We start from the raw sequence: 57,671 nt of genomic DNA on the forward strand, positions 1-57,671 counted from the left end.
CATCGAATGTAATGCTTCCATACGGTCGCGCCAGCCCCATAAGAAATACCCTCTCAAGGGAAGGTCTGTCTCCGGCGAAGTGGAGGCCATCGCCGCAAAGGCCAACAAGCGGCTTTTCGAGAGATACTTGCATATGGTCGATGACTTGGGCAAAAACTCCAATACAGCAAAAGTGGCCATAGCCTCCGAAATGATCAAGTGGATCTGGGTCATCGGACGTCAGGTAGACCAAGAACTGGGTCTTCCCTAGTTCTTGGACCAGCATACCCCATCCCTGGTTCAGTGCCGTTGACGCGTTTTGGCAACCCGCGTTCAGAGCATGTACAACAAAGTACTCTCCTTTGCTACGTACGACTTTTGAATTTGTCGCTTTCTGCGGCTCTGCGGCTCTGCCTCTACCGAAGAGATCAACATGTGGGCAGTCTTGTACTGTATCCACGAATATGTGACTGGATCGCTTGAGCGACCGGGAGAAACTATCGATAGATAGCCACTGAACGGATGCGCTTGATCGCACTGAATCCAATGGATTGGAGCCTAACCCCTGTCTGCGCAAATCAGGGGTTAGGCTCATATTGCTACTTGACATCCCGATGGACATATGTGCTCTGACATGTACGACATCTATCTGAACGCAGCAAAGAAGTGGTGTAGGTTTGCTTGTATAGGAGTTGACCGGTTCCATGTCGCAAAGATCGGTGTTTCCTGCATAGACGATGCGAGGTGTCGTCTGCAAAAGGGTGCAAGCAACAGGGCTGATATCAAAAGACGCCACCGAAAGCTTGCAGCCAACCGGGGCAAGAGAAGACGTGAGTTCAAAGACGCGCCGTGGATAGAGGTAGAAAAGAAGACAATATGTAACATACTTGCCATCTGTGACTCTAAGCACTCTCACTTGCGGCAAGCTTATCTGACACTTCAGCTCTACTACATATGGCAAGACCGACCTTGAACCGATAGGCAGGAATGCGAGAAGGTGCTTGATAGCTGGATTAGCAAGGCAAGCGGACTTGAGATACCTGAGATGAGACGCTTTGCCAAAACTGTTGCTAAGTACAAACGCTACCTGATAACGGCAACGATAAGCCATATCAACACAGCACGGGCAGAATCGACTAATGACAAGATCAAAGAACTCAAGCGCAAAAGCCGTGGGTTTGATCCCTTTAAAGAGACCAGAAGACGGCTGCTTTTGGCCTTTGGAGCACCGGATGCTATTGAGGGTACCACTGCCTACGTAAGAAGAAAGAAAGCCCAAGCTGCCGCCTTTGCCGCCAAGACTTCCAAGCACAAGAAAAAGCGCTAGGGGCAGGACATGACACACCTGCCTGTACCCAGGGACCCGCCTAGGTGCGAGGTCGCATGATGTCGTTTTCTTAGTTGTAAAGCTCATATCTCATAGCTTGTTTTAAAGCCCTTGAATCTAGGGGCATCTGATAGTGCGGCCAAAAACCTATCGCTTTTCTTCTAAAACTGGTGTTGCCGTCTTAATTCTCATCTAAAACACCTGATCAAGTTAATGTTTTTGAGTTATCGGCAACACGATTTTCGGAAAGGCCCAAGATATTCAATTTTGTGACTTTTGGTCATATTTTTTGAAGCTACTTTAAGAAGGGCTTAATTTTTTGTATCCTTATTTTGCCTTCGAACGTTGACTTGGAATTGGGTAAGTCTTAAAACGTATGGGATTTATCAAGGTTTTCACTGTCTCTTGTCTACCCATGCGTTTTCTGCCTGTTTTTGTATGATGTAGCGTTTTGTACCTTTCCCAGAGTCGCTAAGCCCTACAGTTGAGCGTATAAGACGGGCTTTATTATCAATAGAGTAGAGGGACAGATATCCTTGCCCTCCCATGTTTTCAATAGGGATCTTAAGAGAGAGTAGAGCTCTCTTAAGATCCCTATGACAGTCCGCACCCTCAGAAAGCAGAACAGCCGTGGCAGAAAGCCTTAACAGGCAGATCAAAGACATCATACGTACATGTCGGGGATTTATGAGTTTTGCAAGTCTTAGACATCGCTGTATGCTGGTACTTGGACATGAGAGAAAACCCAACAAACCTGTTCCGCTGTTTACAAGAAGCGACAAGAGAAAAGAGGATGAGAGTCACTAAGTAAGGATGTCGAGATGGGCTCTCGAGTTCCTCCATATAAGTATCAACATATTCAGTTCTAGCTGTACTAGTCATTTTTTAAAAGCTGTTCTTAAAGAGGGCTTATGTTTTTATACCCCTATTTTGTCCTTAATCGTAGAATCGAGGTTAGGTTTTCTTTGTTTTACCAGTTCAGACATCAAATTTGGTGAATTGTCCCACACGTTTTAAGACTTACCCGTCCTTTATTGAATTCCTTTCAAGATATTCATAGAAAACTATTCTCTAGTACATCTACAGCTATCTTTACATTATTTAATAACCCATTCCTAGAATCATTATGTACGAATAAAATGACGAAAAGCCCCCGAATTCTAAATGATATTTTTTTTAGCAATTTATATCTATTTAGCAATTCTGGATAAAACTTCTTAATAAATACAAGTTCATTTTCCTGCATTTTTCTGAACTTATGGTAACTCATATTTTGCAGTTCGCTAACACCACCAATATGAATTACTTTTTTATCAGGAAATATAACTGTATGTTTCCCAAGCAAAGTACTCATTTTTATACAAAGATCCATATCTTCTGTATACATATAATAATCTTTGCTAAATCCATCTATAGCTTTTATATCCATCGTTCGCGAATATAAAGCAGCACCCATAAGCCAATCTACTATACAAGGCGTATCGTATATATAATAGAATGGAGTATATTTTCTTTTTAACCTTTTTGGTAAAAACCTTCCTATTCCCAAGTTTCGAATAAACGTATTAAAAGGACGCTCGAAAGTGCTGACTGATGGTTGCATGGTTCCATCTGGATTCAAAAGAGCAGGTCCCACAATACCAACACTCTTATTTTTACAAAAGTATGAGACAATATCCCCGCTGATACTTTCAATTAAAACTGTATCTGGATTTAAAAAGCAAACATATTCAGTGTGTACATATTCCAATCCTCTGTTATTACCCTCCGCAAAACCAACATTGCTGTCTTGTTCAATCAGAGTAATGTTTCCATCAAACTTGTCTTTTAGTAATTCAATGGTTGAGTCTGTGGAACAATTATCCACAACAACAATTGATGAACCAGATTCGTATTCCAAAATGGAATCAACGCAGTTGACTATCGTATTCTCATTATTCCAAGTTACAATAATGTAGGTTAAATTATCGATATGAATCTCTTTTCGCTTTTGCAGCCAACAAAAGAAACAGTAAAATGTTTTCGGGCATCACTATTTTTATTTATTATAAATGCAAACAGTGTTACATATAAAGTTAACTGATACAAAGGATACGTCAGCACATTATCAGTCATAAATATTGCTACCGTCACAATCATTAATGTAGACGCAAATATATAGCATCGATTCCCAAAATATCTTTTTATCGAATAGGGAAATATAATCAAAATAAAAATAAACCAAGCCCAAAAACCCCAGAAACCTGTTTCTATATATATTTGAAGGATACTATTGTGAAGATAATCAAAATCATTGACCAGTTCACTACCAAGTCCAGCATTCATATATTGATGAATATATTGGAATCCTTTGCCGAAATACACCGGTGTAATATCATACTGATCGGTGAACCATTCATAAACTTCGATTCTGCCCATACTATTTATTGCAAAATAATTCGCTATGTTTCCTAATATCCCACTATGAATAATACATACATATGCATAAGAACCTATAAGTACACAAATTGCCGAGATAAAAACAACCGAGATGCGATTTCTTTCATCCCTCGTAATCCTGTAAATTAAAAAGCAAAATATCCCCACGCAAAGACCCATTAACGCACTCCGCTTGCCGCAAATAAAAAGAATTAACATAAGCGCCAATAGTACAGCTATACAAATCCGCTTATTAGAGTTTCCCATTTCTTTAAATTTAAATATCAAAAAAATAACCAGAGGCACAACCGATACCCCTACATCATGCTTTTCGAACCAAACTGAACTAATTAAATTAGAGCCCGACAAATACAATATGAACCCATTTAGCCCAACAGACAAAAATCCTACAAACAAAGATAGCGCATATGACAAACATATGGCCGCAATCATTATCAATATAGATTTCGTCTTAAAGACAGACACAAGACAGTATGCTGCCAGCATATCCACTATTAAATAGATGGTAGTAGTAATCGCCTGAATAGTAATGTTTAATTCATCACCAACTAAAAAATACATAGAAACAGTACCTATTGCTGCAATCACAAAAGGAGCGTAAGCAAGATTCGCAATAAGGAACATTCGATTTAGAACTAAGTTGTATCTATCTCGCATAATAAATACGAAAATACCTACTATCGCAAGCAGTATCCATAATGCTTTCTGTAAAATCGCCTGATTAGGAATAGATAGCTCGCATACAATTGCAACAGCAATAACAAGCGATAACACACATATTTTTCTCGATAATGGCATTGAAAAATTCTAGAAATTTCTTTGATGGACTTTGTCTGATCTTTTATTAATCAAATATTATGTTTAGGATTGATATTGTCGTTTTACACACACGCAATGTGTTTCCATATCATATTTCTTCTTATCGAGTACTGTTGCTTTAGCTATATTGCCATTAATTAGATCAACTAAAACTCGCGCCAAAGAAACTGGATTCCCGCTCTCAAATATTAGATCTTTTGGAACCAAATCCTTTGCCCCAACCGTATCAGAGCACACCACTGGAACTCCAGACAATAAAGCTTCAAGAGTAATGAAACTAAACGTTTCTGGCCATACGGATGGCACTATAACAACATCCAAATCCCGAAATACTGACATCTCGTCCGAAAAGCAGTAAGAACCTTTATCGATTATTCTCTCATCATCAATAAAGTCACCATAGTCATCTCCATAAAGAAATAGCTTCCATTTGATTCTATAATGATCTAAATAATAGAGAGCATCTAATAATATATTTAATCCTTTGCATGGATTCGTACCGCCCATATAACCTAATACCACTTCATTGTTCCTCGCATTAGATCTATCTAGACAGCAATTCGGAAGAAAGTCATGTGTTATAGGCAGATAAACGGATTCAATTGATGGAAAGTATTTGAAATAAATAGATTTAGTCAATTCGCTGTTACAAAGCAACTTATCCATAAGAAGCATAGTTCTCGTATAGTAATTTAATAGTTTTTGATACTCTTCAACAATCTCCAAAGAAACAACATCTTTGTTGCATCTATCTATCATTAGGTTTTTCGCTCTATTATTAATTCTTTTCATAAACGATGTTTGCTTAAGCGATTTATACATTTGCGACTGCATAATAAAACTACTTGTTTTCGTTATTCCGCTTTTAAAATTACAATTGGCACACTTTTCCCCAGAAGGTCCATCACATAAAATTCCATCAACATTCACAAAACAACATCGAAGACATATCGGATAGTAATCATGCGTTGTAAAGACAATGCGAATGCCCATTTTATGTGCTAATTCAAAAAACTCCTTATGAATTCCCATAATACTATGTACATGGATAACATCAGGACTCCATAACTCTAAAAGAGTTTTATAAGATGGACTATCAGCTGTTTCCATGAAAGAGCATGGATTCCCTATCCCGAAAGTTAAAGCGACAGGCAAAGGATTAACCACTTCAAAAACCTTGATTCCGCCAAAATAATTTTGCTTTATTGTTGTATTTTTACCTATTTTATGTGAGCCCGGAAATAATAGCGCAACTTCATCACCAGCTTTTTGCTGGGCATTGATTAAATCCATGCAGTATCTAACAAGACCGCCTTTCCTTAATGGAGGTAAACCTATAGACACATGAAGAATTTTCAAAACGAACCTTGAATCATAAGGTGAAACAAAGAACTATACTCATCATCAATATGGTGCCAAGAGTATTTCGCTTCAACTCTTGACATCGGATTGTTTAATGATATTTTCTCGGTATCTTTAAAATGCAAATCAATACCATCTATCAAACTATTTAGAGAAGCAATTTCTTTCTCCCAATATAATGCAGTGTTCTCTGCTACTTCTCTATTGAATCCGACATCTAAAAGAAGATTTAACTTAGTAGATGCAAGCGCCTCTAACAAACTCGGGTTTGTGCCTCCAACTTCATGACCGTGTATATATGCAAAAGCCTTCTCTCGTATCTTCTTTAGGAGGTCTTGGTCATAAACCGTTCCTACAAATTTGATTCTTGGGTCATTAGAGAAATGTAGTTTGTTTTCTAATTCACTTAAAAATGAGCCTTCAGCTTTTGTGATTATTACTAAATCGCGTTTAGTGTTTGAAGCCATGAATTCACGAATTATAGTTTCGTAATTATTTTCAGGAACAAAACGTCCTACTACTAAATAGTAGTTATCAGGAGTAAGTTCGTTTTTGTTTAGCCACTCTACAAATACAGGTGAGTCATCTTTTAAAGGGGATGGCGTTGTATCTGCACCATATGCAATATAGGTAGTTTTTGGGTTGTATTTAGAGTATTCACGCTGAATATATGCTTCTATGGTTTTACTGTCGCAGATAACCAGATCAGCATGTTTAATCATTCCTTTTTCTGAAATCTTCCAATATCGCTTTACCGGAGCACTCCATTTTGCACGCATCCATTCATGTCCATCAGGATTGACAAAAACTTTGCCTCCTAATTCATGAATCCGTTTTACATAATGACCAATGAATGGTCCTATTCGACATGCAAGAATATAGATTATTGGATGCTTGATATTTTCTTTTTCAATATAATTAAGAGACCACTTAAGAGCATCAAGGTCATAGGTAATTGCTCTAGCAGCACCAATAGGGCGCCACTCTATACAAAAGCAATGTGCGCCATTGTATTCATATTCTCTTTCTTTGGGCATTTTATCTACAGCACAAGCCACATGATACTGAATGTCTTTAGATACCTGATATTCAGTAAGCTTCTCAACAAAGGTTTCAAAACCGCCATATTTAGCGGGAATACCCTTTGACCCTATTATGAAAACATGCTGGGTGTCTAAAGACTCTTTCAACTGATTAGTAAGCTCCGTCACCTTTAACCATGATTAGAGCAGTTTTGCCGATAATTTTTAGATCGGTTATAGGGGACGCATCGTTTATGTAGTCGATATCTAGATTTACCATGTCGTTGAATGTAAGGTCACTTCTGCCACTTATTTGCCAATAGCCTGAAAGTCCCGGTTTTACTGTTAGGCGAAGACGGTCACGCTCTGTATACTCAGCTACTTCACTTGGAAGAGGAGGACGAGGTCCTACACAAGAAAGCTGTCCTAGAAATACATTTAGAAACTGAGGCAGTTCATCTATTGAATGTTTTCTAATGAAGTGCCCTACACGAGTAACACGTGGGTCATCTTTAATCTTAAACAGAGGTCCTGTTGCTTCGTTTTTATCTTTTAGATTAGGTAGTAGTTCATCTGCACTAGGTATCATGCTTCTAAACTTATACATCTTAAAAGGCTTCTCGCCTCTACCTAGTCTAGTTTGAGAATAAATTGGACTTGCCCCCGGAGAATCTATAACTATTGCAATAGATAATATTAGCGCTGGTACAAACCCAACTACTATAACTGCACTGCTAAACACAATATCGAATGTGCGCTTTATGAAGCGGTATGGTAGGGGTTGGGTGCGAACGTTGGTGTTGGCATCGGCACCTACACACGTTGGGTTCGCAAGCAATTCTGCTGCCGCTGCGTTATCTATTTGATTATCAAAAGTTTCTTGCAATCTTTTCTTTATTGTTTCCCGCCATTACTCCGGGAGAATACCCAGACCAACGGTGGTTTTTATCCTTATGGAACCCACATGGAACTCCAACAACGCTAGGCTGTCGGAGCGTTTCACTTTCGTAATGCGCCCTTCGTAACCCTTAAGCGGACCCTGTGTCACTTCCAGCGTATCGCCCACTTTGCGACCAAAGCTCATAGGGACCACGCGGTCGCCGCGGCTAGTGTGGGCTTCCAGCCATGTGCGCTCGTAAGCGTTCAAAGGAACATACGTCTGACCACTCTTAACCACTCGGCAAAAATCATTCACACGGCGCAAGCGCTGCGCCAGCTGAACAGGATCATTAACAGCAGCTATAAGATAGCCCGGCATCAGGGCTCGCTCCACATTTCGCCACTCGCCATACATTTTCTTTTGTGTGCGGTAGCGGGGCGCGAAGCATTCATCTAGTACAAGTGGCTCCTGCAAGTCGGCAGATTCTTCGTCATCCTCTGCACACGCAGTTTCGATAAACTGTATCATCTTGCGCTCTTGTCCAGACATAACCTGCACCGCATACCAGTCGAAATGGGGCATAGCTTCGCTATTCCTTCCTTCAAAGGTTTCAGGGGTCTTCAACGAACATAGCTTCGCTATGGTCGCCTAGACCTGTTTGGTCAAACGTATTGTTCCCGCACCTGCAAGCCCTCTGTGGAAGGAGCTGCTCGCAAGGCTTCCCGGGAGTATGTAGTTTTGAGGTTGCTGCCGAAAAAGCAGCTTCCTACGGCGGAGGCACGCCTGCGCTCCCGCCGTAGGAAGCTGGCATACGCCAGCTTCGCCTCAGGTGGTTGCCGCTACAGCAATCTGCGGCGCTAAAGTTTGCGCATTAGCCCGCGACCCTGCCTTCGCCATTGCGGCACCTTCGCGCTGGCGTGTAACGCGCAGACCCATACGAGCTTCCACCTCATGTCCTGCTACGCTCATGTGCACATAGGCGCGCTTGCCGCGATGGCTTATGCGACGGATTAAATCTTCGTGTCCGCAAAGCGGTCCGTTTATCACCGTAACTTCGCCGCCTTTCCCGACAAATCCTTCTGAAAAGCCGACAACACGGCATCCCGGACGCGTCAGCGCATCGATAAGCGCGACCTCAGCATCTGCCATCTGTGCGGCACCGGGTCGGGAAGTAAGCACCTCGTCAACACCGCGAGCGTGCCGTAAAGCGGCTCGCACCTCGTGTCTGCCGGGTGCCACAGCCACAACAACACCGGGGATCAGAGGCTCTGCGCTCTCGACCATTTTTCCGCCGCGTACCGTGCGTGTTACTGCGCTCGGTACGAACAGCTCTTGAAGACTGTCAGCTGCGGCGGTGCCCCGCAAGAGTGATAGCGCCTCTTGCTCGCAGCCCTGTTTCACATTTATCGCGAACCACATGCCAGTTGCCCTAACTCTTGAAGGGAACTTCTATGGGCATGAACTCGGTGAACCCGCGTCCGCCATCGCCCACTCGCACCACACAGCAGCGCTTGTGGCGGTCAATCTTGCTAACGCGCGCTTCCTGACCTACCAGAGGACCGCTCTGCACACGCAACTGCCCATTCGCTATTACTGCAGTACTGTTGCGCAGGATTCGCTTGTCGTCTAAGGCAGACTCGAACCACGCTTGGGCTTCTATCGATAGCGGTGTCGGGCGCATACTGCGCGCGCCGGCAACTTCGACAGGAAAACTTAGGCGGGAAATGGAGCGTGCCAGCGCACGTCCGTCGCGCGACACGGCAAAGAAATAGCCACTATATATCGGCGCGGATTCTAAACGCCAAACACCACCGCGCTTAAACCAGCGTTCCTTACATATTACGAAGGCGTCGTCGAGCAACTCGGGCGCGACGACGCCGCGCACCTTTTCGCACGTAGATGCCTCGAGTCCTTCAGGTACGTGTACGAGGTACCAGCGTGCACATCCGCGCAGACTATCGCCTGCATGAACGCCACTCAGAAGCCTCTCGGCAGCGACGGCCTTAACTGCTGCCAAATCGGCTCACCTCCCTCTAACCAAGGCAACATCCAGAAACGTGGAGGCTTCTCCACGCACGAGTGTCACCAAAAAGTACACTTTTTGCGAGGTCGTCGCGAAAGGACCTTTTGATTTAATAAAAAGTCAGTTTTCCGGGTGTTGTATGGGAGGGAGGAGATTTATAATACGATAATTATTGTTGCGTAAAAAAGTGTGCTTTTTGCGAGTCTCAAAATATCCTTCTCACCTGCGTAAACAAAGTTATTTGAAACTTTCTTTCCCGTCGGACTTCAACCATCTATCAAATGTCGTCGCGCATATTTTGAGGCGGTTGGCAGCCTCTCGCCGGGTGATATGCCCGCTCAAATAAGACTGCTTAGTGTCCTCGTAGCATGCGGGTCGCTTCTTTTTCGGTCTGCCGAACTTGACCCCACGAGCGTGCGCCGCCGCTATTCCCTCAGCCTGACGCTGGCGTATATTCTCGCGCTCGACCTGCGCAACGTAGCTTAAAAGCTGAAGGACAATGTCGGCAATAAACACGCCCGTTATGCTTTCCTGCGTCGCGCGGGTATCAAGCAGGGGCATGTCTAAAACCACGACACCCACACCCTTTTCCTTGGTGATGGTGCGCCACTCGCTTAGTATTTCCTCGTAGTTGCGCCCAAGTCGGTCGATGCTCTTTACAACGAGAACATCACCTTCACACAGAGTTGTCATAAGGCTGCGGTATTCGGGGCGCTCGAAGTTTTTGCCGCTAGCCTTATCTGCAAACACTCTCTCTGGCATCACCCCAAATGCTGCAAGCGCGTCGAATTGCCGGTCCAAGTTCTGGTCCTTCGACGATACGCGGGCGTACCCGTACACAACTCTTTCTTCCATAGAAACCTCCCATCCGACCTGACCTCCATTCCAGGCCTCTTCTCTAGTGAAACGGCGCGATGCCGCCACGCAAGTATTGTTTTGGCGAGAAAAGCCTCGCGAACAACTGCGCAGCAAGCACTGCAATCTTTTCACTATCCTCCAGACTTGCCATTTCATGTCCTCGTCACCGCAGACGGGGAGCAGGCTGCTGAGAAACGGTTCTAAATTTGAAAGAGGTATTTGTATAAGAGGGTAAAGTTTATTAACCGATATTGCTCTCGGCGCGCAGATGTGCTCGATACTATTTTTTCGTAGCTTCATGCGTTCCGTCCCTTCGCGGCTTTCGCAACGGGAGGTGCAATCCATTCATCGGTTCTGCTAAAACTGAAGACTCTGGTAACGCTTAGATAGCTTTTTATAATAGTATATTATAAAATATAATATACTATATTTGTTTTGCTTGAGAAGGGCATGTTATGTCTCAGGTTTCGCTATATTTGAACGATGCTGCTATGGCTCAGCTGCGCTCTGTCTGTAAAAAAGAACAGCGGTCTCTTTCTAGTTATGTGTCGGAACTTATCATGGATAACCGCAATTCCACTTCATGGCCGAAGGGCTATTGGGATTCAGTATACGGCTGCCTTAACGACGATAGTTTTATTGTTCCGCCCGACCTTGATGCTGTAACTGATGGTCCACTTCCTGCTTTCGATTAGAGGCGTGTATGTATCTGCTTGATTCTGACATTTGCATCAATCTGATGCGAGGAAATCTGCCGTACACTTATGAATTGATGCGTGCAAGCGAGCCTTCATTATTTGGTGTATCTGCAATTTCAGAAGCTGAACTTCGTACCGGTGCCAAAAAGAGCAATCATCCAAAGAAGAACAAATTGCTGCTTGAACGTTTCTTAGCGCCATATAGAATTGTTCCATTTGACAGCGGTTGTGCCATTGAATATGCAAAGATACGAGCCGATCTTGAAAAGCGTGGGCAGAAGATTGGTCCGAACGACATGCTTATAGCAGCAACAGCAATTGCAAATAATGCAACATTAATTACTGGCAACACGCGAGAATTTTCGCGCGTGCAAGGTATTGAGTTAGAAAATTGGGCTGAGGTTAACCTTTGATAAGGAAAAGTCTAATCTAGTAGAATTTGTAATCGTACAACATGTACGAAAAACCAATCTAAGGAAAGCGCCACACTTGACTATACGTAGCGAACGAAGCCGCGAAGCCATAAAGAATTCCTTGCTTTCGCTGCTGGGTGAAAAACAACTAGACGACATTACTATGTCGGAATTGGCGGCAGGTGCGTCGGTTAGCCGGTCTACTCTTTACAGTCACTATGCAAACACGCGAGAAATCTTCGACGATGCTGTAGCGGATTTTTGCAAAGGACTGCGATCGCTAGGAACGCAACTGCGCTGTGGCGAATGCCAACCCAATGCCGATGGATACCGTCCATTTTGTGTGGCAATACGCGACGCGGGCAAATATGATGCATTGGTGCGCGACCCATCTTTTCTGCCAACAATTCTTGACATTATGTATTCGTATAATTGCCCCGAAGAGGCTAACAATTCCGATAACGCCAAATTCACCGCGAAGGCGAAGCGCGCTTTGTTCCGATTCCAAATGAGCGGGTGCTACACCGTCGCTATGGACAAAACGCTAGATAGCGACTGGCAGCAAATTCAAAAATTGCTGGATACTTACATACGAGGAGGCGTGAACGCGACGCGCAACTTCTGAAACTGTACACATTTGCCTTATTTGTACGAAATCGCTACGCACATCTCTGTAGTCTTTTGTCAGAAGATTACAGGAGGTGAAAACTATGCATGTTGAAACAAAGAAACTACTGGATTTCTTAGCAGCCGACGGAGCAAAGTTTTCTATACCGCTATTCCAAAGACCATACTCTTGGGAGCAATGGCAGTGCGAAATATTCTGGAACGACATTGAGCGAAGCGCTCATGAAAATAAATCACATTTTTTCGGAGCTGTGTTCTATAGAAAAGATTGCATCGATGAAGAAACTACTTTATCTCTTATCGACGGGCAACAGCGAACCCTAACTTCACTTTTATTGTTGGCTGCGTTGACTGAACGCGTGGATGCCGCCAACTTTGCGGACACTGATTTGAACAGCGCTTACATTACACAAACATATCTGCGCTCAAACGGCGGCATAAAGGTTCAGCCGTCTAAGTGTGATGAAGCGGAATTTCTGCGTGCATTAAACGCCGACAAAAGCCAGCAACCAATAGATAGCGAAGATTCCGCAGAACAGCACCACAATGCTATAGCCAACAAAGCTTTCTTTGTAGCCAAGATGGCGGCTGCAGATTTCGACCCACTATCTTTTTGGAAAGGGCTTAACAGCTTTGAAGTGGTTGTTGTAGAACTTGAAGACGAAGATAACGCGCAGTCTATATTTGAATCGTTTAACTCAAAAGGCGTGCCTTTAGTTGCCGCCGACATGGCAAGAAATTACTTGTTACTGGCGGAAAGCGAAGAAGAACAAAAAAGGCTGTATGTTAATTACTGGGAGCCAATTCAGGGGCTTTTTGGAGATGACCCCGGCTCTTTGCGCCTGAACAATGCGCTGCGAGCATGGACTGTAATACGCTGCAAAACACCGAAAGCTAAGAACGATTCTGAATCTTTTAACGATTTCAAACAGTATTTTGTTAATGAATACGACGGTACCAGCGAAGACCTTATGGAAGAATTGCTAAGTTTTTGCATAGTGTGGGCTGAAAACTACAGATATCACGCCGTTAAAAAATACCGCAGTTCTAATTGGGCAAAAATTGGAAGAAAAACCTTGGTTTCTGACAGACCGCTTGCGCCATCTAGTCAGCAAAGTCGCGATTTCTATTCGCAGCATTACGGTATCGAAGTCAAGGGAGAGTAATTTATGAAAGCTCAAGAGATGCAATTTCTTGATATAGTTGGTCGCCCAAATGTGCAATTCAGCGTGCCCGCATTTCAGCGTGTATATTCTTGGACAGCCCGAGAGTGCGAAGATTTGATAGCTGATGTAATGCATGCAGGCGCTACAAACAATGCGCATTTCGTTGGCACTTTTCTATATTCAACTCCTGACAATTCGCCTGACAAAATAAGCAAACTGCAAGTAATTGATGGTCAGCAGCGCATTACAACATTAACGCTAATGTTAATGGCGTTTGTCGAGTATCTGAAAACCCAAGGCGATGCCCAAGCGCAACGCGCTCAGCAGCTAACAAAGCGCTTTTTGCTGTGCGACAACGGCGCTCAACCGAAATTACTTTTAACGTCAATAGATGAGGATATGCTTGCATATTTGCTTGGAGTGCAAAGCGAGCCAGAAGACATAGCCACTCGTTTAGTTGAAAACTTGGACCTATTTCGCAATAAAATGCTGCAACCAGACTTTGACGAAAACACATTCTGGCGCGGCTGCAACTTGCTGCAAATTATAGCTATTGAACTTACCAGCGAAGATTCCCCGCAAGAAGTGTTCGAGAGCCTGAACTCTAAAGGGAAGCGGCTAGCTATTGAAGACTTAGTTCGCAATACTATTTTGCTTGGAACTTCCAACAAAACTGGCGACGAGGCGCTGGCTTTGTACGAAAATTATTGGCTGCCATTAGAATACAAGATTGCAGACACTAAAGATATAACTATGGAAGATGTGCTGTGCGCATGGCTGGCGTTTCACCATGAAGATGTTTACCTTGATTCAAAAAGCGAAGTGTTCCCGCTATTTAAGGCAGATCTTACAAGTAAATTTAATGGCGACTACAAGCGTCTGTTAGTTGACCTAGCGGCTTATGCCGACAAATTGGCATCTAGCGAACAATGGCGCAGAAATCAGCTAAGCGAAATGGATAGGTGGCTGCAGGGCAAACCGAAGAACATAATTTCCGAGCGCAAAATGTTTGGCGACTAGAGCAACTAGAAAAAGCAACCCAATCTTGGCACTATAAGTAAAACCGGCTTTGCTTATAGTGCTACAAGTAACCTGTTTCCTAAATAGGTTTTCGACTAATATGTTTTCTATGGATAGTGGCATATTAGAAATATTCGGCAACATGGTTACCCTTTTCGCCATTGTAGGCGTGGGGTATGCAGCCAAAAAATTAAACCTTATGAACGACACTTTCGACAAATCCTTATCGAAAGTAATCATCAACTTGGCCTTGCCTGCTATGATTCTAGGTTCCGTCCTAACCGCAGAAGAACTGCCCAGCTTAGAGAATATCCTGCTAACATTTCTTTTGTCGTGCGCTAGTTACGCTGTAATAATAGTTATCGCGTATGCCCTAACTGCGATTATGCGAATATCTATAGGGCACCGCGGCGTTTTTAAATTCATGCTTACATTTGGCAATGTTGGATTTATTGGCTTTCCAGTGCTTTCTGCTATATTTGGGAAGCAAGCGCTTATTTACGCGGCGGTTTTCAATCTGCCGTTCAACTTTTTAGTTTTCACAATGGGAATTTGGTTTCTAACGCAAGACAATAATAATTCGCAGAAATCGAACACCACATGGCGCACGTTTCTATCGCCCGCAATTGTGTCTTGCGTAATAGCAATTATATGCACGCTTCTGAACATTCACGCTGTTCCGGTTTTGGGTGACTCGCTTGAAACGCTTGGATCGCTAACCACGCCGGCAGCGCTGTTGATAATTGGCTCGTCACTTGCAAACATGCCCGTGCGCGACCTAATAGGTGGGTTCCGTTTATGGGTGGCATCGCTGTTTAGGCTAATTGTGAACCCGCTGTGCATCTGGTTCGTATTCCACTTCTTTGTAAGCGACCCACTATTGCTTGCTGTAATTGTTGTAATTTCCGGAATGCCAGTAGCAACAAATGGCACAATGCTTTGCTACCAATACGGCGGCGATTCCAAAACTATGGCGCAAGGAACGTTCGTAACCACCGTACTTGCAATAATTTCAATTCCCGTTCTTGTAACTGCGCTTTCTATGCTTGGTGTTGTAGTGATGTAATATTTAATCTAGCCGACCATGAAGTTCATAGCGCGCATGCTTAACAATACGATTTTCGCTATTGACAAACACCACATGGGGCGCATTCGCAGGGTCGTTGTGTTCCTCTAAGGTCATCTCGGCGTATGCCATTATTATTATTTTGTCTCCCACACATGCACAATGCGCCGCCGCGCCGTTCAAACAAATTATGCCGCTTTCAGCTTCGCCGAATATTACATATGTTTCGAAACGATTGCCGTTGTCCACATTAGCTACTTGCACCTTCTCATATTCAACGATGCCAGCAGCTTCTGCCAGCGAAGCATCTATCGTTATTGAGCCTACATAATCTAATTCGGCTTGCGTTACAGTAGCGCGGTGAATCTTGCTTTTTAGCACGTGTATAAGCAACTGCTACTCCTCGAAAATGAAATTGTCTATAAGCCTTGTATTGCCTATATAGACCGCCATAGCCACTAATACCGATTCATTAATAGTGTCAATTGGCTGCATTGTAAGACCGTCTACTACCTCAAGATAATCTATACGAGCAAGCGGTTCAGCGCTCAAAACATCTGCCATCAGCTGCTTCAGTTTCGCCGCGTTGCGCTCTCCGGCTTCCACGGCGGCGTATCCCTTTTTCACAGCACGCGAAAGTACAAGTGCTGCTTGGCGCTCTTCAGTTGACAGATAGGTGTTTCGCGAGCTTTTCGCCAAACCGTCCTCTTCGCGAACTATTGGACAACCTACAACTTGCACGTTCATGTTCAAATCGCGCACCATGCGCTTTATTATGGCTAGCTGCTGTGCATCTTTCTGACCGAAGAATGCCATATTGGGTTGCACAATGTTGAACAGCTTGTTAACCACCGTGCAAACTCCGCGGAAATGCCCCGGACGCGACGCGCCACAAAGCGTTTCTGCTAGCGCATCCGCCGACACATACGTAGCGAACCCTTCTGGATACATTTCTTGAACCTCGGGGTGAAATATTAGATCTACCCCATGCGTTTCGCATATGGCAGCATCGTGGTCTAAATCGCGCGGATAGCTGTCGTAGTCTTCATTCGGACCAAATTGTATGGGGTTTACAAAAACCGACACCACCACTTTGTCGCATGCAGCGCGTGCCGCGTCCATTAAGCTTTCGTGCCCCGCATGTAAGTATCCCATAGTTGGTACTAGTGCAACTGCATGCCCAGAAGTTCTCCACTGTGCCACTGCATCTTTTACTTCTGCGATAGAACTAACAATACGCACGATGTCTCCCTTCTTCGCTACAGTTCGCCCAATTCATCTAGCACGCCAGCAGGTGTGGCATAGCAATGCTCTTTTGTAGGAAATTCGCCACTTTTTACGCATTCGTCGTATTCACGATAAGCTTGCTTCATCAACGCGCCAACTTCAGCAAAGCGCCGCACAAATTTTGGTGTGAAATCGTCGAACATGCCTAACATATCTTGGTTGACTAGCACTTGCCCGCTGCATTGAGCACCAGCCCCTATGCCTATGGTGGGAATGGATAGCTGGCGTGTAATTAGCGCTGCCACCTCAGCCGGCACAGCTTCTATTACTACGGCGAATGCGCCGGCATTTTGTACCGCGTGCGCATCCTCTAGTAACTTTTTTACGCCGCTTGTAGTTTTGCCCTGAACTTTGAACCCGCCAACAGCGTTTATGCCCTGAGGAGTAAGACCAATATGTGCGCACACGGGAATTTTTGCCCGCACTATGGCTTGTATGCGGTCTGCCATTTCGGTGCCACCTTCAAGTTTCACGGCGTTTGCGCGCCCCTCTTTTACAAGGCGACCTGCGTTTACCACCGCATCGTATGCGGAAGTTTCGTAAGACATAAACGGCATGTCGGCTATAACAAGTGCATTTTTTGCGCCGCGCGTTACCGCGGCTGTGTGACGCACCATGTCATCCATAGTAACCGGTATTGTGTCGCCAAGACCAAGCATCACATTTCCCAGCGAATCGCCTACCAAAATGGAATCCACACCAGCTTCGTCAACTAGATGCGCCGTAGTGTAGTCATAGGCGGTAAGCATAGAAATTTTCTTGCCAGCCCTCTTCATTTCTTGAAAAGTAGAAACCGTAACAGCCATGCTTCATCTCCTTTTCCGAGTTTTAGATGGTAATGGCTTATAAAACAGTCTATTTGCTGGCTATTTTAAGTCAGTGGCACAAATATGCGGCGCAGCGCTAAGCGAGTTACGCATTTAATCTCTTAAGCGGGCTTTCTTGGCAGCCTCTTCACGCTGGCGACACATTTCTGCCCAGCTTGGCATCGTCTCTAGTGCGCCAGCTAATTCTGAAAGCACTTCTGGAATGTTTATTAGCTGCGGACATATGCGGCTACACGCCCTGCAATCAATGCAATCTCTAGCGCGCTGTCCCTCAGGCACAGCATCCATTTGCATAGATATAGTGAAGTTGCTGGCAAATTGAAGATCGTTGTAGGTTGCCAACATAACCGGAATGTCTATTTGCTGTGGACAACTAGCCGTGCAGTAACGACAGGCGGTGCATGGCACGCCACCTTTAAGCGTTTCGGCTACGTCTGCCAGCATTGCAGTTTCCGCTTGCGTAAGCGCCGCAGCTTCGGCAAAGTAGCTGCAATTTTCGTGCACTTGGTTAAGGTTCGACATGCCGCTTAGCACTACTTTCACATTCGCTATATTTTGAAGCCAGCGAAACGACCACTCTATAGGGCTTCTGTTTGAACGAGCAGCCTGCACGACGTTAAGTTGTTCATCTTGCCAATCTACCAGTCTTCCGCCGCGCAATGGCTCCATTGCAACAATAGGAATTCCCGCGCTTTCAAGCATGGCGCATTTCTCGGATGCGCGCTGCAGCGTCCAATCCAAATAATTCAGCTGAATCTGGCAAAATTCCATAACATTTCGACCAACAAACAGCGCTGCCGTCTTCGAATCACACTTAACAAGTTCAGCGTATTTGCGCGCGCCATAGTCTAAAAACGCAGCCAAATTGTCAGGTCGTCCATGGCTAGAAAACCCTAAGTGGCGAATTCTGCCCAGCCGTTTCTGCTCAATAAAATAGTCAACAATTCCCCATTTTTCATCGGTGTAAATATCTATCGAATTTTCACACACGTTGTGCAGCAGATAGAAATCGAAATATTCAACTCCGCATTTTTGCAGCTGTTCTTCAAATATTACCGCCGGGTTGTAAGTGCTCAAAATTTGATGCCCCGGATATTTTGTAGCTAGGTAAAAGCTATTGCGTGGGTAACGTGCCAGCGATTCCCCGAGCACCTGCTCTGATGTGTTCCCATGGTAGGGATACGCCGTGTCGAAATAATTAATTCCAGCTTCAAACGCTGCATCCACCATCTGATCTAGCTGCGATTGGTCAATATTTGCCTGATCGCCATCAATCACGGGCAGCCGCATAGCGCCAAAACCCAAGCGTCCAACTTTATCACCAAGAAAATCGTTGCAAATCATGTGCGCCCCTTTGCTACATATTTGAATTCACTTCTCAGCACTTCTTAACAAAACTATATCGAACTTGCTTATATATTAGAAACATTAGAAACAAAGTTATTGCGTATGTTTTAAGCATATTTTGGCATAATCTATACGACAATACGTTTGAAAGCCGATTTGCAAAATACATGCACAAATATAAATGCAATAAACCTATAAGGAATGCGCCCAGCCGCCATCTAATGACAAGGCGCGCAGCCATAATAGCCATGGGAGCTATGGCTGTTGCGTGTATGACTGGATGCAGCAAAAACCGCCCATCTATTATTCGCGAAAATGTATACATGAGTCCATACGACTGGAACGGTCTTGTGCGCAATGGCGAGAGGCTGGAATACAGCGAGAATGGGGTGCTGCTGTCGCACTGGGGCATAGATGTTTCCGAACACCAGAAAACAATTGACTGGAGTCAGGTGCAGCTTGCTGGAGTGCAATTCGCATTTATACGCATTGGAAATCGTGGATCTACTGCAGGAGCATTAAAGGTAGATAAAGAATTTCTGGCAAATTGCCGCGGTGCGCAGCAAGCGAAAATTCCCACGTCGGGGTATTTCTTTTCGCAAGCCATAACTGCGGACGAAGCGCGGGAAGAAGCAGAATTTGCGCTTGAACAAATGCATATTGCCGAAGCTGCCGGTGCAAAATTTCAAGCAATAGCATACGACCATGAAGCGGTAAATATTGATGGTGCCCGCGCAAATAATTTGTCGGGTGAACAGCTGTCTGAAAACGCAGCTGCATTCTGCGAAGCGATAACAGCTGCCGGATATGAACCGCTTCTATACGGCAACCAGCGCGACTTAAAGAAGCTAAGTCGGCAAGTGCGCGATGCTTTTCCAGTTTGGCTTGCGGAATACGACACAGAAATTCCCACAGCACCGCTTGATTTCACCATATGGCAGTACACGAATGCGGGCAATATACCGGGTATTCCTACTCAGGTTGACTTAAATATATGGCTGCCCACAAAACGTGGTGCAGAAATAGTGCTTCTTGAAAACACGTATGTCTAAAGTTTGTATTTCATCTTTTGTTAAACAGTTTGTACTTTTTTGGGCGCAACGCATTTAGAAGTAACACAATAGCCCTAAGTTGATTTCGAAAGGGGAATTCGACATGGTTAAGGAAATATACCTAGCGGGCGGATGCTTTTGGGGTACACAAGCCTACATTGATAAGCTGCCCGGTGTTTTAGCTACAGAAACAGGCTATGCAAATGCCACAACTGAAGCGCCAACTTACGAGGAAGTATGTACGGGCGACACAAATGCTGCCGAATGCGTGCGTGTAGAATTTGACCCGAATGTGATAAGCCCCCGACTGCTTCTGCAAGCATTTTTGCGCACGATAGACCCCACAAGTTTGAATCGGCAAGGAAACGATTCTGGAACGCAGTACAGAACGGGAATTTACTGGACAGATAGTGCCGATTGCCGCGTGGTTTCCGAAGCGTTAGAGGAACTTCAGCAGCATTTTGAAGCGCCAATAGTAGTGGAAGCCCAACAATTGCAGTCGTTTTTTCCAGCTGAAGATTACCATCAAGAGTATTTACGTAAGAATCCCGGCGGTTATTGTCATGTAAATTTGGCAGATGCTAGGCAATTTATAAGCGAACACGCATCGGAATTTGGGCAAATCAAGCGCACGGTGCGACTAAACCCCACATTCAAGCGCGAAGATGGAGCCACTGTTTCAGTAAAACTTCCAGATAATTTCTAGCTTTGCGCTGCTTAGATGTGGCGGGGAACAGGCAAGCTTGCTATAATACGTATACGATGTATACGTATTATAGATTCAACGTATGAAAGCGAGACAGATTATGGCTATGACAGCTTCCGCCATCCGCTTCGAACAAGACGAAAAAGAATGGATTAACACATTTGCCCAGCTAAACGGGAATAGCTTCTCTGCACAGGTTCGCCAGTGGACGCTAGAGCGTCTGGAAGACGAGATGGATGCCTACGATCTGAAAATGGCTATTGCAGAAAGTCGTCGTGACAAAAGCGATACTGGTATAACTATCGATGAATTCATTCAGAAGTATGGCGAGTAATATGGGATATAGGGTAATAATCAAGAAGCAAGCTGAAAAGCAATTAGCATCCATAGAACCTAAAACAAGAAGATTGATTCAGACATTCATAAAAGACCAGCTAGAAGGCAGCACAAACCCTCAGGCACTTTCCGGCTGTAAAAAACTGCAAGGAGTTCAAAACGGTTGGCGCTGGCGTGTAGGGGTGTATCGTCTGCTTGGCATAGTAGATGGCGACACTATAACAATACAGCTTTTCCGAATAGGGCATCGCCGCGACGTATACAGACGCATGAACTAGCAAACACGTGCAGCCCTAGAACACAAACAGTCAGAATTCCCGCAGACCTCACTTAATTTTCAGCGCATTCCAAACATTTCGCCAAACTAATTTATGATGTATTCATGGAAAACGCACAGAGAAAAATGTGGGCAGGCATAGCGTTTACGCTTCTGGGCGGAACTCTTTGGGGCATATCTGGCACCAGCGTGCAATTTCTTACCACGGAAGGCGGCGCACCACCAACACTGGTTACGCTTATGCGCGTAGTATTGGGCGGCAGTTTATTTTTTGCATTTCTACTTATACGTAAACGCGCAACCGTGCACGCCGTATTTACAAGCCGCCGAACAATTGCAGGCATTTTGCTATTTGCATTTTCGCTTTACGCAAACCAACTGTGTTATGCACAAACAGTACAAATAACGAATGCAGGCACAGCTACAGTTCTTCAAATGCTAGGCAGCGTTTTCGTAATGCTGTTCGTATGTACAACAACGCATAAGCTGCCGCGTGTAAAAGAATTTATTGGGCTGGTTATAGCCATAATTGCCACTGTTCTTATAGCTACACAGGGCAACATTTATGTACTTAGCATAGATGTTGCTGGATTAACATGGGGGATAGCCACGGGCTTATCTACTGCGTTTTACATTCTTGTTCCAAAACGATTTGGGCTGTTCGAGCAATTTGGAAGTGTGGTCGTGGTGGGGCTTGGCATGTTTCTGGGCACAATTTTCGCCATACCCATATATGCAGTTCAAAGCGCGGGCGCTATGAACGCCGTTAGCGTGCTTTCAGGGTTTGGCGCGTTTGAATGGCTAGTCTTTATAGTGGGGCTTGTAATTGTTGGAACCATCGGCGGCTATGGCTTCTATCTGCACGGAGTATCTATTGTAGGCTCGGTAAAGGGAAGTTTGCTGGGCGCAATAGAACCCGTTAGCGCAACTATAATGGCTGCGCTTTGGTTGGGCACCGCATTCACAATGCACGATATTGTTGGCATGTTGCTAATGTGCATAATGGTGGCATTCATAACCACCGATGAGTAGCTATTTTGTCACTTCGGTTTGCAGAAATTGCTAACAAAGCGCAGATGGAGCGCGTTAGCAGTTCAATTCGTCTGCCAAAAGTTTCAGAAATAAACCTACGTCGGTAATTATGCCTATAGTTTGGAAACTGCCGCGATCGGACAACTTTGTAACTACTGCAGGGTTTATATCTACACACACAGTAGTAACAGATGCAGGCAGCAAATTTCCCGTAGCAATTGAATGCAGCATGGTAGACATCATTAAACATGCGCCGGCCTTTTGACACCACGGGCGCATAGCTTCCTGCGCTTTCATAGTGTCGGTTATAACGTCGGGTAGTGGACCATCGTCGCGAATAGAGCCCGCCAATATATACGGCGTATTCGTTTCCACAAGTGAATGCATTAATCCATCGGTTAAAACGCCCTGTTCGACCGCTTGACGAATGCCCCCACAAGCGCGAATGCGATTTATGGCGCGCAAATGATGTTCATGCCCACCCGGCACAGAAACGCCTGTAGCCATATCAATGCCAAGCGAAGTGCCATACAGAGCCGACTCAATATCGTGCGTAGCTACGGCATTTCCACCAAACAACACGTTTATATAACCAGCGCGCACAAGGCGTTTTAAATGCTCGGCTGCACCGGTATGCACAACTGCAGGTCCAACTACTGCAATTATCGCTTGATTAGATTCGCGAACTTCGCGAAGTAGCGCCGCGGCTTGGCGAATTATTTGTCCTTTGGGCTTTTCGCTGCTGGCAGTAGAATTCATAAACTCAAATTCTTCTTTTTCGCGCAAACGCTCTTGCGACATAACACGTATGCCCACTTGTCCCACAGCTATTGCGTCACCTTTGCGCACTTGTGAAATGGGCACGCCCCATGCGCGATGCGCTTCCGTATCTACGCAAATTCCCAAGTCCATCTCGGTTCCCCAAACCGGATACCACGCGCCGCCTATGCGTACCTGCGTTTCCAAGTTGGTTGTGGAATAAAAGCCTTCCGGAAATACGCCGTCGGCTGGCGCGGATTCCACGGAAACATTGCCCGGATGTGCTGGCACAACGCCCAAACCGTGAAGCATGCGCAACATTTCCGTAAGGTGGCTGCCATCGCGCCCGAACACGCGCATGGTCATAGTGGATGGATTCTCATTTCCGCGCCCAATCTGAAACGACAGCACTTCATATTCGCCATCTAGTTCTACAATGCCGCTCATCATACGCGACAAAATATTCGAATCTATTAAGTGCCCTTCGGCTTCTATATCCTCGTAAACACGGTGGTTGTTGCCATTTTCCATATTCATTTCCTATTCAAATCGGTTGCGAAATGATTTCGTAGAACTATGTTTAACCATTTCGATGCTATTTTATATCCATACATTATTGGCACTGTCTATTATGTGTATGTAACACTGAGGAAAGGCGGGAATATGCCATTGAACAAAGCAATTGTAGCCGCCGCAAAAGCTATAACTCGACTAAAAGCGGGCAATAATATTCAGGAATCTTACAAGCAACAACGCATTGCAGAAGATGCCACATCGAAACTTACTGTGGTAGACCCACGGTGTCGCGTTGACAATATAACAGCCACTTCAAAAGATGGTTACGACATACCATTGCGGGTATTCACCCCGCTAGATATAGATTTTTCTCTGCGTAATGGTTTGCACGTGAACGACGATTTTCGCGGCACTATTCTGTTTTTTCATGGTGGAGGCTGGGCAAACGGCGATGTAGATTTCTACACCGATTCTTGTATGCGCACAGCGCTGAAGTTAGAGCGAAGGCTTTTAGCGGTTGATTATCGGCGTTCTCCCGAATATAAATTCCCCACCGCCTTGGAAGATTGCTACGAAGTAGCGCGTCAGCTTTTCGCGGGAGAACTGCTCTACGATGTAGATCCTGAGCACATAGTAATTTTTGGTGATAGCGCGGGCGGAAATCTGGCAGCAGCTATGTCGCTTTTGGCGCGCGACCGCGGCGAATTTCTGCCGCGCGCACAAATGCTGCTCTACCCACTGGTTTACGACGACCACAGCGAAACAACCATTTTCAATTCCGTGCGCGAAAACGGCGAAGAGTACCTTCTGACTCGGGAAGAAATAGTTGGCTATATAAATATGTATTTGAGCAAACCAGAAGATCTTGAAAGTCCCTATTTTGCACCGCTTATTGCGGATGATCTTTCTAATCAGCCGCGAACGCTGGTCATTTCCGCAGAATTTTGCCCGTTGCGCGATGAAGGAGAAGTGTATGCCGAGCGTCTTCACGAAGATGGAAATGCCGTGGAATGTTTCCGCATGATAGATGGAATACACGGGTATTTCCTGTATCCAGCTGCAATAAGTTTGGTGCGTGACACCTACACCATAATGAAGCATTTTTTAGATGGTGACGAATTGCCCGCAGAAAGAAGACCGGCATGGATAAAGCTAATCGATACAAATTAGATAACGTAGGCAAATTCTACTCGGCAGAATCTACTGGTCCTTGGCAAACCGTGTTTCGCTTCTCGGCAGAATTTGTCGATGAAGTGAACCCAGAGGTGCTGCAAAAAGCACTAGAGCACACTATAGAGCGGTTTCCCGGCTTTAACGTTTGCCTGCGCAATGGCGCTTTTTGGCATCATTTAGAACCAGCAGCTTCAATACCGCAAGTGCAGCCCGAAAGTATTCCAGCGTGCTTTAGGTTGCATACCGGTCCTAACAGTACATTGTTTCGTGTAAGCTACTTTCGCAACCGTGCCAACTTAGAGGTTTCGCACATAATATCGGATGGGCGCGGCACACTTGGCTTCTTTCGCGTGCTAGTGCAGTCGTATGTGGAAGAGCAATATGGCGCATCGTGTGCTTCTATGAAGCATATCGACTACGACAGCCCCCAATACAACGAGGATGGGTTTCACAAACACTACGAGCCGCACAAAGCGGGCTCTACGCCAACGCGACGCGCTTATCGCATACGTGGTCTGCGCGATCGGAATAACCCCACCTACATGGAATATCATCTTTCAGCATCAGAAGTGCTGGAAGTGGCGCACAAATTTGATGTAAGCATTACGTCTCTCATGATAGCTGCGGTCATAAATGCCATTCGCGCAACTATGCCCAGCAATGCTTTGAAACGACCTATTCGCCTTACGGTTCCGGTAGATTTGAGGCAGTTTTTTGAAACGGACACTATGCGCAACTTTTTCGGTTTAGTTACCATAAGTTATATGCCGCACCGCGAATTAGAGTCGCTGGAAGAAGTTGCACAACTGGTACAACTACAATTAAGTGAAGCGGCGCAACCAGAGCAACTTGAACGGCGCATGAATCGCATGACAGCATTGGAGAAAAACCCATTTTTGCATATAGCGCCTTTGTTTTTGAAGGACTGGGTACTAAATTTTGCCGCCCGCGTGTCTGCGCGCGACATAACTAGTGCAGTTTCAAATCTTGGGCAACTAACGTTCGATGAATGCACTGACGGACACATAAAAAGTGTAAATGTGCTTACTTCAACAAACGATCTGAATTTTGTTATTTGCACATTCGGCAACGATTTAAGTGTGGGAATTTCCACAATATTCAAAAATCTAGACATAGTGCACGAATTTTGTCGCATATTTTCCAACTTGGGAATATGCGGACATGTCAACATGAATAAGCCGGATGGTGAACTTTGTGAGACAATCAAGGAAACTTGATTGGAAAGGCGCATTGCATGAATCAAATAAAATGCCCCCGATGCGGCGAAGTATTCACGGTTGACGAAAGTGGTTATGCCGAAATACTGAAACAGGTGCGCGACAGTGAATTTCGCCAAGAAATAGAGCGCCAAACAGCAATGCAACAAGAGCAATTCAAAATGCAAAAGCAGCTGTCTATTCAAAAAGCCAAGCAGCAAATTGATTTATTGACGCAAAAACTGGAAGCGCAAGAAGCGCAAGCTGAAGCTCAGAAGCAACTAGCTATTCAGCAGACCCAAAACGCTGCGGCAGAGGCGGCTCGTGCAATAGAGCATGAGCGCGACGAATTGGCGATGCAAATTGAGCGCGAACGTGCCGAAGCTGAGCGCGCGGCGGCTGCCCATGAACTTGAGTTGGCATCGAAGCTTCAGCTTAAGGATGAAATAATTGCCACGCGCGAACGCGAAATAGAAGACATGCGTCATATGCGCGCCGAAACCACAGTAAAAATGTTGGGCGAAAGCTTAGAGCAGTACTGCGAAAACGAATTCAACAAATTACGCGCCACCGGGTTTCAAAGTGCGCAATTCGGAAAAGATAACGATGCAAGCGAAGGCACCAAAGGCGATTATATTTATCGCGAATTGGATGCTAATGGCGACGAAATTGTGTCAATAATGTTCGAAATGAAAACAGAAGCCGATGATTCGGTTCATAAAAAACGCAACGAAGACCATTTCAAGAAGTTAGATAGCGATAGGCATAAAAAAGGCTGCGAATATGCTGTGCTGGTTTCGCTGTTAGAGCGCGATAGCGATTATTACAACACCGGAATTGTGGATGTAAGTTATGCGTCTGGATTTGAGAAAATGTATGTCATACGCCCGCAATTCTTTATTCCTCTAATTACGCTTATTCGAAACGCTGCGCTAAAGTCGATGGATTACCGCCACCAGCTTGCCGAAATACGCCAGCAAAACATAGATGTGACCAACTTCGAACAATCGCTGGAAGATTTTAAAAGCGGTTTTGGACGCAATTGTGAACTTGCTAGCCGCAAATTCCAAGATGCCATAAAAGATATTGACGCAACTATTAAAAAGCTTGAGAAAATAAAGGATGAACTGACCAGCTCTGATCGTAATATGCAACAGGCGAACAAAAAGCTAGAGGGTCTTACCGTAAAGCGACTCACGCGCAAAAATCCTACGATGAAAGCTGCATTTGAATTGGCGGCTGGCAGTTTGGAGTCGGCTGAATAGGCTTCTGCGGCAAAACAGGACCGCATCAATACAATCGGGAGGATGGAGTGAAGGCTGCGAAGCTTCTGAACGTAATCTTCCCGATTGTATTAATGCGGTGTTTACTAGCCGCTAGCTTTATCGGTTGGTCATGTAATAGAACACGTATTGTTGCATAATGCCTGCGTTAGCGCCGAATTGCGCAAATGGGTCGCAGCCGGCGCATTCATCGTTTATGGCGCGTTCTATCCACACATCGACAGGAACCATTTGACTGCGCCCGTATCCGAACAAGCACACACAGTTGGCTACCTTTTTGCCTACGCCATGTACGCGCTGAAGTTCCGCGAACAAATCTTCATCAGAAAAATCTGCTAAGGCGGCTAAGTCAAGTTCACCAGATTCCACCATAGTTGCTGCACTTCGCACATAGGAAACGCGATAACCTAGTCCGCATGCTTTCAGATCGTCGTCTGATGCGGCGGCAATAGCAGCCGGTGTAGGAAATGCGAACAGCGGCTCGGTATCGCAGATTGGTCTACCAAAACGCTTTGACAACTCTTCTACCGCGCGCGATATGGCAGGAATACTTTTGCGCTGCGAAATGATGAACGTTACCAGCATTTCCCATGAATCCTGATTCAACACGCGAAGCCCTGCGCCAAAACGCATGGCGGTATCTACAAATTCGCTGCGCCCATCACAGGTCTGACGAATGGCGCAGTAGTTGCGTTCCATGTCGAAGTATTTATGCCAAAATTCATCCCATTCTTCCTGAGGCGCGCTTATTTCGTAAACACCAGCAGCGTAGGGCTTTTCAAAACTGTATTGTTGTGGCTGCTCTGCGCGGCGAATGTACAAAACGCGGTCTTGCGCAATAAAGCGCCACCAGCCCGCATCTACTTCGTGCACGCGAAAACACTGCCCACTTCGCGCAATCTTCACCAAACTAAAGTCATCTTGTATGACAACCTTATGCATTTCGCCTTTGCACCCTTTCTGTAAAAACAAGTCTCACCAGAATACACTTAATCAGTTATTGAAAACACGCTACTTTACCCATCTGGGATAGCATTAGCGCATTCGATAACACACATGCATAGCAAACCTTAGACATTTTCCGTTTCTGCACTTTAGAAAAGGAAAACGACCTAAGATTAATATAATGGTTCACATAGTTTAAAGCGAAAGGCGAAGTGCAATTTGGCAGGCAATACCAAAATAGAAACAAGCGATGATTCGAAAAACGCTTCGACGGGCAATGCCCACGCGAAAACATCCATCTTGCGACAAGGTGCGCTTTATATTTTTGTTGGAGTATCTAGCGCATTGATTGAGTTGATTCTATTCCAGCTGCTTTATCACTTTGAAATATTAAACGTAGAATTATCGAACATTGTGGCAGTTGTTATTGCAACAATTTATAATTTTCTTCTAAATGGAACTGTCACATTTAAGGGAACCAAAAACCCCTTATTATCACTTGTAAAGTATTTACTACTTTTTGCATTCAACCTAGCATTCACAACCATAACTATTAGTTTCTTGGTGTCTATAGGTTGGGATTCCCTAATCGCAAAGTTAATAACAATGGCGTGTGTTGTACTGTGGAATTTCGTTTTATATCGTAAAGTTGTTTTTGTTTAGGAGAACATGTGATTACCGATACTTCACATAATTTGTCACCATCAAAATCCACGCAGTATAAAAAGGAAGATGTATTGGTAATTATTCCTGCCTACAATGAACAGGAAGCCATTTTATCTACAGTATCTAAAGTAATGTCTGCAGGTTACGATTGCGTAGTAATAAACGATGGTTCTACAGACTACACTCTTGATATATGCAGAGATGTAAACATTCCCGTTTTGAATCTAAGCGTTAATCTGGGAATTGGTGGAGCGGTACAAACTGGTCATAGGTATGCAAGAGAACATGGTTACGCTGTAGATATTCAATTCGATGGCGACGGTCAGCATGACGTAAGCTCGATACCGGCTTTAGTTGCAAGTATCGAAACTGGTGCTGATTTGGTTGTGGGTTCGCGATTCGTCGACAAAAGTAAATCTTCATTTCAGTCTACCGGATTACGCCGCGCTGGAATTAAGTGGCTCTCTGCAGTAATAAAACTTATGACAGGTTATAAAATTATGGATGTGACTTCAGGTTTTCGCGCATGCAACACAAATGCCATCAATTTATTCTGTAAACACTATCCCAGCGATTATCCTGAACCGGAATCAATAGTGGAAGCACTAAAGGCCGGTCTGGAAGTAGCAGAAGTGTCCGCCACTATGCACGAGCGACAAGGTGGCGCTTCGTCTATTAAGGCATTCTCTAGTATCTATTATATGTTGAAAGTAACTATTTCAGTCATCCTACAAGGATTGACTCGCGGGAAATGAGGAACTCATGCCGTTAGAACTACGAATAGCTGTAGGCATCATATGTGTAATATTCCTGTTGTATACGCTTTATCAGGTGAAACTACATAGGCTCATGTTGAGATTTTCTCTTTTATGGATAGCTCTTAGCATCGTCATTTTCGCGTTAGCTATTTTCCCGCAGCCAATCTTTGCTCTATCATCTGCTCTTGGTTTTGACACTGCGTCGAATTTTATTTTTCTTACCGGATTCTTCTTTGTTTTGCTGATATCTTTGAGCCATGCACGTGCAATCAGTCGAGAAACTGAAAAAACAAAATGCCTTACACAACAAGTAGCATTACTGGAAAAACGTTTAGAAGATATGTCGAAACGCTAAACAGTATTAAGAAATATTAAATGTCTGCAATGCGATAAAGACGCATATCGCCTTCAGACAATACTATCTCAAAACCGGGAGTATCGTCATTTACTCCATCGACACCTTCCCAAAGCGATTCGTCATATGTGAAAAGATACGGACTTTGTCTTATGTATTGATCATCCTGATCTAGCTTGATTAAGTATTGTGCCCCTGTCTGCTCCACAGCTTTCTGCACCGACAAATCAGTAGAAACATTATTCAGGTTTTCACGAATTATCTTACTTATTTCGATTTCATCTTCATTCCCGTATGTACGCGTATAGCGATAGAACACATTAAGACCATCTATACCATAAGCAAAAGCTGATCCATCGTCAGGCATGTTCAAAACAATATCATCGCCTGTAATATCTAGTGTTTTCTGAACAAAACTGCGTTCGTCTGCATCATAAACGTTTGGCGCTTTCGAATCATATACAGCCTTTACCGTTTCATGTATGTCTAGCAAAGCAGGACGTACTCCCATCAAAGTTGATATGAAGCTTACTGGAGAGAAAACTGCAATAATAAAGATAAGAGCCACTGTCGCCTGAGCGGCATTGCTTATTTTCTCTACATTTTGGCGTCTAGAAGCTACACTTAATACAAATTTACTAATCAATGAAAGTAGCGTAGTTAATCCTAAACATGCAAGAGGTATAGCATATAACGCAGCTGAAGCAGCTAAGCGCATTGTGTCTGTATACCAAAACCCTCCAAGTACCTGTTTGATTATTCCTTCTGAAGCTGCACAAACGATATAAATAATGCACATCATTACATATGCCACTGTTACCCAACGCAATTTGCGATAAACGAAAGAAGCAAAAATACCAACAACTACTAAAAAGCCTAATACAATTTGCGGCTGCGTTCCGTTAAACGATAGCATTGCCACATTTATTAATGCCTGGCGTTTGCCTTCGAAAGGCGGCCAGACATGACTAACCACTTCATGCAAAAAAGGAGTTTCATATAGTAAACACCAAATTGCACTAATAACTACAATTGATAATCCGGCGCATATCAAACGATGCCATAGGGCACATTTATCGCCTTTCAATAACAAAGGAATTCGTGATGCTTGCATAATTACGAACGGAATTAAGAATACAGCCATTGTAAATACAGCATTGGTTTGAGCCAGCACTAAACAAATCGATCCCAACACAAACAGAATTGTCGCCAAAGCGCGTTCGTAGCGACTACGCTTCGTCTCGAAAAGAATTAAAAACATAAAAATAACTGGGGCCATAAGCGCATACGAAGCTAGATTTGGAAACAGTGGACCCCATACTAAAAATTTCCAAGGAAAGGCAGCAAAAGCAAACGATAAAATGCAACCTAACATATGAGCTTTAGAAAATTTACCAAAAAGTATCTCAAGAAGAGAAAACATGCCAGCAGGAAAAACAAATGCAACGAACAAGATATTAGTCGCATTTGCCGCTAGTGCGACTGGTACTCCAACAGCGCTTACAAGGATTGCACCAACCATATGCCAAATCGTAGGATAGAAGTTCCAGCCTTGAATAGCTTGCATATCCTCAGGTATTCCACCGTATGCTGCAACATGCAAAAAACTCCATTGTCCAGTTTCAACAAATGTCCTTACAACTCCAAGATGGTGAACATTGTCAAAGGCCTGCAAAACTGAATCGGGGTTACTTAACCCTGAAACAAATATTAAGCATGTAGCAGCAATGCCACACATAATATAAAGAGCAAATACAATTACTCTTTTATAGCGAAAAGGTTTGTTAGCTTCGTGGGCTCTTTCTTTTGGAATTAGTAATTCGTATCGAAAGCCATTTTTAGCTCTAACTATTTTGGACACAACAAAAACTACAATCGTAACTGCTAAAACAGGAAGTACTACATTCAGCCATGTAGAAAATACGTCTATTTGTCCGTAGACGAACCCAAGAATTGCATACAGTAATGTGCTAATAATTGGAGCAAATGAAACAGCAATTAATTTATCTAGCCGAATCGAAAGCAGCAACAGAATTCCTGGAAGCCATAAAAAGACAACTCCAACAACAACCGCAAGAAACAAATCTATGAACATATTTTTCCTTTAAAGCCATATTGTGAGCAGCTAACACACTTGTGTAAACGCTTATAAACCTAATGTATAATTTTAACATTCACCACAGCTCTTTCTGAAAGGTATATATGACAGGAAACATGACTCCACGCGTTTCATTTATTGTGCCTGTTTATAATCCCGGAGATTATCTGCGGCAAGCGCTTGACAGTGTAAAAAACCAAACTTATGAAAACATTGAGATTATATGCATTAATGATGGGTCCACAGATAAATCTCTTGAAGTGTTGCGCGAGTACGAAACTGCCGACCCAAGATTTCGTGTTATTGATAAGCAGAATGAAGGCTATGGCGCATCCTGCAATCGCGGATTAAACGAGGCTAAAGGCGAATGGATAGCCATATTAGAACCAGACGATTTCATAGATGCAGACATGGTTGAAAAAATGTTAGCGTTTGGCGATTCCTTTAGTGAGCGTATAGACATTATCAAGACTCCTTACTGGCGCATCCGTATGCCTGAAATCTCAGGACAAAAGCGGCTGAATTGTTCGTATAAGAATTTGGTTAAACATACCCATCAACCATTTTCAATAGCTGAAGCTACCGATTATATGTCTCATCATCCTTCAATTTGGTCGGCGCTTTACAGGCACGATTATCTAAACGAAAAAGACATTCGCTTTCCCGAAATTCCGGGTGCAGGCTGGGCTGATAATCCGTTTATGATAGAAGCGCTGCTTCAAACCGATAAAATCGTTTACTTGGATGAACCTTTCTATAACTATCGCGAAGATTCAGCAGAAAAAGCTTATGCCTTTACTCGTAGAACCCCGCTGATTCCATTTGAACGATGGAATGACATGATGGACATAATTGAACGCTTAAACGTTACAGATAGGCGCATTTTGCAGGCACATAACCAACGCGGTTTTCTTTATATGGCTGGTGTAATTGAAGTGGTAGGTCTTGACCGTGCTGATGTTCGAGAAGCGACCGAGCATATGTTTATGCGGATGGATAAAGAGCTGGTTTTATCTGACCCCAAAGTGTCACCAGGGTATAAAAAGCTTTTCTGCAGTATGCTTGGAATCAAATGCCCACATTTAAATTATCCAAATTATTGGTTCCGTTTAGCGTCCAAAAGCTTCTACAACATGCGAAATACTGGACTTACACAGGCTCTTTATAGCATAGGTATATTTTTATCTACGCATTCTAAGCGTGTTGGTAAGGGGTAGACAATTTGAAGCACTCGAGCAAAATAGAACTTATCCAAGTGTTCGAAAAAGAGAATGATAGCAGGTGTTATCGTTTCTGTGTTTCCAACGGTGCCAAATTAGGAACAGAGATTATAGAGGCTGTACGTATAAGTCGCTATGAGATGCATATCGACGCACAAATAGTTCTATTGGAGCAGATCGAAGAAGGTCAATATGCTGACGCTGCTGTGATATCAGTAACAATTCCTGCCAAGATTAAAAGTTTCAAAATATCTATATCTGGAATTGGATCTGAGAAAATATCATCCAAATTAATTGACGAAATAATAGCTCAACGCGATTCTATGATGGTTAATCCTGGAATAGATGGTCTGTATCAAAAATGGATTCAGATAAATGAACAACCCGACTCATTTGTATCTATTGAACGACTTTCTAAACTTGCACATCAACCATTATTTAGTATTGTTGTACCGTTATTTAATACTCCAGAAGAATATTTCAAACAAATGATCAATTCGGTACTTGCTCAAACATATCAAAATTGGGAACTTATCCTTGTAAATGCAAGTCCGGAAAATACGTCATTATGTAGCGCCTTGAATAATCTTAACGACAAAAGAATAGAAATAATTGCACTTAACGAGAATTTAGGCATTTCTGAAAACACCAATGTCGGGATAGCAATAGCGCAAGGAGATTACATCTGCTTTTTAGACCATGACGATACTCTATCTCCTTATGCATTAGCAGAATACGCAGCTGCAATAAATGAAAATCCGAATATTGATCTGCTTTATTGTGATGAAGATAATATTTCAGGTGATACCAGTATGCGCTTTGCGCCATGGTTTAAGCCCGATCTTAATACAGATTTACTAGCATCCCATAACTATATTTGCCACTTCTTAACTATAAGTCGCAAAATCTTAAATAAAGTTGAGCCTTATAAAAAAGATGTTGATGGTGCTCAGGATTATGATTTGACATTAAAGGTCGTTGATGCCGGTGGCATAGTTAAACATATTCCAAAAATACTCTATCATTGGCGACAACATGAAGGATCTACAAATGGTGGCAGTGTTAAAGCAAAACCATATATCGAAAAGGCAAGTAAAATAGTTCTTCAAACGCATTATACACGACACAATCTTCCGTCCTCAATCAGCACAACAGACATACCGTGTGTTTTTAGGACAAACTTTCCAGCCAGCAACACAAACATATCGATTATTAAAACCAGAGCAAACTTTAGAGGGCAACAATATGCACAATCGATTAATCAACAAGCTCAAAACACGAAAAATGAACTAATTGCCGTAATATGCGACACAGTACAAATAAAAGCAGAATCTGTAAGATCGCTTAGCTGCTGGTTTTGTAGGAACGATATTGGAATTGCATCACCAAAAATGCTATATGCAGATGGCTTGATTCAACATGCAGGGCTTTGCATACGCGAAAACAAAACAATTGGTCATCTAAATCAAGGTTTTATCAACAATATGGGCGGAGGCTACAACGGTACAGCAGAAGCTATCTGCGATTTTAGCGCTGTAGATCCTGCTTGTATGATGTTTCGTACTGAAGACTTTCTTGAAGTTGGTGGGTTTGCGACTGATTATGAAAATGCCCTAATTGCAGCAGTAGACTTCTGCTTTCGCATTAGAAGTTTAAACAAATTAGTGCTAGTAGACCCAGATTCTAAAGCAATTAATAGAGCTCCTGTGTTTTGGGCAAATAGAATTCCACCTTGGGAACAGCCCGATAATTCTGATCTGCAGTTATTATGGAGCCGTTGGGGAAAAGAGTTTCAACAGGATGTACTCGCAAACCCAAATGTTTCTCTTGCGGAGTCGTATTTCCACTTAAACACCCAAGGAATTATATAAACACAATCCATTTCTGCCGGTGCACAAATTGTGCGACTGCATTCTCATACAGATACCCTAAATCCGCAGGAAGACTATTACTCAGAAGTTTCGCATAGATGGCTGTGTTTGCCTACTTTCACTGTTGAGAGTCTATTAGATCGAATAGTCGCTTGAGCTCTATACGGGTTTTGATGAGCTCGCGTCTGAGGCTATCTTCTGTTTCCTTCACGCTTTCAGGCAGGATCGATGGCGTCTTTTTCGAATGATAAAGACCCGAAAGACCACCCTTTTCGTATTTCTTCAGCCAAGACTGGAATGCCGTTATGCTCACATTTTGAAGATGGAAATCCGGATTCCCGTGTCTATTTAGAGATTAGCGGCAGAATTTTGGTTTATTTCGTTTCGGCTTTTCTTTTGGTTCTATAATGCTTACGCGAGAAATAGCTTGGGTCGAAGTTAGAGTTAAAAACGGGTTTTCAGATGGTGTTTAATGTTCGAAAAGTCGATAGATGTGTTGTTGCAGCTATCGTTGTTTGTCTAATCACGATTTTTATATGTATTGCACCCATGGGACTTAATCCTGCATGGAACGGGGATGTGCCGACACATCATAATCAATATGAGTTGATGGCGCAATCGCTTATCCAAGGGCACTTGTATCTAGACTTGCCCGTCGATCCTGTATTGGCACAGCTGAACAATCCCTATGATCCGGTCGCCAGAAATGATTCGGGGGCTTCATTTTTCTGGGATCACGCCTTCTATGATGGGCGCTATTACATGTATTTCGGCATAGTACCAGTCCTGGTCCTATTCTTGCCCTACCAATTGATTACCGGACATTCTTTAACAACATATCATGCTACACAGTTGTTTGTTGCTCTCTTCATAGTGGGACTTTTTTCGCTGTTCTGGAGGATGCGTAAAATCTATTTTAAGCAGATGCCTTTCGTTTCGTTTCTAATTCTTTGTGTAGCCTTCTCTCTTATGAGCGTATGGTATGGGGTCGGATCACCCGCTTTATACTGCACAGCAATTTCATCGGCGCTGTGCAGCGAGGTATGGAGTCTATATCTATTTGCTCAAGCTATGGGGATGGAATTCGGTTCGCGCCTCGACATACGAAGAAGGATCTTTCTTGTACTTGCCTCTCTGCTGGGAGCTATGGCGTTCGGCTGTCGCCCTCCGATTGCGCTTGCCAATCTCGTCGTAATCCCTCTACTTGTTTCGCTGTTCAGAATGCGGGATACGCGCAATTTCATTATCGATGCTACTGCCATAATCGCACCCTATGTAATTGTTGGGGCGCTTCTCATGGGATACAATTTTCTTCGTTTTGAAAGCCCCTTCGAGTTCGGGCAGTCCTATCAGCTTACCGTAGCCGACCAAAGCGGGTATGGGGAAGGCGGTCGGTCGTTTAGTTCGTCCCTGCAGGAATTCAGCAAGTTCTTTTTTGAGCTACCTGGAGAATCTACAACATTTGCAGGAGTTTTTATAAATTACCCCATGTTATTTATCTCATTTTTTTCATTGGCTTACCCCAGAGTAAGGGTAATGTTAAGGGAGAGGAGGCTTCTGACATACCTCTTTACGATGATTGTCGCCATCATACTGATAGGTCTATTCGATTCCGTATGGTCGCCCTATATTCTGGAGCGCTACAGAATGGATGTATATTGGCTTTTGGGGATAATATCCTTTGTCCTATATGGCTTTTGGGGTGAAAGCGTCAAGAACCAAGTCTTCTACGTCGCACTTTCGGTGCTTGGAGTCATTACAGCGGTTACGAGCGTTCTGTTGTTTCTGGTTCCTTACGACAGTAATCTCGCATCTTTGTATCCAGACTCAGCCAAAACACTGAGACAGTATATAAGCTTGGGGATATGGAAATGATAGCATGCTTCTCATTTTGAAGCGGCGTAATCTGCGGTTTAGGCTTGATTCTCTATATGCGCTCTCACATGGTCTGAGTCATGTAACCTTAAAAACCCTTTGTGCTAGTACAAGTTTCATAGACGTTTTACGGTTTTCCCAGTAACGTCCAAGCAATAATGAAAGGTAATGCGTAATACATCTGTATTGAACAGTGTAATAAGACTACAGGAGCGAAAAGCAAAAACGAAAAAAGCACAGCTTGAACGAGCCCGTATCGGCAGAAAGTCCCAAAGGATAAACAGGGTCACTTACACGCATGGTCGGCAACACCACCCCAGCACGCTCTAGCCAATCAAATGCTGTGGCAAGGTTAACGAATCGTATGTTTTTCCCCTAATTTGGCAAATTCTCTGCCAGTGGTAGTCTTGCTTACTTGGCGTGCGCCCGTTACTAGCATTCCTTGCTATGTTTTTAGTTTCTTCTATGCCATCAATTCGCTATATGCCCGGTGCTTTAACATTAGCGATCTCCTTTGTTATTCACGAAACGCAACCGATTATGTTAATAAAATCAACGAAACGCAACCTGATTCATCAAAATTTTTCGCGCAAAGGAACCTTTAGTGCGCATGACCAGCTCTAGCCTTTATAATGTCTAGCACCTGTCGATAATTAAACGATGTGGAGCATACTATGCAAGTTGCATTCAAAGGTCTTTGCCGCGGCAATGGAAAGATATTTATAAAAGTAGAAATCGAACAGCTGCAAAGTGACTCTAAAATCAAACTTACTTGCACGGCAAAGGACGGCTTCATTCTGCCGAGCAGAATTTATCAACTAGATAAGAATGAAACAACCACTTCTTATGTAGTTGTTTTACCAAATATGCCAGTTAAAGAGGAACTCACTTTTACTGAGGTAGATTCCAACGAAAACCTTATAGGGGAGCCGGTTAAAAAATCCGTTTCGAGCTTTATAGCCAAATGGGAATCTCGCATAAATTATAAATTGCATAAAGGATTAACAAAACAAATACGCGATTTTGATGAGCGCGCACAATACGACCGTATACATATGGAATTTTGGGAGATAATTCCTTTAGAAAACGATCAATTTAGAGTTCGGCTTCAACTAGAAATTCCATATAACAGTGATGCCGATATTGAACTGCAATGCTTTGATGAGTCTTTAAAATTGGTAGATTCGGAATTTATATTCTTAGGAGAAGACTACAGAAGTGTATCATGGAAAAATACTGTTTCATTTCGCGTGCTGCGCTATTCAATAGTGTTGAACAATAAAAATAAACATTACTTATTTACGGCACGCAATAAAAACGATCAAAAATTGAGTGGATTTGCCGTTCTAAAACCAGCAAATTGCAAACGCAGGATTAAAGAGTGGGTAGGTGATCACATACCTATCATAGATATTCCTTATGAAGAATGGTTTGATATGCATCGTGCAAATCAAGCTGATATTAATATGCAAGTGAATACACATTTAGATATGGAGCCACTTTTTAGTTTTATTGTTCCCCTATATAAAACCCCAATAAAACTATTTGATGAAATGGTTCGTTCCGTCATCGAGCAAAGTTATGCTAAATGGGAATTGCTTCTAGTAAACGCAAGCCCCGAAGATAGCGCATTGTCTAGTCGTATAGCGGCAAATGCGGAAACTGATCCTAGAATAAAAGAAATAAAATTAGAAAGCAACATGGGGATATCGCTTAATACTCGTGCAGGAATAGAGGCTGCATCTGGTGATTATATATGTTTCTTAGACCATGACGATACAATTGAGCCCGATATGCTATTTGAATATGCTATAGCAATTAATAAAAATCCAAAAATAGATTTACTCTACTGTGATGAAGATAAGCTTATGCCTAACGGCTCATATGATGGTCCTTTCTTCAAGCCAGATTTCTCAATAGACTTGCTTAGAAATGTTAATTATATTTGCCATATGCTATGCGTTCGCAAATCGCTAATAAATTCACTTGAATTGTATACTCAGGAAGTAGATGGTGCACAAGACCATGATTTAACATTAAAGGTAGCTGAAATATCTACAAACATCCATCACGTTCCTCGCATTCTTTATCACTGGAGGATTTGTGAGGGATCAGTAGCTGCAGGAGCAGATGCTAAACCATATGCGATTCAGGCTGGCGTTAATGCTGTTCAGAGCCATTTAGATCGATTAGGAATTCGCGCAAAAGTAACACCTAACAAAATACCATTCTCGTACGATATTGAATATTTAGTAGATGATATTAATCCCCTTATCTCAATTATCATCCCGTCAAAAGACGAATGCGAAACGCTTGCAAGATGTATAGATTCAATTATTGAAAAAACTACATACAACAACTACGAAATAGTTGTTGTAGAAAACAATAGCGAACAAAGCGAAACATTTAAGTATTACGAAACAATTTCAGCAAAGTACGACTATGTGAGAGTTGAGCGATGGGCTCACGAATTTAACTTTTCAAAAATAGTTAATTTTGGTGCACAAAAAGCCCAAGGAGATTACCTTGTTTTACTCAATAACGATACAGAAATAATTACAAATAACTGGCTTGAACAGATGCTAGGAGTTTGTCGGCGCGACGATGTCGGAATTGTTGGAGTACGACTCTGGTATCCAGATGATACAATTCAGCATGCTGGTATAGTTATGGTTCAAACTGGACCAATTCATATTTACCACGAACTACCTAAAGGAAACAGTGGATACAGTGGGTTGACACTTCAGACACAAGACTTAAGTGCAGTAACAGCAGCTTGTGTAATGGTTAAAAAAGAAATATTTGACCAAGTTGGAGGATTCGACGAAGAATTTGCCATCGCTTTCAATGATGTAGATTTCTGTCTTCGTGTACGCGAACTAGAAAAACTAATAGTCTACTTGCCATCAGTTGAACTTTATCATTATGAATCTCTATCTCGCGGATATGAAAATACGCCTGAAAAACAAATAAGATTCAACAAAGAAGCAGCATTATTAAGACTAAGATGGACTAAATACTATATTTTAGGAGATCCTTATTTTAGACCTACGTTGTCACTTGGATAATAATGCATAGATTGATAACACTCTTCAACTACAGATACTAAGCGACAGATATGAATACAAACATTCCTAAAACTAACCAACAGCAAAAAAATAGCATCTATTTGCTTTACAACTTGGTGTCCAAAGAATTCAAACTACGTTATAGGCGCTCTGTCCTAGGCGTAGTTTGGAGTATGCTAAACCCATTACTAATGATGATAGTAATGGCTCTTATATTCAGTAATATTTTCAGGTTCACATTTGATATGTACCCATTTGCGGTGTACCTAATCTTGGGTCAAACGTTCTTTACCATATTCCAAGATGGCACTAATGGCGCAATGCGTTCAATCATAGATGCAGCACCGCTAATTAAAAAAGTTCATGTCGAAAAAATTATTTTTCCAACTGAAAAAGTAATATTCGCGGTAGTGAATTTCTTCTTCTCGCTAATTGCGGTCTGCTTAGTTTTACTGTTCTTTGGCATGATTCCAAGTTGGAAAATAGTGTTTGTACCGGTGCTTTTATTATTACTGACTGTTTTTACTTTAGGTGTGGCTTATCTTGTCAGCGCACTAACTGTTTTCTTCCGCGACATAGAACATCTATGGACTGTTTTAACTACAGTTTGGTTTTATTTCACCCCAATTTTCTGGCCGCTCGATGCACTTAGAAATAACGGTATAGAGTGGGTTTATACATTAATACAATTTAATCCTATGTATTATTTTGTATCGGGCTTTCGTCAAATGGTTACAGGAGTTGCCTTACCTACAGACATTGGCATTAGCTTAACATTAGTGTACTGCTCTGTTTTCGCTATAGTAACTTTTGCAGTAGGGCTTTTTACATTCAAGAAACTTGAAAGAAAATTCATCTTATACGTTTAGCGGAGAGCAAAATGTCAGACAAACTTTCAAATACCTACGATATTTCCGATAGTAGCTCAGCCGAGCCTATTGTTGCCGTTCAAGACGTATCCGTCATATTTAATATTGCCAACGAAAAAATTCAGAGCTTAAAAGAATACTTCATTAAGTTAATGCGTCGCGAATTGATGTTCCGCGAATTCGTCGCTGTAGACGATGTGACGTTTACTGTTAATCGGGGAGATGTGTTCGGACTTGTAGGCACAAATGGTTCTGGTAAATCTACTATGTTGAAAGTTATTGCAGGTGTACTTGAACCTAGCAAAGGTACATGTACTGTAAATGGCAGTATATCTCCGCTTATTGAACTTGGTGCTGGATTCGATATGGAACTAACAGCACGAGAAAATATATATCTGAATGGTGCGCTTTTAGGTTTTTCTAAAAAGTTTCTCGACGATCATATCAATGAAATAATCGATTTTGCCGAGCTGCAAAGTTTTATGGAAATGCCTCTTAAGAATTATTCATCGGGTATGGTGGCGCGTATTGCATTTGCAATAGCCACAGTAACTGAACCTGACTTGTTAATAGTGGACGAAGTGCTTTCCGTAGGCGACTTTCTTTTCCAGCAAAAATGCGAAGACCGAATTAATCAAATGATTAAAAATGGTACCACTGTACTTATTGTTTCTCACAGTATCGACCAAGTGCGCAGGCTTTGTAACCGCGCACTTTGGATAGAGAAAAGTCACCTAAAAATGCTTGGCGATGCCCAAGAAGTCTGCGATGCATACAGTAGTTATCAGCAATAGCAAAAACCATCGAACTTCTAGGTTGCATATATACTTAGGATGCATTAACTAGTTCGTAAGTATAGAAACTTCCTTCTGTATCTAAGGGCAATATTTGAGTCTGGGAACTTGAATAGTTGTCCAAATTAGGATCTGATGAATATATTTTTGTCACATCAAGATTAGCTAAATCGTCTGCCGTTAACGCTAAACTAAATGCATCTGCGGATATTAATGAAAATTCTGGGTCACCTTCATCCTTAATATTTATAGCGATATGAGCATAACGATTGTAGATATCTTCAAAATTACCATTTGTATCTAGTTTTTTCCAAGTCTCCAACTGCGGATACGTATTAGTAGAGTTAATCGTTTTTGCTCCACTTGTAATACCTATATTATTAGTAGATACTAAAGGTATATTAACTGCAGCCCAAACATCGTTTTCGCTATTTACGCTCTCAATATCACGTAAAAGTTCTGAAGATTTATATCCATCTATTCCAACATTGATGGGGTTAACTAACCCTCCGCCAAGCAAACCAATAACTATACATATTGCACAAAATATCTTTTTGCCGATATAGGTAAATGAAAACATAGCAGAAGCCATAAATACAAGAACAAGTGCAAACGCAAAAGCAAGTCTCGAAGAGCTTACGGAATGAGTGCTTAAAACATAAAAGCAAGCAATTGCAATAGCCCAACACGCCAACACTGCAGGGATGGCAACACGAACTGATATTGGCTTTAAGTATTTAATACTTGCAAACATAACTAGCAATAATCCAAAAGTGGCTACAGCAGTAGCTCTTGGAGCAGTAGATTTTCCAAGCAGAGTGACTTTAGAAATAATTTCAGGAAAACCTACAACTCCGTAAACTAAAAGAAAGATGCAAACCACTAGTAGAGGAGCAACAAGACTTCTGCTAGATGAATTCCTATATAAAACAATCAAAGCTAAAACTATACATAGAGGAAAACCGGTAAAAAATGTAGCCGCCTCGCAAACATTGGGGGTTATTCCTGAATTATCAATTGGAGATATTAAACAAACAACATAATCAAAAAGTAATAGCTCCGCTCCTCCTCCGGCAGAATTACGTTGTCCCGGATAGACAGTATTCATTACCTGAGCAATGGTGTCTGCCGACTTGAATAGAAAAACATATGCAACAGCAAAACAAAGAATCAAAATAGCGCATAAACATAATGCTATATCGCGCCAACTCTTATAAGCGGAAGGCAATTCTTGTATAAGCAAAGCAACCAGCAATGCTAAGAAAATATATGCAAGTGGAACTTGCCATGCGGGGTAAAAAACAAATACATATATACCAAGACACCATGTAATGCCTAATGTATACAGGGAACGCTTCGCATACGATTCTGTCTTCAAATAGCATTGTGCCCACATTAAAGCTAGCTGCCCAAATAAGAGCATTTCTACAAGACCGTTTACAGAAAACCACCACTGCACTATTGGCGCAAAAGCAACCATAAACGCATATCCTAATGCCAGCGGTTTTGAACCCCTAACTAAGAAACGGTAGCCAAACTCAAAGCTAACCATAAATAAGAAAATGAATCTTCCGCACCAGAAGAATGCAAGACCTTTTGCTGCACCAAGAATAAGGTATCCCCATTGAAATGGTCTGAAAATTTCCGCAATATCCCAAACAGGTTGTCCGTAAACACCAAACATATCGGTTTCTGTGGCACGAAGAGTATCTTGAAAATAGGAAAAACTGCCCCCATCTGAAGCAACTTGCGAAAATGCCATTGGGGTAAAAACGGCCCATTCATCGCTTCTGATAGGGCGAGATACTCCGAATAACACATCGCTATTTCCGCCAGCTGCTGCGGCAAGCTGGGCTATAGATGAGCCAGATATCTCGAACAGAACACACAAAACGAACAAGCAACATGCAATAAGCCATCGATATCTGAAAATCGTATTAGTAAAACACCGAAAATGAAAAGCAATTCCATACCCGATCAATAAACAAGGAATCCAAATTAGCAAAAAACGAAGAGATAATAAAGATCCCCAAGACATATTTGAAAAAGTTGTTGCTTCAACCAGTAATATATAAATACATAATGCAAGAGGTAATAATATGCCTAACACAATAAAGGCTAGCCACTTCTTACCTACATTATGCTGATTTTTTATCGTCAAAGATTTCAAGTGTCTTGTTCCTAACCTTCGTTTTCTCGATATTAATAGGATAGTGCTTTAACAATAGCGCTCTAAACAATTATATTATTTTGGATACTAGATACCCTGATGCTAAAATCTTAACTTAGAGATTATTACAGCGAAAGGTGCATATGAAGGGCATAATTCTTGCTGGAGGAAGTGGCACGCGGCTTTACCCTCTTACTACGGTAACTAGCAAGCAGCTGCTACCAGTCTACGATAAACCGATGATCTACTATCCGCTGTCAGTGCTTATGATGGCGGGCATTCAAGAAATTCTTATAATTTCGACCCCTACTGATCTTCCGAATTTTGAACGGCTTTTGGGTGATGGGTCGCGCTACGGTGTACATCTTTCTTATGCAGAACAGCCATCTCCTGATGGTCTTGCGCAGGCGTTCATAATTGGAGAAGACTTTATTGCCGGCGATTCTTGCGCACTAGTTCTTGGCGACAACATATTTTATGGTAATGGCTTGAAGCGTCATCTGCGCAACGCTGTTGAATCTGCCGAAACAAACGGGGGAGCTACAGTTTTTGGCTACTATGTGGACGACCCGGAGCGTTTCGGTGTAGTGGAATTTGATAACAACTTTAATGCTATCTCTATTGAGGAAAAGCCTCAGCATCCTAAGAGCAATTACGCCGTAACTGGGCTTTACTTCTACGATAATCGTGTATGCGAATTGGCAAAACAAGTAAAACCAAGCGACCGCGGTGAGCTGGAAATAACCACGCTTAATCAAATGTATTTATCCGATGGCACTCTAAACGTAGTAACGCTTGGCAGGGGCTATGCTTGGTTAGATACAGGAACCATGGAAAGTCTCTTCGAAGCATCAGAGTTCGTCCGCGCGGTGGAACGCAGTCAAGGGCTTTCAGTTTCGGTCATTGAAGAAACCGCTTACGAAAATGGATGGATTTCCCACGAACAACTAATTGAAGCTGCAAAAATGTATGGCAAAAGCACTTACGGTCAACATTTGATGAAGGTAGCTGAGGGACGTATTGTTCCTAGCAAATATAAGGATTAACTATGCGTATTCTTATAACAGGTGCATCTGGGCAACTTGGCAACGAACTGCGAAGACTGCTCGAAAGTGGTAAAGCTGAAATTGGTCCAATTCCCGAAGAATACCGCGATGCTGAAGTTGTATATACCGACACTCCCGATCTTGATATAACAAACGAAAAAGCCGTGATGGACGCCATTAAGCTTGGCAGATATGATCTAGTTATAAATTGTGCCGCAATGACAAATGTTGATGGCTGCGAGGCAAACGAAAATACGGCAAAGTTGGTTAACGCTATAGGGGCTTGGAATTTAGCCCGCGCTACGAAAGAGCATGGTATACCTATAGTGCATGTTTCCACCGACTATGTTTTCGCGGGTAATGAACCCGGCGAGCGCGTTGAATCGGATCCCGTTAATCCAATAAGCGCATATGGTCGCACTAAACTTGAAGGTGAAAAACTTGTAGCAAGTGCTAACAATCGTCATCACATAGTGCGCACCGCATGGTTGTATGGGTACGTGGGCAAAAACTTCGCAAAAACGATGTTGCGCTTGGCGGAATCGCACGATGAGGTAACTGTTGTAGACGATCAGCTGGGCAACCCCACTAGTGCAAACGATTTAGCTTACGAGATACTAAAAATAGCGCTAACTAACGACTATGGCATATGGCATGTTACAAATGAAGGAACCTGCTCGTGGGCAGATTTTGCTGAAGCTGTTCTCGCGAATACAAACTGCAAAGTGAACCGCTGCACCAGCCAAGAATACAAAGCCGCTCACCCTGAAAGCGCTAATCGCCCCGCATTTTCCAGCTTGAAAAATAAACATCTGGAATCAACTATCGGCAACGAAATGCGCCCTTGGCAAGAAGCGCTCGCTGGGTATATGGATAAACTGGCAGAACTAGGAGCATAAACTACCATTAAGTATATGCCGTAATAAGGAAGATGGCTTATGAGTAATGCATTCAACAGCATAATAGTAACCGGTGGTGCTGGATTCATTGGAAGTAACTTTGTTCACTGGGTTGTAGACAATCAGCCCGGTGTTTATGTGACCGTTTTAGATGCTCTAACGTATGCAGGGAATCGCGAAAACCTGAACGGTATTCCTGAAAACCGCATGACTTTCGTCCATGGTAATATTTGCGATTCTGAACTTCTAGAGCAACTTGTTCCGGAAGCAGACGCAATAGTTCATTTTGCTGCAGAATCGCACAACGATAATTCTATTGCCGATCCAGAACCATTTATTCGCACGAATGTAGAGGGAACTTATTGTTTGCTCGAAGCTGCTAGAAAGCATAGTGTGCGCTTCCACCACATATCCACTGACGAGGTATATGGCGACTTAGCCTTAGACGATCCAGCGCGTTTCACTGAAGATACTCCGTATCATCCGTCTAGCCCGTATAGCTCTACTAAGGCATCTTCCGATATGTTGGTACGAGCATGGCATCGTACTTATGGCGTGAATGCCACTATTTCTAATTGCTCAAATAATTATGGTCCAAGACAGCACATTGAGAAATTTATCCCCAGACAGATTACGAATATTCTTTGCGATATCCGTCCAAAACTTTACGGCGACGGGCTAAATGTGCGCGACTGGATTCATACCGAAGACCATTCCAGCGCTGTGTGGGCAATCCTTACACAAGGTAAAGCCGGCGAAACTTACCTAATTGGAGCCGATGGAGAAAAGAATAATTTAGAAGTGCTGCGCTCCATTTTGTCGCGCATGGGAAAGCAGCCAGACGATTTTGATTGGGTGCGTGACAGACCGGGACACGACCGTCGCTATGCAATTGACTCTTCTAAACTGCGTAGAGAACTTGGATGGGCGCCGATACATACTAATTTTGATAAAGGATTAGATGCCACTATAGATTGGTACAGCAACAATCGCGATTGGTGGGTCAGCGCAAAAGAGGCTGTAGAAGCAAAATATGCCAAGCAGGGTCAGTAGAGAGGCGGTTGGCATGTCAGCAGAATGCATACAAAGTGGCAATTTTACTTTTACCAAAACTAGCATTGACGGCGTAATAATTGTTGATGTTAAAGCCTACGGTGACGATCGCGGCTACTTCATGGAAACATACAAAAAGCCCGATTTTGTTGCCGGCGGAATTGATGTCGATTTTGTACAGGACAATCAATCTTCTAGCACGCGCGGAGTGCTGCGAGGTTTGCATTTTCAGATAAATCACCCGCAAAGCAAACTAGTGCGCGTAACGCAAGGTGAAGTTTTTGATGTAGCGGTAGATTTACGTGAAGGCAGCCCGACATACGGGAAATGGGAAGGCGTTGTACTATCTGCGGAAAATCGCCGACAGTTCTTCATTCCCCGAGGTTTCGCGCATGGTTTTTTGGTTCTAAGCGATACGGCTGAATTCTGCTACAAATGCGACGACGTTTATCATCCCAACGACGAGGGTGGGTTGATGTGGAATGACCCTGCTATAGGTATTGAATGGCCACCTTTATCTGGCGACTCCGCTTTTGATGAATCAAAAATTATCCTTAGCGAAAAAGATAAAGCGCATCCTGGGTTTAAGTAGCAATAAATACATTGACTGGTGCTGCCCTTAATTTGATAACAAATTTAGGGCAGTTAGATTTTCGCAATGAACTTCCAACTATGTGTCCTGTGCTTATCGCATCCTAATATTGTGTTTTCGCATTTCGGATGCGCTTTTTTTGTTACCATAGTGACACTTGTCAACTAATGTAAAACTTAGTGTGCATTAGGTTTTGCTGGAGGGGGTTTATGAAGTATCCGAAACATTCTGATACCGCAATACGCGAAGTAACGGTTTGGCAAAAGGGAATAGCAATCTTCTTAGGTCTAGCTTTAGTTTGCAGCATGGTTCCTGTGTTGTCCAATACAGATGCTTTTGCTGGCAACACTGTTGTGGCAGACAATACCGCCTCAACCGGCTCTACCGACGGCGAACTTCTTGTGGTCTACGAAAATGAAGCTTTAGAGATTGATGAAGATGCCACACCAGAGCAGCCCGAAGCGAAAGATACGCTGGAAAACGCTGGTGTTAAAGAGCAGTCTGAAGTTATAGATGCTGCCGGAACCAAAGGTGCAGTTTCTGTTGTTTCGCTTTCAGACAATACAGATACTGCCGAAGCTCTCGAACAAATTCAAAATCTTCCGGGCGTTGAAAGCGTCCAGCCAAATTATGAATATTCGCTACTAACCACCACATCTGATCCGTACAACACGGAAGACCGTTCAGCAGCACAAAATCAGTACTATTTGTATGAAAGCGCTGTAGCTGATGCTTGGGATTATGCTAAAGCCGATGCCGACGTTACTGTTGCTGTGTTGGATACTGGTTGCAATCTAAAACACGAAGACCTTGCGGGTACCGTGAACGCGAATTTAGCTTACGACGTAACCACAGATTCTCCCCTTGCAAGTAGCGGTGTAGCTAATAATGGTGACGCAATGGGTCATGGCACGCTAGTTACAGGCGTACTTGCTGCACAAGCAAACAATGCGCGTGGTATTGCTGGTGCTTCGTACAATGCCAGCGTACTTCCCATCAAAGTGTTTGATGAAAACCAAATTTGCACTACAGCTGACATAATAGCCGCATACGGATACTTAAAAGAGCTAATAGAATCTGGAAAAGTTAGTAATTTAAAGGCAATTAATATTAGCTTAGGATATTATGCTTCCGGCGCTAACGATACAGACGAAGCTTTGCATGCAGCTATTGTCGACCTGCAAAGCAATTACGGAGTGCTTACTGTTGCGGCTGGCGGCAATGGTGACTCTTCAGGCAAAGCGCGTACTGGTGCACTCTATCCATCCGACTTCTCTGAAGTGCTATCTGTAACAGCGCTAGATAAAGATGGCAAAGCAGCTTCTTTCGCCGATCAAAATGCTAACAAAGACATAAGCGCTCCCGGTGTGGACATTCTTTCTACGACTAATACTGGCGGTTATGCTAAATCCACTGGAAGCTCTATGGCGGCTCCTATTGTTACGGGCACTGCCGCATTGCTTTGGGCGGTCGATCCATCGCTTTCATGCAGTCAAGTAACATATGCATTAAAAGGAACAACCAGCGAAGTTTCGTCCGATTTAGAATTTGGCAACGGAAATAGTGGAGCATTAAATGCTCTAGCCGCATTGGATAGCGTTGTCGAGGAAGATCTTATTGTTTCCGATAGCGCTGCAGAATCTGAAGCACCTGAAGCACCAGAAGAGCCTGCTGAAAATGACGGTAGTGCCGAACTTGCTCCTGATGCAGATAAAAATGCTGTAATGGGGTCTAGCCAGCAAAAACCTAGCGAACAAGAATTTGCACCTGAAGTTTTAGATGCAACAGAGCTAGAAACTCTAAACAGCGATGAATCTAAAGAAAACAGTTGGCGCTTTGATGACGGTGAATTGTTGCCGCCCGAAAATATGACTACCGATAATGATGCCAATTTAAGCACATTCAGCATTGTTAACAATGGCGGTCATAACATGTTCAATTGGTTCGACTCTGTGGGAGGAAAATGTCCCAGCAATGGGGCTTCGAAAGGTATAGATGTTAGCTACCATAACGGAGTTATCAATTGGACGGCTGTTAAAAATTCAGGCGTGAATTTTGCCATTATTCGTTGCGGGTATGGGCAAAACTTTGTATCGCAAGATGATGATAGATGGAAACAAAACGTACAAGGATGCGTTAATGCAGGCATTCCGTTTGGAGTTTATCTCTATTCTTACGCCGACAACACAGCCAAGGCTAAAAGCGAAGCAGAACATGTAGCTCGTTGCTTAAAAGAAGTAAATACAGGCTCTTATTTCCAACTGCCAATCTTCTACGATATGGAAGATTCAACTACTGCAAATAGCAATCTTTCGGCTATAGCGAGCACTTTCTTTAGCACTTTAAAAGGGAAGGGCTACACCAATCTTGGCGTATATGCGAATAAAACATGGTGGGAAAGCAAGTTAACGTCTAGTACTTTTAATGGAATAAAGCGCTGGGTAGCTCAGTACAATACATGGGGAAATGATTATAGTAAATTTGATATAAATAATGATATTTGGCAGTTTACTAGCGCTGGATCTGTTCCGGGCATCTCCGGCAAAACAGACTTGAGTTATACCCACATGTCCGGTGTACCCAAAGCTAATGTAACTCCGGCTTCAAGCGCTGTTCTTCCAAATGGAACATATACTATTGTTAGCACTATTGCAGGAAGTAAGGTTCTTGATATTAATGGTGGTTCCAGCAGTAATGGAGCTAACGTTCAAATTTATTCTTCGAACAATACAAACGCCCAAAAATTTACACTAACGTACAGTGGGGGCTTTTACACAATAAAGAACGTTGGATCCGGCAAAGTGCTTGATGTGGCTGGAGGGTCTACTTATTGTGGCGCCAATGTTCAACAATATGCATCAAACAATACCGATGCACAGAAGTGGCGCATTGACAAGAATAGTAATGGAACATATACATTAGTAAGTAAATGTTCTGGAATGGTAATAGATATTGCGGGTGGCTCTAATAGTAATGGAGCTAATGTTCAGCAGTATTTTTCAAATGGTTCAAACGCTCAAAGATTCAAGTTTACAGCAACAACTGCTGCTGGTTCTGGGTCTGGATCTGGGTCTGGCAACCCGTCCAATACGCCTCCTGTTGAAAATGGCACTTACGTAATTGTAAGCGCCCTATCCTCCAGTAAAGTTATTGACATTTCTGGAGGCTCTAGAGCCAACTCTGCAAATGCACAGCTTTACCAAAGCAATGGTACCAACGCTCAGAAGTTCACGTTTACTTACTCAAATGGCTACTACACAATAAAGAATGTTGGTTCTGGCAAAGTGCTCGATGTTAGCGGAGCTGGTAAATTCAATGGTGCCAATGTTCAACAATATGCATCCAACAATACCGACGCACAGAAGTGGCATATTGATAAGAATAGTGATGGAACTTACACATTAGTTTGCAAATGCTCTGGCAAGGTGCTAGATATAGCTGGTGCAGGCACTGCCAATGGAACCAATGCTCAGCAGTATTCATCAAACGGAACTAAAGCCCAGAAGTTCACACTTAAACGTGTATAACACTTGGCAAGTCCAACTAAGAAAACCGTCGAAAGGGGCTATAACGGAAGTCCCATCAATAAGAAACCTGCCACAATATGTGGTGGGTTTCTTGCATTTCATTTCAATATATAGCGGTTCAAGATAACCATTCAAGACTTTTGTTACAGCCCCTTTCCTTTTATAAGGCTTAGCGCAAACTGATGACGCGCAGCTCGTAAAACATAGCGTGGCGAAGGCGATACAGCTAGTTATGTGCTGCCTTCGTCACTTTTTCGCGAAGACGTGGTCAAAACTTCCGACTTTCCATGGTCATGGCACCGCACAGCTAACTTGAATTGTGGAGAACACTGGGCAAACAGGGTTCTCCAATTCTATTTTGATTTGTAATTGGCGTAATTTGGCATTATAGACTGTGGAAAGTCGGAAGTTTTGACCATTTTTCTGAAATAAAAAGGATATTTGCAGAAAATTTAGTCTACCAACGGCAGCTTTACGATGAAAGCGGTGCCGCTGCTGCCCTCAGAGCTTTCTACTGTAATATCGCCACCGTGTTCGTGTGCAATTTCTTGCGCTATGGCAAGCCCCAGCCCGTAACCGCCTTTGCCCGACGTGCGGGCTTTGTCGGCACGATAGAAGCGGTCAAATACGTGGGGCAAATCTTCGCTAGGGATAGGTGCTCCGGTGTTGCGAACTGTTAGTTTTGCATCTTTACCGCGCGCAGTAGACAGAGTTACGTTTACGCTGCCGTTTTCGTTGGCGTATTTGCATGCGTTATCTATAAGCGTAGACACCATGCGCTGCAGTCTTGCCGGGTTGCCCAACACGTGCGTATTGGGTGCAAGTTCGCTTTCCAAAACAACACCGCGTTCAAACGCAACAGATTCAAATTGCAGCACTTCGGTTTCTACCAAATCGGTTAAATCGGTAGGAACATGAGGCATTTCGGCGCGCGTGGCATTTTCGGGGCGTGCTAAATCTAGCATGTCGTTCACCAGCTGCTGCATGCGTTTCGCTTCGGTTTGCGTGCTTTCTATCCATTGTGACTGCTCCGCTGCCGTGGCATCTGGCTGCGATTTCACAATAGCCATATTCGCCAAAATGACTGTAAGGGGCGTTTTTAATTCGTGCGATGCGTCTGCCACAAATTGTGTCTGCTGATCCCATGCCTTTTGTGCCGGACGCAGCGCCCACCACGAAAAGAAAATGTTTATTACCAGAAATGCCAGCAAAACAGCTACGCCCACACCTACAAGCGTCCATGCAAGCGATTTCCACGTGTCTACGTTGCTTTCGTCGGCGTATGCGATAAGCGTGCCGTTCGATGTTTCGCGGCGCTCGAAATAAAGACCCACATCTTCTAAAAGACCGCTATTTTCCGGATAAGCTAATGCCTCGGCGTTAGCTTGTAGAAGCAGCGAATGCGAAATTGATGCGCTGGCGTAATCTCCGAGGGCTGTATATACGCCGTCTGATTTCACTAGGTACACAGCTATAGGGATTATCATTTCGTCGCGCGTGCCTATTTCGGGCATTGATATTTGCGATTGGGAATTTTCGCCAATAGTTGTGTTGGGCTGATTTTGCTGAGTTTGCTGATCTTGAGCGCTTCCGGCTGCAGATGCGGCTGCAGATGCAGACGTAGATTCAGGCGCGGGCTCTTGTTGTTGGGCATCGGGCACATATGCAGTTTCTGTTTGATTTTCCGGCTGCGCTTCTGCAGAATTTGCGTTCGCCACTTCGCTGGAAGCTGCATTTTCCGCGTTCGCTGTGTCTGCTAAGTTTTCATCTGCGGCTGCAATCGCATCTGCACCGTTAGCGTCCGACTCGCTTTTGCGCAGCGGAAACAGCTGCTCAATCTGACTGGCTGTAGGGCTTTGCGCCTGATTCAGCGTGAATGTGAGCTCTTCGTATAAATCGTGCACGCGCGACTGGTAGTCGATATAGCAAATAGCACCAAACGCCGCCGTAAGCACCACGGCGGCAAGCACCATGTTCAAAAATATGAAGCGAAGACGTAGCCGTTTAAGCATAAGCTATGCCACATCGACATTGGCACCTTCAGCGGGTGCCACCACAAAGCGATAGCCGGCTTTGCGAATAGTTTCAATTTTGCATTGCGAGCCCACATGTGCAATTTTCTTCCGCAAAAACGATATATATGCCTCAACATTATTATCGCCAGCGCTAGAAGTTACGCCCCATGCTTTATCTATTAGCGTGTCTTTTGAAATGACAGCACCCGGGCTGCTCATAAGTATTTTCAAAATGCTAAATTCTTTGAAGCTAAGTCGGATGGATTTTCCGCGGCACGACAAGTCGTAGCTTTCCAGCGAAAGCTGCAAATCACCGCAGTTCAGAAGCTCAAATTGCACTTCGCCCTGCCTGCGGGTAAGTGCGCGAAGGTGCGCCATAAGTTCAGCCGGGCTGAAAGGCTTAGTCATGTAATCGTCTGCGCCGGAATCGAGTCCTGCTATTTTATCGGCAGTAGAATCGCGGGCGGTAAGCAAAATAATAGGCGTGTTTATCTGCTGACGGCGCAATTCAGACGTTACGGTAAAGCCGTCCATTTTCGGCAACATAACGTCAAGTATAACTACGTCGTAGCCGCCTGCTAGCGCATAGTTAAGCCCCGATTCTCCATCGTGCACTTTGTCTACGTCGTAGCCGTTATCTTTCAGTATCTTCTCAAGCGCTGCGGCCAGCGATTCGTCGTCTTCAACAATTAAAACGTGCATAATACCTGCTTTCAGTGTTTTGTTAATTCTATACCGCACACAGTTCAGAAACCTTAAAAGTTCCTTAAAGCTTATGTATTGTTTAAGGAACTTTTAAGGATTAGCGCGTAGTATTCCAAATGGTGTTTCCCAGCACCAGCGTGATGCGCAGTATGGCACATACACCCACGCCCTTGGGTTCATGCGCATCACGCTCCCTTTACATAAAAGCTTTTCCTCCTTGCTTTGTTTAATTGAAAGATGTCGCGACCTCCTTCGCGGCATCTTTAGTGTATGTAGTGGTTCTCGCAGAAAAAATCACAAGATAATGTATATTCTCGTTCAAAATCTTTGCATGTATTGTTACTATAGAAAAGGTCGCGGGCAAACACCGTATCAAACATTCTAGGCCCGCAGCTTTTTTCAAATTCGCATATTTACAGTAGAGGTTTTCCTAATAGCCAGTTCAGCTGCAAGGTGGCTAATGCGCGGTGGTTGCTCAAATAGCTTAGAAGCGCAAAGCGGCGCGTCCGCTAAAAAGAGTGTTGCTAGGTGCGTCTCAATTAAGAAGCGCGGTGCAGCTGCTAGATGATAGATGTTTTTGAAAGCAGCGTTCGCATTAATCCTGAAAGCGTTTTCTTCACATTCATAGACGAAGAGAATGTCGAAACGGCATTCACATATCGCTTTACGCGCTTAGTGGCGGCAGCGCTGGCTAGGCGTTTGCAGTATTTGGGCGTGCGCGCGGGCGAAGTTGTGGCGGTCGATTTGCCCAATAGCCCCGAATTCGTCTTTTTTGCGTTGGCGTGCGCCTATGGCGGCTTTACGCTAATGCCCCTTAACCACCAAGCTTCTTCTAGCGAAAAACTAAGCCGCATTATGGAAGCGCAGCGAGGCGGCTTGCGCGTAGCGTGCCAAATAGACACAGAGCGCGCTAGACAGCTTGTAGGGCGTGCTCGGCAGGCTTTTGCTGACGAATGCGACGTAATAGCTAGCATTGTTGGCAACTTGCGCCGAGAACGCGCCATTATGGGTGCGAGGCAAGATCTTGTGCACGATACGGTACATTTTGCAGAGCGTGCCGCGCATCTGTTTAGCGGCAATACTCGTGAAGGCATAATAGTTACAGCTGGTGTAAAAAGTCGGGCAAAATTAGTGATGCTTTCGTGGGTGAAGCTGGCTGCTGCGTCTCGGGCGCTAAGTCGTGCGCTTGAAAACGATATGGCGGCATGGCAAGACAGGGCAACACAGGGCTCTTTAACTGCAATAGGCGGCAGCGCTCAGTTATGGCAGCTTTGCACTCCAATGTATAACATTGACGGCTTCCAGACCTTAGTGCGCGCGGTGTACAGCATGTGCCCTCTGCGAATTTATGCGCATTTCGACCCAGAGCAGATACTCTACGATGTTCATACAAGCGGCGCTACGCACATTTGCGTATACGATCAAATGCTTCAAGATTTACTCACAGTTGAAGAATGGCGTTTGGAATTAGACTCTTCGGTGAAAAGCCGTCTGTCTGCATACCGATGCGTGCTGCTGGCAAATCGGACAGTTAACCCGCATACAATAGAGCGCAGTTGTGAAGTAAATGCACGCATATTCGTTAGTTACGGCATGGCGGAAACAGCGGGATCTATTGCTTGCGCCTGCGCTACATCAGATTTTCGCGGGGCGCTGCGGCTGCTTGATGGCTACGACGTTCGCATAATAGACGAGCAGCCTACAGGTTTTGGCAGCCTTGCGGTGCGTGGTCATGGCGTTTTCAATGGTTACATAGGCGCAAACACCGCTTTTACGGCAGATAGGTATTTCATAACGGGCGATATAGCCGCTTTTTCTGAAGGTTGCATTTATGTGAAAAACCGCAGCATGAGCATATTTATGAACGGTGGTGCCAGCATATATCCGGCTGAAATTGCCGAAGTGCTATTGCATGTTCCGGGCGTAACAGCTGCGCATGTGTTTGCCGTAGAGGCGCAAGGCGCCGATTATGTGCCAGTTGCGGTTGTGGAATGCCCCGACAATAGCTGTTCGCTCGATTTTATACGAAACACAATGTCTCCTTGGCTTTCCCCGCAAAGCATTCCGCAAGAAATGCTGATAGTGCATAACATGCCGCGCAAATCGGACGGGCGAATAGACAGGCAGGCTGCCGAAGCTGCGTTTAATTCCAGATTGCAGGTGTGCGAAATTCATATGCACCACGTGCGCATAGAAATGACGCAGCCCATATCGCGCCACCGTTTTCGCGAAGCTGTAATTATAGAAGTGGTGGATAGCTGCGGTAGGCGTGGCTTAGGGGAATGTCCGTCGCTTGCCGTGGAATGGGTGGGGCGCAAATCGCTTGCTGAAGATACGAAGGCTATCAGAGATGTTTTGGCACCATGTTTACTGGAAAATACATTCAGCCACCCGCGCGAAGCGTATGCAGCTATGGCGGCTTTGCCCGGCGCGCGCAACGCGCCTATGGCGCTAAACGCACTGGAAAACGCAATGTGGGATTTGTATGGGCATGTAACAAAGCAGCCTTTGTGGCAGCTTATTAATAAGGAATACGCCCGTATATGGGAAAGTTTTGGCACGTTAGCGCAACTGTCAAGTTTTCCGCGCGTTGCCGAGGTGCAAGGTTCGCAGGTTATGGTAAGCGCAGGCGCGGTTATAGAAACTGCGCCTACTCCAGTTGTTATGCAGAACGCTACACAGGCGGTGCGTGCAGGTTACAAGCGCCTTAAAATAAAGATATCGCCTGATGGCGGGCTGGCATCAGTGCATGCTGTACGGCGGGCATTTCCCGATATGCTTATAACGCTAGATGCAAATCGTAGCTTTCGCAACGATCAAGTGAAAGAGCTGCACCAGTTAGATAGCTTGAATATCGGCTGGATAGAAGAGCCGTTCGATGTTAGTGGTGCTTCCACGAAGCTAAGGCGCGATCATTTGGCGAATTTAGCATTTATGCAGTCAAAGTTGGATACGCCTCTTTGCGTTGACGAAGCTTATTCCGATGCAAAACAGGCGAATCGCATCTTGCAATTCCCCGACATTCGATGCATCGCTATAAAAGTGGCAAAATTTGGTGGCATAACGCCGGCGTTGGCATTTATAGCGCATGCCAAATCTAAAGGGTGCGTGGTTTGGATGGGCGGCATGCACGACACCGGCATAATGCGCCGTGTTAGCGCTGCTTTTGAGACGCTGCCCGATATGGTAATTCCGGGAGATATTGGCTCAACCTCGCGCTATTTAACATGCGATATAACCACGCCGCCTTACGCCGCCACGCGCGGGCTAGTGCTGTTGAATGGCGATGGTTTTGAATACGGCTTGGGTTGCACGCTTAATCGATCGGTGCTTAGCCAAGTGGAGGTTAACAGTATCGTCTTGCGTCTATAATAAGTATGCAAGAGGTGAATAAAGATGGGTCTTACAAGAAAACAATGGTTCATGCTTATAGCGCTTGTTGTGGGCACGTTCGTAACAGTGCTTAATCAGACGCTTATTACGCCAGCACTACCTTCAATAATGACAGAGATGGGAATAGATGCTCCTACGGGTCAGTGGCTAACTACAGGCTTTACGCTTGTGAATGCCATAATGATTCCAATAACGGCTTATTTGCAAGATCGTTTTTCGACACGGCGGCTGTTCCTCTTTT

At 43.8% G+C, this 57,671-nt stretch carries 50 protein-coding genes and 1 pseudogene (1 of these 51 running past the window's edge); 32 read left to right on the forward strand and 19 right to left on the reverse strand.

From position 1 onward, the window contains the following. Together G7Y46_RS09065 and G7Y46_RS09120 are read left to right on the forward strand one after the other, a co-directional pair. Window positions 1-250 (forward strand): hypothetical protein (locus G7Y46_RS09065; protein WP_206214155.1); only part of this gene is annotated, 250 nt, incomplete at its 5' end. Window positions 251-601: 351 nt separating this feature from the next. Beyond that, a pseudogene (locus tag G7Y46_RS09120) lies at window positions 602-1,306 on the forward strand (transposase). A 1,054-nt stretch (window positions 1,307-2,360) separates the two neighbouring features. On the opposite strand, the gene G7Y46_RS01260 reads toward G7Y46_RS09120, so the two are convergent. From G7Y46_RS01260 to G7Y46_RS01300, 9 genes are all read right to left on the reverse strand, one after another. Beyond that, entirely contained in the window at window positions 2,361-3,302 is a 942-nt protein-coding gene (locus G7Y46_RS01260) for a glycosyltransferase family 2 protein (protein WP_165251944.1), read from the reverse strand. Then, window positions 3,266-4,543 (reverse strand): O-antigen ligase family protein, encoded by a 1,278-nt coding sequence (locus G7Y46_RS01265; RefSeq protein WP_165251860.1) that lies wholly within the window; start codon window positions 4,541-4,543, stop codon window positions 3,266-3,268. Before G7Y46_RS01265 ends, G7Y46_RS01260 begins: the two co-directional genes overlap by 37 nt. Window positions 4,544-4,606: 63 nt before the next feature. Continuing rightward, complete coding sequence (locus tag G7Y46_RS01270; protein ID WP_165251862.1) at window positions 4,607-5,923, reverse strand: glycosyltransferase; 1,317 nt, start codon at window positions 5,921-5,923, stop codon at window positions 4,607-4,609. After that, window positions 5,920-7,137 (reverse strand): DUF1972 domain-containing protein, encoded by a 1,218-nt coding sequence (locus G7Y46_RS01275; protein ID WP_241156997.1) that lies wholly within the window; start codon window positions 7,135-7,137, stop codon window positions 5,920-5,922. Before G7Y46_RS01275 ends, G7Y46_RS01270 begins: the two co-directional genes overlap by 4 nt. Continuing rightward, window positions 7,121-7,834: a sugar transferase gene (locus G7Y46_RS01280; RefSeq protein ID WP_241156998.1), complete on the reverse strand. Its 714-nt coding sequence runs from the start codon at window positions 7,832-7,834 to the stop codon at window positions 7,121-7,123. The genes G7Y46_RS01275 and G7Y46_RS01280 overlap by 17 nt, the downstream gene beginning before the upstream one ends. A 24-nt stretch (window positions 7,835-7,858) precedes the next feature. Continuing rightward, window positions 7,859-8,410 (reverse strand): transcription termination/antitermination NusG family protein, encoded by a 552-nt coding sequence (locus G7Y46_RS01285; protein ID WP_165251864.1) that lies wholly within the window; start codon window positions 8,408-8,410, stop codon window positions 7,859-7,861. A gap of 243 nt (window positions 8,411-8,653) precedes the next feature. Continuing rightward, window positions 8,654-9,247, reverse strand: a complete 594-nt coding sequence (locus G7Y46_RS01290) for a transcription termination/antitermination NusG family protein (protein WP_165251866.1) — start codon at window positions 9,245-9,247, stop codon at window positions 8,654-8,656. Between the two features lie 10 nt (window positions 9,248-9,257). Beyond that, window positions 9,258-9,845 (reverse strand): hypothetical protein, encoded by a 588-nt coding sequence (locus G7Y46_RS01295; protein WP_165251868.1) that lies wholly within the window; start codon window positions 9,843-9,845, stop codon window positions 9,258-9,260. A gap of 243 nt (window positions 9,846-10,088) precedes the next feature. Beyond that, the gene (locus G7Y46_RS01300) at window positions 10,089-10,706 is read right to left on the reverse strand and encodes a recombinase family protein (protein WP_165062524.1); all 618 of its coding nucleotides are present in this window, start codon (window positions 10,704-10,706) and stop codon (window positions 10,089-10,091) included. A 458-nt stretch (window positions 10,707-11,164) separates the two neighbouring features. Between G7Y46_RS01300 and G7Y46_RS01305 the strand changes: the two genes are divergently transcribed. The 6 genes from G7Y46_RS01305 to G7Y46_RS01330 all read left to right on the forward strand — a co-directional run bounded on the left by G7Y46_RS01305 (window position 11,165) and on the right by G7Y46_RS01330 (window position 15,699). After that, window positions 11,165-11,404 carry a hypothetical protein gene (locus G7Y46_RS01305; RefSeq protein ID WP_165251869.1) on the forward strand — a complete coding sequence of 80 codons (240 nt, stop codon included), beginning with the start codon at window positions 11,165-11,167 and terminating at the stop codon, window positions 11,402-11,404. 8 nt (window positions 11,405-11,412) lie between these two features. Next, window positions 11,413-11,820, forward strand: a complete 408-nt coding sequence (locus tag G7Y46_RS01310; RefSeq protein WP_165251871.1) for a type II toxin-antitoxin system VapC family toxin — start codon at window positions 11,413-11,415, stop codon at window positions 11,818-11,820. A gap of 76 nt (window positions 11,821-11,896) precedes the next feature. Beyond that, a complete protein-coding gene (locus tag G7Y46_RS01315; protein ID WP_165251874.1) occupies window positions 11,897-12,445 on the forward strand; it encodes a TetR/AcrR family transcriptional regulator in 549 nt (182 codons plus the stop codon). Window positions 12,446-12,530: 85 nt separating this feature from the next. Next, entirely contained in the window at window positions 12,531-13,613 is a 1,083-nt protein-coding gene (locus G7Y46_RS01320) for a DUF262 domain-containing protein (protein ID WP_165251876.1), read from the forward strand. Window positions 13,614-13,616: 3 nt separating this feature from the next. Next, complete coding sequence (locus G7Y46_RS01325) at window positions 13,617-14,633, forward strand: DUF262 domain-containing protein (protein ID WP_165251878.1); 1,017 nt, start codon at window positions 13,617-13,619, stop codon at window positions 14,631-14,633. Between the two features lie 100 nt (window positions 14,634-14,733). After that, complete coding sequence (locus G7Y46_RS01330) at window positions 14,734-15,699, forward strand: AEC family transporter (RefSeq protein ID WP_241156999.1); 966 nt, start codon at window positions 14,734-14,736, stop codon at window positions 15,697-15,699. A gap of 3 nt (window positions 15,700-15,702) precedes the next feature. Here G7Y46_RS01330 and panD read toward each other — a convergent pair whose 3' ends face one another. The 4 genes from panD to G7Y46_RS01350 form a co-directional block, all read right to left on the reverse strand. After that, window positions 15,703-16,092 (reverse strand): aspartate 1-decarboxylase, encoded by a 390-nt coding sequence (panD, locus tag G7Y46_RS01335; protein WP_165251880.1) that lies wholly within the window; start codon window positions 16,090-16,092, stop codon window positions 15,703-15,705. A 3-nt stretch (window positions 16,093-16,095) separates the two neighbouring features. Beyond that, a complete protein-coding gene (gene panC, locus G7Y46_RS01340; RefSeq protein WP_165251882.1) occupies window positions 16,096-16,941 on the reverse strand; it encodes a pantoate--beta-alanine ligase in 846 nt (281 codons plus the stop codon). Window positions 16,942-16,958: 17 nt separating this feature from the next. After that, window positions 16,959-17,792 carry a 3-methyl-2-oxobutanoate hydroxymethyltransferase gene (gene panB / locus G7Y46_RS01345; RefSeq protein WP_165251884.1) on the reverse strand — a complete coding sequence of 278 codons (834 nt, stop codon included), beginning with the start codon at window positions 17,790-17,792 and terminating at the stop codon, window positions 16,959-16,961. Window positions 17,793-17,906: 114 nt separating this feature from the next. After that, window positions 17,907-19,157 carry an aldo/keto reductase gene (locus G7Y46_RS01350; RefSeq protein WP_165251886.1) on the reverse strand — a complete coding sequence of 417 codons (1,251 nt, stop codon included), beginning with the start codon at window positions 19,155-19,157 and terminating at the stop codon, window positions 17,907-17,909. 224 nt (window positions 19,158-19,381) lie between these two features. Between G7Y46_RS01350 and G7Y46_RS01355 the strand changes: the two genes are divergently transcribed. The 5 genes from G7Y46_RS01355 to G7Y46_RS01375 all read left to right on the forward strand — a co-directional run bounded on the left by G7Y46_RS01355 (window position 19,382) and on the right by G7Y46_RS01375 (window position 22,563). Further along, window positions 19,382-20,212: a GH25 family lysozyme gene (locus G7Y46_RS01355; protein WP_241157000.1), complete on the forward strand. Its 831-nt coding sequence runs from the start codon at window positions 19,382-19,384 to the stop codon at window positions 20,210-20,212. A gap of 103 nt (window positions 20,213-20,315) precedes the next feature. Then, a complete protein-coding gene (gene msrA / locus G7Y46_RS01360; RefSeq protein WP_165251888.1) occupies window positions 20,316-20,918 on the forward strand; it encodes a peptide-methionine (S)-S-oxide reductase MsrA in 603 nt (200 codons plus the stop codon). 82 nt (window positions 20,919-21,000) lie between these two features. Beyond that, a complete protein-coding gene (locus G7Y46_RS09070) occupies window positions 21,001-21,252 on the forward strand; it encodes a DUF6290 family protein (RefSeq protein ID WP_206214156.1) in 252 nt (83 codons plus the stop codon). A 1-nt stretch (window position 21,253) separates the two neighbouring features. After that, on the forward strand, window positions 21,254-21,532 hold the full coding sequence (locus G7Y46_RS01370) for a type II toxin-antitoxin system RelE/ParE family toxin (protein WP_241157001.1): 279 nt from the start codon (window positions 21,254-21,256) through the stop codon (window positions 21,530-21,532). Between the two features lie 104 nt (window positions 21,533-21,636). Next, complete coding sequence (locus G7Y46_RS01375) at window positions 21,637-22,563, forward strand: DMT family transporter (RefSeq protein ID WP_165251890.1); 927 nt, start codon at window positions 21,637-21,639, stop codon at window positions 22,561-22,563. Between the two features lie 54 nt (window positions 22,564-22,617). Here the strand turns inward: G7Y46_RS01375 and G7Y46_RS01380 are convergent, their stop codons facing one another. Beyond that, on the reverse strand, window positions 22,618-23,853 hold the full coding sequence (locus G7Y46_RS01380; protein WP_165251892.1) for a TIGR00300 family protein: 1,236 nt from the start codon (window positions 23,851-23,853) through the stop codon (window positions 22,618-22,620). Between the two features lie 132 nt (window positions 23,854-23,985). On the opposite strand from G7Y46_RS01380, the gene G7Y46_RS01385 reads away from it, so the two are divergent. The 3 genes from G7Y46_RS01385 to G7Y46_RS01395 are packed head-to-tail and all read left to right on the forward strand — an operon-like array spanning window position 23,986 to window position 27,493. Further along, entirely contained in the window at window positions 23,986-25,008 is a 1,023-nt protein-coding gene (locus tag G7Y46_RS01385) for an alpha/beta hydrolase (protein ID WP_165251894.1), read from the forward strand. After that, window positions 24,981-26,249, forward strand: a complete 1,269-nt coding sequence (locus tag G7Y46_RS01390; RefSeq protein ID WP_165251896.1) for an alcohol acetyltransferase — start codon at window positions 24,981-24,983, stop codon at window positions 26,247-26,249. Before G7Y46_RS01385 ends, G7Y46_RS01390 begins: the two co-directional genes overlap by 28 nt. 17 nt (window positions 26,250-26,266) lie before the next feature. Further along, a complete protein-coding gene (locus G7Y46_RS01395) occupies window positions 26,267-27,493 on the forward strand; it encodes a DUF2130 domain-containing protein (protein ID WP_165251898.1) in 1,227 nt (408 codons plus the stop codon). A 117-nt stretch (window positions 27,494-27,610) separates the two neighbouring features. Here the strand turns inward: G7Y46_RS01395 and G7Y46_RS01400 are convergent, their stop codons facing one another. Then, entirely contained in the window at window positions 27,611-28,453 is an 843-nt protein-coding gene (locus G7Y46_RS01400; protein ID WP_165251900.1) for a DNA-3-methyladenine glycosylase 2 family protein, read from the reverse strand. Between the two features lie 222 nt (window positions 28,454-28,675). Between G7Y46_RS01400 and G7Y46_RS01405 the strand changes: the two genes are divergently transcribed. Genes G7Y46_RS01405 through G7Y46_RS01415 form a run of 3 tightly spaced genes read left to right on the forward strand, consistent with a single transcriptional unit; the run spans window position 28,676 to window position 30,235 of the window. Continuing rightward, window positions 28,676-29,119, forward strand: coding sequence for a GtrA family protein (locus tag G7Y46_RS01405; protein ID WP_165251902.1), 444 nt, complete (start codon window positions 28,676-28,678; stop codon window positions 29,117-29,119). A gap of 8 nt (window positions 29,120-29,127) precedes the next feature. Continuing rightward, complete coding sequence (locus G7Y46_RS01410) at window positions 29,128-29,877, forward strand: glycosyltransferase family 2 protein (RefSeq protein WP_241157002.1); 750 nt, start codon at window positions 29,128-29,130, stop codon at window positions 29,875-29,877. 7 nt (window positions 29,878-29,884) lie between these two features. Then, a complete protein-coding gene (locus G7Y46_RS01415; protein ID WP_165251904.1) occupies window positions 29,885-30,235 on the forward strand; it encodes a DUF2304 domain-containing protein in 351 nt (116 codons plus the stop codon). 16 nt (window positions 30,236-30,251) lie between these two features. Here G7Y46_RS01415 and G7Y46_RS01420 read toward each other — a convergent pair whose 3' ends face one another. Further along, complete coding sequence (locus G7Y46_RS01420) at window positions 30,252-32,330, reverse strand: DUF6541 family protein (protein WP_165251906.1); 2,079 nt, start codon at window positions 32,328-32,330, stop codon at window positions 30,252-30,254. A 107-nt stretch (window positions 32,331-32,437) separates the two neighbouring features. Between G7Y46_RS01420 and G7Y46_RS01425 the strand changes: the two genes are divergently transcribed. The 6 genes from G7Y46_RS01425 (at window position 32,438) to G7Y46_RS01450 (ending at window position 42,030) form a co-directional block, all read left to right on the forward strand. Continuing rightward, the gene (locus G7Y46_RS01425) at window positions 32,438-33,550 is read left to right on the forward strand and encodes a glycosyltransferase family 2 protein (RefSeq protein WP_241157003.1); all 1,113 of its coding nucleotides are present in this window, start codon (window positions 32,438-32,440) and stop codon (window positions 33,548-33,550) included. A gap of 5 nt (window positions 33,551-33,555) precedes the next feature. Beyond that, on the forward strand, window positions 33,556-35,424 hold the full coding sequence (locus G7Y46_RS01430) for a glycosyltransferase (RefSeq protein WP_165251908.1): 1,869 nt from the start codon (window positions 33,556-33,558) through the stop codon (window positions 35,422-35,424). Between the two features lie 549 nt (window positions 35,425-35,973). Continuing rightward, window positions 35,974-37,299: a hypothetical protein gene (locus G7Y46_RS01435; RefSeq protein ID WP_165251910.1), complete on the forward strand. Its 1,326-nt coding sequence runs from the start codon at window positions 35,974-35,976 to the stop codon at window positions 37,297-37,299. A gap of 674 nt (window positions 37,300-37,973) precedes the next feature. Next, a complete protein-coding gene (locus tag G7Y46_RS01440) occupies window positions 37,974-40,367 on the forward strand; it encodes a glycosyltransferase family 2 protein (protein WP_165251912.1) in 2,394 nt (797 codons plus the stop codon). A gap of 50 nt (window positions 40,368-40,417) precedes the next feature. After that, complete coding sequence (locus tag G7Y46_RS01445; protein ID WP_165251914.1) at window positions 40,418-41,236, forward strand: ABC transporter permease; 819 nt, start codon at window positions 40,418-40,420, stop codon at window positions 41,234-41,236. An 11-nt stretch (window positions 41,237-41,247) separates the two neighbouring features. Beyond that, a complete protein-coding gene (locus tag G7Y46_RS01450; RefSeq protein ID WP_165251922.1) occupies window positions 41,248-42,030 on the forward strand; it encodes an ABC transporter ATP-binding protein in 783 nt (260 codons plus the stop codon). A 34-nt stretch (window positions 42,031-42,064) separates the two neighbouring features. Here G7Y46_RS01450 and G7Y46_RS01455 read toward each other — a convergent pair whose 3' ends face one another. Beyond that, on the reverse strand, window positions 42,065-44,200 hold the full coding sequence (locus G7Y46_RS01455) for a hypothetical protein (protein WP_165251924.1): 2,136 nt from the start codon (window positions 44,198-44,200) through the stop codon (window positions 42,065-42,067). 143 nt (window positions 44,201-44,343) lie between these two features. Here G7Y46_RS01455 and rfbA point away from each other — a divergent pair, with 143 nt between their 5' ends. The 5 genes from rfbA to G7Y46_RS01480 all read left to right on the forward strand — a co-directional run bounded on the left by rfbA (window position 44,344) and on the right by G7Y46_RS01480 (window position 51,317). Next, window positions 44,344-45,246 (forward strand): glucose-1-phosphate thymidylyltransferase RfbA, encoded by a 903-nt coding sequence (rfbA, locus tag G7Y46_RS01460; RefSeq protein ID WP_165062550.1) that lies wholly within the window; start codon window positions 44,344-44,346, stop codon window positions 45,244-45,246. A 2-nt stretch (window positions 45,247-45,248) separates the two neighbouring features. Further along, the gene (gene rfbD, locus G7Y46_RS01465; RefSeq protein ID WP_165251926.1) at window positions 45,249-46,145 is read left to right on the forward strand and encodes a dTDP-4-dehydrorhamnose reductase; all 897 of its coding nucleotides are present in this window, start codon (window positions 45,249-45,251) and stop codon (window positions 46,143-46,145) included. A 39-nt stretch (window positions 46,146-46,184) separates the two neighbouring features. After that, the gene (rfbB, locus tag G7Y46_RS01470) at window positions 46,185-47,198 is read left to right on the forward strand and encodes a dTDP-glucose 4,6-dehydratase (RefSeq protein WP_165251928.1); all 1,014 of its coding nucleotides are present in this window, start codon (window positions 46,185-46,187) and stop codon (window positions 47,196-47,198) included. A 13-nt stretch (window positions 47,199-47,211) separates the two neighbouring features. Further along, window positions 47,212-47,790, forward strand: a complete 579-nt coding sequence (rfbC, locus tag G7Y46_RS01475; RefSeq protein ID WP_165251930.1) for a dTDP-4-dehydrorhamnose 3,5-epimerase — start codon at window positions 47,212-47,214, stop codon at window positions 47,788-47,790. A 209-nt stretch (window positions 47,791-47,999) separates the two neighbouring features. Further along, window positions 48,000-51,317: an RICIN domain-containing protein gene (locus G7Y46_RS01480; protein WP_165251932.1), complete on the forward strand. Its 3,318-nt coding sequence runs from the start codon at window positions 48,000-48,002 to the stop codon at window positions 51,315-51,317. A 452-nt stretch (window positions 51,318-51,769) separates the two neighbouring features. Here the strand turns inward: G7Y46_RS01480 and G7Y46_RS01485 are convergent, their stop codons facing one another. Together G7Y46_RS01485 and G7Y46_RS01490 are read right to left on the reverse strand one after the other, a co-directional pair. Further along, window positions 51,770-53,329: a HAMP domain-containing sensor histidine kinase gene (locus G7Y46_RS01485; RefSeq protein ID WP_165251934.1), complete on the reverse strand. Its 1,560-nt coding sequence runs from the start codon at window positions 53,327-53,329 to the stop codon at window positions 51,770-51,772. Between the two features lie 3 nt (window positions 53,330-53,332). After that, on the reverse strand, window positions 53,333-54,034 hold the full coding sequence (locus tag G7Y46_RS01490; RefSeq protein WP_165251936.1) for a response regulator transcription factor: 702 nt from the start codon (window positions 54,032-54,034) through the stop codon (window positions 53,333-53,335). A 567-nt stretch (window positions 54,035-54,601) separates the two neighbouring features. Here G7Y46_RS01490 and G7Y46_RS01495 point away from each other — a divergent pair. Further along, window positions 54,602-57,409 carry an AMP-binding protein gene (locus tag G7Y46_RS01495; RefSeq protein WP_165251938.1) on the forward strand — a complete coding sequence of 936 codons (2,808 nt, stop codon included), beginning with the start codon at window positions 54,602-54,604 and terminating at the stop codon, window positions 57,407-57,409. A 24-nt stretch (window positions 57,410-57,433) separates the two neighbouring features. Beyond that, window positions 57,434-57,671, forward strand: the 5' portion of a protein-coding gene (locus G7Y46_RS01500; RefSeq protein ID WP_165251940.1) for an MDR family MFS transporter. It continues 1,691 nt past the right edge of the window; 238 of the gene's 1,929 nt are visible here — the first part of the coding sequence; it begins with the start codon at window positions 57,434-57,436; its stop codon lies off the right edge, out of view.

The organism is Adlercreutzia sp. ZJ304 (assembly GCF_011039075.1).
GTDB lineage: Bacteria > Actinomycetota > Coriobacteriia > Coriobacteriales > Eggerthellaceae > Adlercreutzia_A.

What these genes read in the sequence shown, in the direction of transcription:
- G7Y46_RS01330 (WP_241156999.1), top strand. Translation starts at nt 14,734, where the DNA reads ATGTTTTCTATGGATAGTGGCATATTAGAAATATTCGGCAACATGGTT.
- G7Y46_RS01395 (WP_165251898.1), top strand. Translation starts at nt 26,267, where the DNA reads ATGAATCAAATAAAATGCCCCCGATGCGGCGAAGTATTCACGGTTGAC.
- G7Y46_RS01390 (WP_165251896.1), top strand. Translation starts at nt 24,981, where the DNA reads ATGGATAAAGCTAATCGATACAAATTAGATAACGTAGGCAAATTCTAC.
- G7Y46_RS01415 (WP_165251904.1), top strand. Translation starts at nt 29,885, where the DNA reads ATGCCGTTAGAACTACGAATAGCTGTAGGCATCATATGTGTAATATTC.
- G7Y46_RS01385 (WP_165251894.1), top strand. Translation starts at nt 23,986, where the DNA reads ATGCCATTGAACAAAGCAATTGTAGCCGCCGCAAAAGCTATAACTCGA.
- G7Y46_RS09070 (WP_206214156.1), top strand. Translation starts at nt 21,001, where the DNA reads ATGAAAGCGAGACAGATTATGGCTATGACAGCTTCCGCCATCCGCTTC.
- G7Y46_RS01435 (WP_165251910.1), top strand. Translation starts at nt 35,974, where the DNA reads ATGGGACTTAATCCTGCATGGAACGGGGATGTGCCGACACATCATAAT.
- msrA (WP_165251888.1), top strand. Translation starts at nt 20,316, where the DNA reads ATGGTTAAGGAAATATACCTAGCGGGCGGATGCTTTTGGGGTACACAA.
- G7Y46_RS01400 (WP_165251900.1), bottom strand. Translation starts at nt 28,453, where the DNA reads ATGCATAAGGTTGTCATACAAGATGACTTTAGTTTGGTGAAGATTGCG.
- G7Y46_RS01425 (WP_241157003.1), top strand. Translation starts at nt 32,438, where the DNA reads ATGACAGGAAACATGACTCCACGCGTTTCATTTATTGTGCCTGTTTAT.
- panB (WP_165251884.1), bottom strand. Translation starts at nt 17,792, where the DNA reads ATGGCTGTTACGGTTTCTACTTTTCAAGAAATGAAGAGGGCTGGCAAG.
- G7Y46_RS01285 (WP_165251864.1), bottom strand. Translation starts at nt 8,410, where the DNA reads ATGCCCCATTTCGACTGGTATGCGGTGCAGGTTATGTCTGGACAAGAG.
- G7Y46_RS01445 (WP_165251914.1), top strand. Translation starts at nt 40,418, where the DNA reads ATGAATACAAACATTCCTAAAACTAACCAACAGCAAAAAAATAGCATC.
- G7Y46_RS01305 (WP_165251869.1), top strand. Translation starts at nt 11,165, where the DNA reads ATGTCTCAGGTTTCGCTATATTTGAACGATGCTGCTATGGCTCAGCTG.
- G7Y46_RS01325 (WP_165251878.1), top strand. Translation starts at nt 13,617, where the DNA reads ATGAAAGCTCAAGAGATGCAATTTCTTGATATAGTTGGTCGCCCAAAT.
- rfbB (WP_165251928.1), top strand. Translation starts at nt 46,185, where the DNA reads ATGAGTAATGCATTCAACAGCATAATAGTAACCGGTGGTGCTGGATTC.
- rfbD (WP_165251926.1), top strand. Translation starts at nt 45,249, where the DNA reads ATGCGTATTCTTATAACAGGTGCATCTGGGCAACTTGGCAACGAACTG.
- G7Y46_RS01490 (WP_165251936.1), bottom strand. Translation starts at nt 54,034, where the DNA reads ATGCACGTTTTAATTGTTGAAGACGACGAATCGCTGGCCGCAGCGCTT.
- G7Y46_RS01310 (WP_165251871.1), top strand. Translation starts at nt 11,413, where the DNA reads ATGTATCTGCTTGATTCTGACATTTGCATCAATCTGATGCGAGGAAAT.
- G7Y46_RS01480 (WP_165251932.1), top strand. Translation starts at nt 48,000, where the DNA reads ATGAAGTATCCGAAACATTCTGATACCGCAATACGCGAAGTAACGGTT.
- rfbA (WP_165062550.1), top strand. Translation starts at nt 44,344, where the DNA reads ATGAAGGGCATAATTCTTGCTGGAGGAAGTGGCACGCGGCTTTACCCT.
- G7Y46_RS01300 (WP_165062524.1), bottom strand. Translation starts at nt 10,706, where the DNA reads ATGGAAGAAAGAGTTGTGTACGGGTACGCCCGCGTATCGTCGAAGGAC.
- G7Y46_RS01450 (WP_165251922.1), top strand. Translation starts at nt 41,248, where the DNA reads ATGTCAGACAAACTTTCAAATACCTACGATATTTCCGATAGTAGCTCA.
- G7Y46_RS01485 (WP_165251934.1), bottom strand. Translation starts at nt 53,329, where the DNA reads ATGCTTAAACGGCTACGTCTTCGCTTCATATTTTTGAACATGGTGCTT.
- rfbC (WP_165251930.1), top strand. Translation starts at nt 47,212, where the DNA reads ATGTCAGCAGAATGCATACAAAGTGGCAATTTTACTTTTACCAAAACT.
- G7Y46_RS01380 (WP_165251892.1), bottom strand. Translation starts at nt 23,853, where the DNA reads ATGGAAAATGGCAACAACCACCGTGTTTACGAGGATATAGAAGCCGAA.
- G7Y46_RS01370 (WP_241157001.1), top strand. Translation starts at nt 21,254, where the DNA reads ATGGGATATAGGGTAATAATCAAGAAGCAAGCTGAAAAGCAATTAGCA.
- G7Y46_RS01320 (WP_165251876.1), top strand. Translation starts at nt 12,531, where the DNA reads ATGCATGTTGAAACAAAGAAACTACTGGATTTCTTAGCAGCCGACGGA.
- G7Y46_RS01265 (WP_165251860.1), bottom strand. Translation starts at nt 4,543, where the DNA reads ATGCCATTATCGAGAAAAATATGTGTGTTATCGCTTGTTATTGCTGTT.
- G7Y46_RS01375 (WP_165251890.1), top strand. Translation starts at nt 21,637, where the DNA reads ATGGAAAACGCACAGAGAAAAATGTGGGCAGGCATAGCGTTTACGCTT.
- G7Y46_RS01350 (WP_165251886.1), bottom strand. Translation starts at nt 19,157, where the DNA reads ATGATTTGCAACGATTTTCTTGGTGATAAAGTTGGACGCTTGGGTTTT.
- G7Y46_RS01355 (WP_241157000.1), top strand. Translation starts at nt 19,382, where the DNA reads ATGACAAGGCGCGCAGCCATAATAGCCATGGGAGCTATGGCTGTTGCG.
- G7Y46_RS01440 (WP_165251912.1), top strand. Translation starts at nt 37,974, where the DNA reads ATGCAAGTTGCATTCAAAGGTCTTTGCCGCGGCAATGGAAAGATATTT.
- G7Y46_RS01495 (WP_165251938.1), top strand. Translation starts at nt 54,602, where the DNA reads ATGATAGATGTTTTTGAAAGCAGCGTTCGCATTAATCCTGAAAGCGTT.
- G7Y46_RS01420 (WP_165251906.1), bottom strand. Translation starts at nt 32,330, where the DNA reads ATGTTCATAGATTTGTTTCTTGCGGTTGTTGTTGGAGTTGTCTTTTTA.
- G7Y46_RS01290 (WP_165251866.1), bottom strand. Translation starts at nt 9,247, where the DNA reads ATGTGGTTCGCGATAAATGTGAAACAGGGCTGCGAGCAAGAGGCGCTA.